Genomic DNA, 57,671 nt, shown 5'->3' with positions numbered 1-57,671 from the left:
TTAGTCCGGGAAATCGATTTAGAAAGAGCAAATTCTGTAAATACCGGACTTTTCCAGACCGCCGTTATGCTAGGACCGGCGGCTGGCGGGCTGATCGTAAGCTTGTATCATCCTGGTTACGCATTATTGATCAACAGTTTAAGTTTTTTCCTGGCGTGGATGGCAGTGAAAACGTTACCATTAATACATACAAACATTAGAGAAAGCAAACAGAGATTATGGCAGGATGTGAAAGAGGGGTTCGTTTATGTCTATCAGATAAAACCAATTCTATATACGAATTTGGCTATGATGGTGTCGATATTTGGGACGACTCTTTTTCTGACGATGTTGGTTTTTCATTTAAAGGGGACGGTCGAACTGACGGCATCAGAAATTGGCGTCCTGCTTTCTGTCGGAGGGGGAGCTGCCATAATCGGCGCACTGATCACCGCGGCTTTACGAAAAAGGTGGAGCTACCAGCGGATATTATTCACGGCTTCGTCGTTCGGTGGATTATCAATTATCGGATTCAGCATGACTTCCTCTTTTTCAGGATTGGTGATTATGAATGCAGCGGGAACGTTTGCCGCTTCCGTTCAAAGTCCTTGTATCGTAACGGTCCGGCAGAAGCTGACACCTCAAAGGTTATTAGGAAGAGTCCAGGCGACGAGCCGTTTGATCAGCTGGGTGTCTATGCCTGCCGCTGCTCTGCTTGCTGGATTAATTGCCGAGGAGTTCAGCACGACTTATACGATCCTGCTCGGCGGGATCGTTGCGACAGCAGCCTCCCTCTTTTATTTACACCCGTCCTTGTCCCGTATTTTTGTGAGGAAAATGTGAGGATTGGTTGATATTCCTTTTAAAAAAAGCGGAGAAATGTCTACAATGGGGAGTAGATAACAGCAGAGAAACTTTTACAAGGAGAAAATCGTCTATGAATATAACACACGCAACTTTGCAAGAAATTAAAGGAGTTCTTCCTCATATTGGGGAATCCTTACAGGAAGGCTCCCGCGGGTTCTATCAGATAGGGAAAGACCAGGCTTCGAAAATGATGCAGGACGTGCTCGATGAAGATGGCCAAATCCAGATCGCAAAAGATGGGGAGACCATTATCGGCTGGGTCCTGTATGGCCAGCAAAAAGACAGTTTCACCGGAGAAGATATCGGTTTTATTTATGATTTGTTCGTCATGCATGAGTACCGGGGACAGGGAATCGCAAAGTCGCTCATGGAGAATGCGATGACCGAGCTGAAGCTTCAAGGCATGAATTCTGTGAGGCTCGTCGTCTACGCAGGCAATTATGCGAAAGAATTATATGAGAAGCTGGGCTTTTCCGATAACCGTACGGTCATGAGTAAAAAGCTATAAAAACTTCCATTTTTTAAGGAGAGGAGGATTTCTTGGACTTTGTAATCATAATAGTAATCTACGTCCTCTTTTGGATCATCCTTCTCCTCTCCGGCTTTTTCATTATTAAACAGCGAGTGTCTGACCGGAAAGAACGAGGGAAGGACCTCTCGGAAGAAGTGAATCGCCTGAGCGAACGAGTGAAGGTCCTGGAGCAGGGGCGATCGGATGAAAAGTAAAGGGAGATGACACGATGCACCCCATTTTGAATCAGATCGGCACGACATTCATCCCGGTTAAAAACATTGAGCAGGCTCGGGATTGGTATTGTGATTTGCTTGGCGTTCCAAATGATGAAGAAATTACAGCGGGCCATCTTTATATTTTACCGATGCAAGGAACAGGAATTGTGTTAGACAGCAAAATTTATTCAAAAGAAGCCATTTATAAAATTCCTGCTTTTCACTTTGATACGACTGATATTAAGGCAGCTTATGAGTATATGCGGCAAAAAGATGTCGATATCGTTTCTAAGATTGAACATGATCATTGGTTTACCTTTAAAGACCCAGACGGCAATCTACTTATGGTGTGTGAGTGCTGATGAAATATAAAAAACCTGTAATTAAGCAATTAGCCGAAATGACATTCGTCGGGTTCAGAGTCCAATGCGAAGGCTCCCGTTACATACACGAAATACCGAAGGCCTCTGCTGAACTAGACCGTCGGAAAAATGAAATTGCACATTTGGTTTCCCCTCTTGAGCAATTCGGGGCTTTTGTAGTTGATGAAGAGACCGCGGAGGAAGAGGGGTATTGGGTAGGGTTTCCTGTTCACACGTTGGATAAAATCCCTGAAGGAATGGTTTCCCTTACAATTCCTGATCAGACCTATGCATCTTTACCTATCGCAGGTAACAACGAACAAATCGTCCCCGCCTACGAATTTTTACAGCAGTGGATGGAAAAGCATGGCTATCCCCGCTTATTAAATAAATGGCACGTAGAGAAGTATACGAAGTGGGGCAGCGCGGATTATGTGGAAGTCGAGCTGCTGGATACGACTGAGACTGAACACAAGCATTAGACCAATTTGCTATAAAAAGCCATTGGATCATCTGAAATGAGTGGAGGAGGAAACGTATGAATATAGTAGCTATCAGCCTAATAGCTTTGATCGCTATATTCTTTATTGCAAAAACACAGGAGTTAGAGAAAAAAGTGAAGCGGCTGGACCAAACGGTGAGACAGTTAAGCGAGCAAGTAGATCTCCCAGAACCCCCTATAAACGAAGAGCTTCGAAGGTTAGTCCGTGAAGGAAAAGATGTCCAGGCCGTAAAACGCGCCCGCCAGGAATTCGGTTATTCCTTATTAGAAGCCAAAGAATATGTAGATTCTTTATAGATTAGAAAGAAATTTGTCTCCGATTTGTTTAAGAATATGATGCACGGAGGGAAGGATGGAGAGCTGAAGATGGTTTCATCCCCCCTGATCTTGGAAATGGTGAGACTCCTGCAGGAAAGGATAGACTAGCTAGACCGCGATAGCTCGAGGAGGCTTGCCGTCTTCCCCGCGGAAAGCAAGTCATTTCCAAGACCCCATTTCTCTAAGTGGAAATAATGAAACCATCCTTTCAGGTCAGGGAGTTTAGATGTAATGTCGAAATATGTCTTAATATTTTATACATGCATAATGAGCTATGAATTTCCTGCATAAATCAGCTGTTGAAGGAGCGATCTTTCAAATATTCGGTTCACTTAATACTTTTGATAGGCAAAATATGATAAAATAGATTTAGAGTTAAAAGGCATACGTACGCGCAGCAGCATGATAGCCTGCGGCGTTTTTTTCTATTGGATATAAAGATTATGTTTCACGTGGAACAAAATAATTCGTGTGCTTGATTGATCGTAAAAAGGTGGTGTGTGATCGTGTTACATCCTTTTAGCCGTTTGTTCGGTCTGGGGGACAAGCCGGATCCTGAAAATAATGATCATCCTGAAAAGGAGATCGAAGAAGAATATACGTCCGATGAGGTTATCCAGGTTCCTGTTGATAGCATTCAGCCGAACCGATATCAGCCAAGATCTATATTTAACGATGAAAAAATCAGTGAACTTGCCCAGACGCTACACACACATGGGATGATTCAACCGATTGTCTTACGTAGATTAAATGAAGAGCAATTTGAAATAATCGCAGGGGAACGCAGATGGCGTGCCGTCCAGACGCTCGGATGGGAGTATATTTCTGCGATTATCCGCGATATGGACGATGCCCAGACTGCATCTGTCGCATTAATCGAAAACCTTCAGCGTGAAGAATTGACGGTGATTGAAGAAGCGACAGCTTATGCTAGATTGCTTGAGATTCACGAATTGACGCAGGAGGCTTTGGCTCAGCGTTTAGGCAAGAGTCAATCGACCGTGGCTAATAAATTACGGTTGCTCAAACTTCCTCAATCGGTCCAGCAGGCCGTGATGAACAAAGAAATTACCGAACGCCACGCAAGAGCCCTGATCGCTCTTCGAGATGCAGAGCGCCAGGAGAAGCTGCTTCACGAAATCATTGAGAAACAGCTCAATGTGAAACAGACGGAAGAACGGATCAACAAAATGAACGATTCGACACCTAAGAAGAAAAAGGCGACATTAAAAGGCGTAAACAAAGACATGAGAATTGCCATGAATACGATTCGTCAATCTCTTGATATGGTGACCGATACGGGTGTCGATTTAGAAACGAATGAAGAAGATCATGAAGATTATTATCAATTCACGATCAGAATACCGAAGAAAAAACAATAGCTTCAACTCGTTCACCCATCTTAAGACGACATGAGATGGGTGTTTTTAAAAATATCGTATGTTAAAAGGCAGGTGACAGCATGGGTAAAGTGATTTCCATTGCCAACCAAAAAGGGGGTGTAGGGAAAACCACAACCGCTGTGAATTTAAGTGCATGCCTAGCTTACTTGAATCATAAAGTACTGCTCGTGGACATTGACCCGCAAGGTAATGCGACGAGTGGAGTAGGTGTAGAGAAAGGTTCCATCAACCAATGCATTTATGATGTATTAATCGATAGTGTAAGTGCTGAGGATGTGCGCACGTCCACATTGGTAGAAAACTTAGATGCCATCCCGGCAACCATCCAATTGGCCGGAGCCGAAATAGAGCTTGTTCCTACAATTTCAAGGGAAGTCCGGCTTAAGAAGGCAATTGATGAAGTGAAGGACAGCTATGATTATGTGATCATCGACTGCCCGCCTTCTCTTGGGTTATTGACCATCAACTCATTGACGGCCTCAGATTCCGTTTTGATCCCTGTTCAATGTGAGTACTATGCTTTAGAAGGTTTGAGTCAATTGTTGAATACGATTCGGATTGTGCAGAAGCATTTGAATAAGGAACTGATGATTGAAGGGGTGTTACTGACGATGCTGGACGCCCGGACGAACTTAGGGATGCAAGTCATCGAAGAGGTGAAAAAGTATTTTCAGGAAAGGGTCTATCAATCTATCATTCCTCGTAACGTCCGTTTAAGCGAAGCACCTAGTCATGGGAAGCCGATTATTTTATATGATGCGAAGTCACGAGGTGCAGAAGTTTATTTAGATCTAGCGAAGGAAGTGGTGACAAATGGCGAAAGGGTTAGGTAAAGGGCTGGATTCAATTTTTACCGACTCTCATGCAAGAGATGCCGAAGAGCTTGCAGAAGTGAAGGTGCAGGAATGCAGGCCCAATCCTTATCAACCTCGAAAACATTTTACGGCGTCCGCAATCGAAGAGCTGGCCCAGTCGATCAAAGAGCATGGGGTCCTGCAGCCGTTGATTGTTCGTAAAAGCATCAAAGGCTATGAAATCGTAGCAGGAGAACGACGATTCCGTGCGGCATCCCAGGCAGGATTGGAGTACATCCCGGTCATTGTCCGGCAGATGTCGGATAATGAAATGATGGAGGTCGCTTTGCTGGAAAACCTGCAGCGTGAAAACCTCACGCCTATAGAAGAAGCTCAAGCTTACCAGAACCTCATCAAGGAACTCGGAATCACTCAGGAAGAGCTTTCTCAACGTCTCGGAAAAAGCAGATCCCATATTGCGAACTTAGTGAGACTCCTCAACCTTTCACCAGAAGTGATGAGGAAGATCAATGAAGGAACGTTATCGATGGGTCATGGACGGGCAATATTAGGTTTGAAGGATAAAGACCAGCTTCCTGCGGTCCTGCAAAGAATCGAAAAGGATCAATTAAATGTAAGACAAGTGGAAAAGCTGATATTGGATTATAATGAACGGAAACCGAAGAGAAAAAAACCGTCCGTGGAAAAAGACATTTTCCTCAAAGAGAGGGAAGCGACGCTTAAAGAACGGCTCGGAACAGACGTAACCATTCATAAAGGAAAGAAAAAAGGGAAAATCGAGATTGAATTTTTCGATGACGAAGACCTTGAACGGATTTTAGGCTGGATGGATCATAAATAAGACCTAAGAGACCTGGCAGGTGCTGACCGGGTCTTTTTACTTGAGTGGATGGAATAGGAGAGGTCGTCATGGTTTTATTAGGTACAATAGTAAATGGCATCTGTATCGTGCTCGGTACGTTGCTTGGACTCATTTTTACGAGAATTCCTGAGAGGTTCAAGGAAACCGTCATGAGCGGCGTAGGCCTCGCCGTACTGCTGATAGGGATTCAAATGGCTTTAGAAACGGATAATATCGTCATTGTGCTGCTCAGTATTTTAAGCGGCGCTATCCTTGGGGAGCTTCTGCATTTAGAAGAAAGACTGGAATACATAGGACGCTGGATTGAAGGGAAGTTTGTTAAACCGGAACGAAATTCTACCATTGCGCAAGGCTTCATCACAGCATCTCTCATGTTTGTCATAGGCGCAATGTCTGTCATTGGAGCACTGGACGGCGGATTGAGGAACGATCATGAAATCCTGATTACAAAAGCCGTCATCGATGGGTTTGTGGCGCTGGTCCTCACGTCAACCTTAGGCATCGGCGTGTTGTTTTCTGTTATTCCTGTTGTGCTGTATGAAGGTTCGATCGCTTTACTGGCGACTCAAATTAACCGCTGGGTTCCTCAGGACATGCTTGATTTTTTCATTGTAGAAATGACGGCTACAGGCGGTCTGTTAATTGTAGCGCTCGGGCTCAACCTGTTGAAGATTACGAGAATCCGTGTCGCTAACCTGCTCCCGGCATTACTGATGGTAGGGGTGGTCGTTTATGCTGCTCAATGGTTTTAAAAAGGTCCACGGAAACAAGAAACAGCAGCGATGTCATCGTTGCTGTTTTTTCGTGGCGGCTAAGAAATCTCTATAGGGCTCATGGGCTTCGCGCTCGTTCAACCTTTTCGTTTCTGTGAGGCGCAGGGCGGCAGCGATTTTGGCAGCCATGCTCATGACGATATGGAGTCTCGTATTCTGCAGGACGACATATTCCATAAATCCGCCGACGTTCACCATTCCGCTAATATGATAATCTCCAACATCCGGGAGGTCCTTTTTCAAAGCTGCCCCGGGACTTAAAGATCCCTGGCCGAGAACGACTGATCCTATCGACGATTTTTTTCCAAGGCAAGCATCAATAGCTAACACCAGAGGCTTTGAATGCAGTCGGTTAATCGCTTTAATGGTATCGTGTAAATTCAAAGCGTGGACAGGCTCTTCTAATGTTCCGTACACGTGGATGGTTTTTAAGGGCTGGTCACGAAGCATCGAACCGACTAATGGACCTAGCGCATCCCCTGTTGAACGATCAGTACCTATACAAATGACAATGACATCTTTTTGGTTAGGGAGCCATTGGTTGAGACATTCGCTCAATTGTTCGCTCATGAGGGGATCATCTGTATGAAACCGCTGTTCATCTTTTGAAAACATGTCCTTCCTATTCATAGCTTCTCCTCCACACACATATTAGTAACAGTATATAAGAGTGGACGAGTTTCTATACGTGACAAATACATAGGGCGAGGAGCGATTCCCTTGGTTTCAGGGATAAAGTGGATGTTCTTAATTGTAGGTACGATGATTGGTGCTGGCTACGCTTCCGGAAGAGAGTTATGGCAGTTCTTTGGCTATGACAGCAGTTTGGCGATCCTGTTATTTACGGTGATGTTCATCATCTGCTGTTTATCGATCATGAGTATCAGCTTCAAGCAGCAGTCTGGCGATTATTTATCTGTCCTGCGTACGATTGTAGGCAAGCATCTCACGGGGGTATATGATTGGATGATAATCATCTATCTATTTACGACTACGGTCGTTATGCTGGCCGGCAGCGGGGCGACGTGGGAGGCGTTCCACCTTTCATACAGGCTCGGTGTATTGGCGATCGCCATCCCGCTGATTTTACTATTCGTCTGGGATATAAAAGGGATTGTTACGGTGAACAGTCTCGTGCTGCCGCTGTTGATTTCAGGACTGCTGTTCATATTGATTGTGTTCATCTCAGATCAGAACCTTTCCTTGTTCAGCCACGTTACAGAAACGGATAATTGGAAAGCTGCTTTTCCTTTTACAGCCTTGAATGTCCTGCCGCTGATCGCTGTGCTTGGAGCAATCGGGAACCGGATGAGGAGCAGGAAAGAAGTGTGGGTCGCAAGTGTAGGAAGCGGCTTAATCTTAGGAGTGGTTTCCTTTTTATACAATAATAGTCTGATTCAAATTTCTGATGAAATCCTTGTCTATGAAATTCCGTTATTTGCAATTCTCCAGCATTATCCTTATGGAATGATGGTGTTCATGTCCATAATGATGTGGATCGCCATTTTCACAACGGCGGCTTCAGGCACGTTAGGGCTCGTCACCCGTTTTCGCAGCTACTGGAAACAGCCGCTCTGGATGGTAGCTTTCGCCGTCGTCGCTCTCATGCTTCCCTTTACGTCTTTTGGTTTTTCTACATTAATAGAATACTTGTATCCTCTATATGGATTACTCAACTTATACGTTTTATCATCATTATTAATTTATCCTTTGACCCAGCGATTCAAAATCAGTTAAAAACCTGTTAAAATATATCTCATACTATGAGAGGCAGGCGAATAACTGTGGTGGAAGAAGTAACTGAACAGGTGGATGATGCAGTAAACTACGTCACAGGCCCTGATTTATGGATGAGTTTAGGGCACGGGGCCTTAAAAATATTATTAATCTTGATCATTTCTTTTATTATTATAAAAGTAGGGAAACGAGTTATCGGCCAGTTTTTTGTTCAGCGCAGGCAGGGTCCTTTTTCTATTACAGCACGCAGGGAAGCGACGCTTAAAAAGCTTGTAGCTAATGCACTGAGCTATGTTGTTTATTTTACGGCATTCATTATGATACTGGAAACGTTCACGTTAGATATAGGCGCCCTGTTAGCCGGGGCAGGTATCGCAGGACTGGCCATCGGCTTTGGTGCTCAAAACCTCGTACGTGATATTATCAGCGGATTTTTCATCATATTTGAGGATCAGTTTTCCGTAGGTGATTTCATTCAGACCTCAGGGGTGGAAGGAATCGTCGAGGAAGTAGGCTTGCGGACGTGTAAAGTGAAAGGATGGACAGGCGAAGTGCATATTCTGCCTAATGGAAATGTGACGCAGGTTACGAACTACTCTATTCACAACAGCTTTGCCATTGTTGACGTCAGTATCGCCTACGAAGAAAATATTGAAAAAGCCGAGCAAGTGATGACCGATCTGCTGGAAGAGATGCCGGAACGCTACCCTCAAATGGTGGCGGTGCCTGAGTTGTTAGGCGTTCATAACCTCGCTGCTTCAGAGGTGGTTATCCGCATCATGGCGGAATGTGAACCGATGGAACATTATGCCATCTCACGGGCGATTCGAAAAGAAGTGAAAAACAGATTAGATGAAGTAGGAATTGAAATTCCATTCCCACGTTTGGTGATGTATTCTCGTCATGAAGAAGAGACGTCCCAGGAACCATCTCAAAAATAGGAGGCTGACTGTTTTGATGGATAAAACGTATCAGTTAAACGATGTCGTGCAAATGAAAAAAGCTCATCCTTGTGGGGAAAACCGCTGGAAGATCATTCGGATGGGCGCCGATATCCGGATTAAATGTGAAGGCTGCGGACACAGCGTCATGATTCCGAGGAAAAAGTTCGAAACGAAGATGAAAAAAGTATTAGAAACGAGTGAACAATAGATATTGTAGAGAAACCTATATAAGAAAATGGAATATTTGGTGAATGGAAACGTAGAAACAGGCTCTGTTTAGGGCTTGTTTTTTCATTTTCGCATAGGTTGTTATTTTCCTGTAGAGTATCTATAATTGGTATGACCAACATACATGTATGTAAATCCTTAAGGAGTGGAAGTTTTATATGGCATTAACAGCAGGAATCGTAGGGCTGCCTAACGTGGGCAAGTCTACATTATTTAACGCAATTACACAGGCAGGCGCTTTATCTGCGAACTATCCGTTTGCGACGATCGACCCGAACGTCGGGATCGTTGAAGTCCCGGATCCTCGTTTAGAGAAGCTGACTGAACTCGTGAATCCTAAGAAAACCGTCCCGACAGCATTTGAGTTTACCGATATCGCAGGCATTGTCAAAGGCGCAAGTAAAGGGGAGGGGCTGGGCAACCAGTTCCTGTCTCATATTCGTCAAGTGGATGCAATCACCCACGTCGTGCGTGCATTCGAAGATGAAAACATCACCCACGTTTCAGGTGAAGTCGATCCGATTATGGATATTGAAACGATAAATTTAGAACTTATCTTAGCTGATCTTGAAACAGTTTCAAAACGCTTGGACCGTGTTGCGAAAATGGCTCGTCAAAAAGATAAAGACGCCGTCGCGGAATATGCCGTGCTTGAGAAGCTGAAAGAAGGATTGGAAGAAGAAACACCCGCCCGTGCCATTGAGTTCTCTTCCGATCAGCAGAAAATCGTCAAAGGTCTTCACCTTTTGACTGCCAAGCCGATTCTTTACGTAGCGAACGTAAGTGAAGATGAAATTGGGGAAGGCGATAACGATAAGGTTAAAAGCATCCGCGAATTTGCTGAGAAAGAAAATGCGGAAGTCATCGTTGTCTGCGCAAAAATTGAAGCGGAGATCGCCGAGCTTGAAGGAGACGAAAAGCTTGAATTCCTTGAGGATCTTGGAATTGCTGAATCCGGTCTGGATCAGCTGATTAAAGCGACGTATAACCTTCTAGGGCTGGCTACGTACTTTACGGCGGGTGAACAGGAAGTAAGAGCCTGGACATTCAAAGAAGGCATGACAGCACCACAAGCAGCCGGAATTATTCATACAGACTTCGAACGAGGTTTCATTCGTGCGGAGACGGTTTCCTATGACGATCTAGTAGACGCCGGAACGATGGGTGCTGCGCGTGATCGCGGCCGTGTCCGTTTAGAAGGCAAGGAATATTTAGTGAAAGATGGCGACGTTATTCATTTCCGTTTTAACGTATAGGCGAGGATCTCTCCGTTAGCTGTTGTCAACTTAGTAGAATTTTGATATAATACAACATTGTGAGTAATGATAGTTAAATTACTCCTTGCTCCTTCATCGAGGAGGAGCCGTTAAGTCCATAAGGAGGTGAATACGGATGAGAAATTACGAAATCATGTACATCATCCGCCCAGATATCGAGGAAGAAGCTAAAACAGCTGTAGTTGAGCGTTTCAGCGGTATTCTTACGAACAACGGTGCGGAAATCGAGAACGTTAAAGAAATAGGTAAGCGTCGTCTTGCATATGAAATTAACGACTATCGTGATGGCATCTATGTAACGATCAACTTCACAGGTGACCGTGAAGCGATCAATGAATTCGACCGTCAAGCGAAGTTCTCGGATGATGTTATCCGCCACATCGCAGTACGTGAAGATGACAAATAAGGAGTGGTTCTGATGTTAAATCGTGTCGTTTTAGTCGGCAGATTAACGAGGGATCCGGATTTACGCTATACGCCAAACGGAGTAGCTGTTGCCAATTTCACTATTGCAGTGAATCGACCATTCTCGAATAACTCGGGAGATCGTGACGCAGATTTCATTAACTGTGTCGTTTGGAGACGAGCAGCTGAAAACCTCGCTAACTTTATGAATAAAGGCAGTCTTGTCGGTGTAGATGGACGTCTACAGTCCCGAAGCTTCGACAATCAAGAAGGCAAGCGTGTGTTTGTAACAGAAGTTGTTGCGGACAGCGTACAGTTCATGGAATCCAAAGGCGGTTCTTCACAGCAAGGTGGAGGCGGCAGCCAGCAAGGATACCAGCCAAATCAGAATCAACAACCAAACAATCCTAATCAGAACAACAATAATAATCGAAACGATGATCCATTCGCTGATAAAGGCGAACCGATCGATATTTCGGATGACGATTTACCATTTTAATTAAGGAAGGAGTGAATGCAACATGGCACGTCGTGGACGCGGTAAACGTAAAAAGGTGTGTTTTTTCACAGCAAACGGAATTACACACATCGATTTTAAAGATACGGACTTGCTAAGACGTTTCATTTCTGACCGTGGAAAAATTCTTCCTCGTCGAGTAACTGGAACTTCTGCTAAGTACCAACGTAAATTGACAAAAGCGATCAAACGCTCTCGTCAAATGGCTCTATTGCCTTACACTGCTGAATAATAGCGGTATAAAAAATCCGTGAAGTCTATTAGGACTTCACGGATTTTTTTATGTGATATTCATCAAATCTCTTAGTTCATCTTTATTGGAAAGTAAATCCTCCAGCGTATATTCCTCGAGCACCTCTAAAAAAGCGCGAAGGGCATCATTGAGAATATGCTTGAGCTTGCAGGCAGGAGTAATGACACAGTAGTTCGTTTCACGGTCAAAGCACTCCAGCAGATGGAAGTCGTCTTCCATGGCTTGCACCACATATCCTACATTGATTTCAGATGGCGGCTTCGCTAAACGGATGCCGCCGCTTCGCCCTCTGATCGTTTCAAGCAGTCCCAGTTTATTAAGCTTATGGATGATTTTCCCTAAGTGGTTTTCCGAGATATGGAAAACGTCAGAGATCTCTTTTTTATTGGCTAACTCCCCTTCAGGTTTCGAAGCAGTATAGATCATGACTCGTAAAGCGTAATCTGTATATTTCTTTAAACGCATAGGCTGATACCCTCATTCTGGTTGGTTAGTATTTTATATTTTATCACAGGGAGCGAAGTGTGTCCTTTTTTAGTGTTTTCTGTTCAAGACCAGCCTCTTTCTACTTTCTTTTTGATAAGGCCATGTTAAAGGTGGTTGTTGATATTGATAAGTGAGTTATTCAACAATATGGCAGGATACTTTAAGACTCAGTTTCGAGATAACCAGGGTTCGTGGCTGTAATGAGAGTCTGGTGTGGTTGGGAAGCTACTCGCTTTCCTGTGGGGGAAGTGGCGAGCTTCCTCGGGCTTTTCAGCCCTGTGGGATCTCGCCTACATCCTTCTCCCACGGGAGTCTCGCAGCTTCCCAACCACACCAATCGATATGAGATGAACGATCCCTCTTATACCGTTCTTTTAAATTTATTTTTATCTCCGCCATCTCAGCCCAGTCCATGCCCCGCTGAACGAAGTGCTTCCGCTTTCAAAGGTAGGAGCCTCGCACATTTCTTAAAACCCTTTTCATTTCCGTGAAAGCAAGCTAGAAATGAACCCTTTTTGTAAGAAGGTGCTTCTTCTTTATCCATGTTCGTTTTTTGGTGAGCGGTTGTTTCTAGGGATAAACCGCTCAATATCAAGTTTTTATCATAACTGTCGCGCAGCATCTGACATCCTGAAATCGGTGTTTCCGTACCCCCTAATTATCGCAAAGAGCTCCGGGAAATTACGAGACTCCTGTGGGAAAAGAGTGCTTGGTGAGACCCCGGAGAGCGAAGCTCGAGGAGGCTCACTGCGCTCCCACGGAAAGGGAGTGATTTCCCGGAGCTCTTATCTCTATTAAACATAACGGAAACAGGCCAAACATCTCGAAACTGAGTCTTCCACTAAAGGGAGCTTAAGTGAATATCAACACGGAACTTTAATATTGCTTTTGATAAAGTTAACAAACTGTCACAAAAGATGTATTTTATATATTGCTTTTAACAGTCATTCCTTTACAATAAAGGTGTATAGAAAATACACCTTAAAATAAAAGGAGTTTTTACGATGAGTACTAAAAGTCCTTATGAATTAAGTGAAAAAACGATTACAACTGTAAAATCTACTGTACCTGTACTAGCGGAGCATGGCGAAGCGATCACCACTCACTTCTATAAGCGGATGTTTGCGGACCATCCTGAATTAAAGAACATATTCAACATGACCAATCAAAAAGCAGGGCGACAGCCAAGAGCGCTCGCCAATGCTGTGTATGCAGCAGCACAGCATATCGATGACTTAACAGCCATATTACCGACCGTCAATCAAATTGCTGAAAAACACCGAAGCTTACAAGTGAAGCCAGAACATTACCCGATCGTGGGAAAATACTTATTAATTGCGATAAAAGAAGTACTTGGGGATGCTGCAACGGATGATATTATGCAAGCCTGGGAGGAAGCTTATGGAGCGATCGCACATGCTTTTATCCAGGTAGAAGAAAAGAAATATGAGCAGGCGGTCGCCCAGGATGGAGGTTGGAGCGGTTATCGTAACTTTAAAATAGCTAAAAAAGTGAAAGAAAGCGCCGTGATCACCTCTTTCTATTTAGAGCCTGAGGATGGGAAGAAGATTACATCTTATCACCCGGGTCAATATATTACGGTTCAAATCAATATGCCGCACAGTGAATATACACATTTACGCCAGTATAGCTTATCCGATGCACCCGGTAAGGGATATTATCGAATCAGTGTGAAAAGAGAAGAAGCGGGTCCGGGACGACCTGAAGGAGTAGTCTCCAGCTACTTGCATGATCAGCTGGAAGAAGGTGCTGTACTGCCGGTCACAGCTCCTGCGGGTGATTTTTACTTGAATGAGGAGAATCATGAGCCGCTCGTATTGATTAGTGGAGGTGTCGGACTGACGCCGATGATGAGCATGCTGAATCGTATGGTTCACCAAAATTCGGATCGTGATGTTTACTTTGTTCATGCGGCTCACAATCAGGAAGTCCACGCTTTTAAGGATGAAGTAGCTGATTTTGTGAAAGAATCACCTTCCGTCCAGGCTAAGGTCGTGTACAGTACCCCAGGCACTGAGGATAGCGCATATGACAGGGAAGGGCGCATCGATCTGCCATGGTTGAAATCGGTCGTTCCTTACGATGCAGAATTCTATTTCTGCGGCCCTGAAGGCTTCATGCGGGAAGTCCATAGCTCCTTGAAAGAATGGGGAGTCCCAGACGAGCAAATCCATTATGAATTCTTCGGTCCGGAATTAAGCTTGCATTAAAAAAGAACCAGCGGCGCCGCAGCGCTGCTGGTTCTTTTGTTTATTCTTCTACGTAAGCCCATTTGAATTCAAGTTCAGGACCAGTAGCTGTCGTAAATACGCCTTTGATCGAAGGTCTGAATAGCTGAGCCTTAGAGTCCTGATACATCGGAGCGACCGCTGCATCTTCTTCTAAAAGGATTCGTTCAGCTTCAAGGAACGCTTCGAAACGTTGATCAGGATCCTGGGCGTATTCGCCATTGGCCTGCTCAATAAGAGCGTCATATTCTTCGTTCACATAGTTCATGTTATTGTTTTGTCCGCCTTCAAGATACATGTTCAAGTAGGTGTTCGGGTCCACGTAGTCTGGTCCCCATGTCGCGGCCTCAATCTCAAATTCTGAGTTTTGGTCACGCTCGACACGTTCGTTGAATGGAACCTCAAGCACGTTGATCGTCAGACCTTCCAGGTTTTCTTCCAGCTGGTTTTTGTAATAAGCCAGCACGTTACTGGATGTTCCTGTATCATCACCAAGAAGCTCTATTTCCACTGAGTCTGTACCTAGTTCTTCTAGTGCGGCGTTCCAGTGCTCTTGAGCCTGCTCTACGTTATGTTCTACAAGCGGGCCTTGAGCATCGCGGAAATCTTCTTCACTATCCGGCATGTTGACGAAATTGGATGGAACATAACCTTCAGCAGGTACAGAACCATCATTTAAGATGACGTCTACAAGGCCTTGACGGTCAATCGCCATGGAAATGGCTTTGCGTGCATCCACGTTAGCCAGAGCTTCGTTCGCTTCCTGGTTAAACTTGAAGAAATACAAGTAAGGTTTCTCTGCGACGTTAAAGTCTTCAGTTGTCGAGTACTCGTCAACAAATTCAGCGTTCAATTCTGTTTGATCGAGCTCACCAGATTCATATAAGTTAACGCCTGTTGAAATTTCTTTGATGATCTGGGCGTTCACTGCATCCAATTGTACAGCATCTGCATCCCAGTACGTATCATTTTTCTCAACGGTCCAGCCTTCACTGTGGTCCCATGAAGTCATTTCAAAAGGTCCGTTAGATAAGGTATATTCAGCTTCTGTACCGAAGTCGTCCCCATGCTCTTCAACAAAGCTTTCGTTTAAAGGCATGAATGTACCAAACACCGTCATAGATTCAAAGTATGGTACAGGCTGCTCTAAATTCACTTCTAATGTATGATCATCCACTGCCGTTGCGCCTAGCTCGTCCAATTCAGCTTCACCGTCAGCGATGGCCTGGGCGTTTTCTATGACCCCTCCTAGGAAATAGGGACCGTATTCAGAACCAGTATCCGGATTCACTGCACGCTGCCACGCATAAACAAAATCATCAGCCGTTACAGGATCGCCGTTTGACCATTCGGCGTCTTCTCTCAGATTAAAGGTCCACGTTTCTCCATCTTCACTTACGGAACTGTCTTCAGCGATACCTGGTGAAAGATTTCCTTCTTCATCCAATCGATAGAGGCCTTCTAATGTCTCTCCTGCCCATTGGAAAGCTACTGTGTCTGTAATTAATGAAGGATCCATACTGGAAATCTCGCTTTTAGCCGATACGGTGATTTCCTGTTCGGCGCTGCTGTCGGATCCGTCTCCTCCGCTGTCAGCTCCATCCTCTCCGTCTGATCCGCTGTCATCCCCGCTGCACGCGGCAAGAAATAATGACAGCATCAAGACGACCATAAGCCAAAGGCTCTTGTGGTTCCTCAATAAAAACTCCCCCTAAATATTTAAATTTTCAAAAAATAAATACCTTTCAAATTATACCGAAAATACAATTAATTATCAGCATTTACCAAATAGAAAAAAAAGAAAAAAACGTTTTATTCAGAACCTTTCAATAAGATTGACAATGACAGTTCATTTGATAGGATAAAGGAATATCAATTCATTTCTACCGTATAAAATGATTTGTACGCGTAGCATGTACAGGAGGGACAGTTAGCGATGAATCGCGAGTGGGAGATATTGCAAATACCAGGCCCGACCCCTATTCCGCCAAGTGTGGATCGGGCGATGAGTCAGCCGATGATCGGCCATAGAGGTCAGAAATGTAAAGCACTGATGGAGGATCTTGCTCCAAGATTGAAACCGATTTTTGGTACTACAGGGGATGTGCTGGTGCTTTCCAGCAGCGGAACCTCAGCATTGGAAGCGGCAGTAGTTAATACGACATCAGCCGGGGACGAAGTTATTGTAGTAGTCGCCGGAGCATTTGGTGAGCGTTTTGCAAAAATATGTGACACGTATGAGCTCAACGTGCATCGCATAGATGTAGAGTGGGGAAATGCTGTCCAGGTGGCGGCCATTGAAGAGCAGCTCCAGGCCCACCCAAACGTCAAAGCTGTGTTTGTCACTCATTGTGAAACGTCAACCGGTGTCATGCATCCTGTAGAAGAAATTGCCGAGCGTGTACATGAAGTAAGCGAGGCTCTTGTCATCGTGGATGGAGTGTCCTCAATGGGCGGTGCTGCTCTGGACATGGATGGATCTGGAATCGATCTCTTAATCTCAGGATCCCAAAAAGCGATGATGCTTCCTGCAGGATTGGCCTTTGCAGCTGTCAGTGATCAGGCGTGGAGGGTGATCCACGAGAATCCAAGACCACGTTTTTATTTAGACCTGCGAACTTATAAGAAAAGCCTTGATTCCGGGCAAACCCCTTTCACACCGGCTTTATCCTTATTATTCGGACTTCAGGAAGTCCTGAGCCTTATAGAAGAGGAAGGTTTGGAGAAGGTACATGAACGCCATCAGATCATGAAGGAGATGACTCGTGCGGCTTTTCGAGCGTTGAATGTTCCTTTACTCGTTTCCGAGGAAGACGCTTCTTCCACCGTCACATCGGTGCGCCCGCAAACATTTAAAGCGGAACAGTTCAGAAAAATAGCCAATGAAGAATTCGGCTTAATGACTGCCGGCGGGCAGGGGCATCTTAAAGGTGAAATTTTCCGTGTCGGTCATATGGGATACTCACGTCCAACAAACGTTTTACAATATATAAGCATTATTGAAGTCGTCTTAAAACGTCTCGGCCATGATTTCGAACAAGGTGCAGGGACGGCCGCTGCACAGGAAGCCTATTTACAAGCAACGAGGGAGTTGGACTAAATGTATCGTGTACTAATAAGTGATCCGTTAAGCGAAGATGGAATTCGTCCATTATTGGAGGCTTCCGACATTGAAGCTGTCATGGAAAGCTCTTTATCCTATGACGAACTGTTAAAAGAAATCAGCACGAGTGAAGCGCTGATCGTACGAAGCCAAACGCAAGTCACTCGTGAAGTGATCGAACACGCCCCGAACCTTAAAGTGATCGGACGTGCCGGGGTCGGTGTTGATAATATCGATTTAGATGCAGCGACCGATCACGGGGTCGTCGTCGTGAATGCTCCAGATGGGAATACGATTTCAACGGCTGAGCACACGATGGCCATGCTCATGTCACTGGCCCGTAATATTCCACAGGCTTATCACCAGTTGAAACAGAATCGCTGGGAGCGTAAGAAGTTTGTCGGTGTCGAATTGAAAAATAAAACCCTCGGCATCGTCGGGTTCGGTCGTATCGGACGCGAGGTAGCCCACCGTGCGAAAGGACACCGGATGAACGTCATTGCTTTTGATCCGTTTTTAACGGAAGAAAAAGCAGATAAAGCGGGCGTTCAGTACGGCACATTGGAAGAAGTTCTCCAGCAGGCGGACTTTCTTACCGTTCACACCCCTTTAATGGAAAAAACGAAACATTTGATCAATAAAGATACTCTGCAATTGATGAAACCCGGCGCGCGTATCCTGAACTGCGCACGCGGAGGAATCATCGAAGAGGACGCTTTGTACGAAGCGATAGAAAAAGGGAAAATCGCAGGGGCCGCTCTTGATGTATTTGAAGAGGAGCCGGCGATCGATCACCCGCTACTTTCGCTTGAAGAAGTCATTGCGACTCCACACTTAGGCGCAAGTACGGTCGAGGCCCAGGAAAATGTGGCAACGGACGTAAGCCTTGATATCATAGATTTATTGCGTGGAGGAGCTGTGAAGCACCCTGTGAACATGCCGTCCGTATCGGCAGAAATGATGGAAAAACTAGCTCCTTATTTTGTGCTTTCTGAGAAACTCGGAAGCTTCTTATCTAATGTGACAGAAGGAGCGCTTGAGAAGCTGACGGTCTATTATTCCGGCGATTTGCTCGACGTGGATACGACGCCTCTTACGCGAATCTCTGTTAAAGGGATTTTAAAACGTTACATCGGTGACCGCGTTAATGACGTCAATGCTTATAAGACTGCTTCGGATAAAGGCATTGTTGTGAATGAGCAAAAGTCGACGTCCACTAAAGGGTTTACGAACCTTGTGACGATTGAAATTGAAACCGATAAGGAAAAACGCACGATTTCAGGTACGCTGCTCAATGGGCTGGGTGCTCGAATCGTGAAGCTCGATGACTATTCCATCGACGTTGTACCGGATGGTCATTTAATCGTCATTCACCATAAAGACCAGCCTGGTGCGATTGGACGCGTCGGAAGCCTGCTCGCTGAACGTCACGTCAACATTGCGACCATGCAGGTGGGCCGTGCCATCCAGGGCGGAGACGCCGTCATGGTGCTCACGGTGGATAAGGCCGTGGATGAAGATTGTCAGGAGAAGCTTTCTGGAGTAACTGATATTAACCAGGTGCAATGTTTAACTTTATAATAGAAGTGCCCGGCAGATGGTCTAACCATTTGCCGGGCTTTTTTGTGGGGTAAATGTTTCTATTAATTGTTCTTGTATAGAGAATTTGAAAGTTTGTATTACAAGCTAGCGAGATAACCTGGGTTCGTTGCCGTATTGAAAGTCAGGGGTGGTTGGGAAGCTACTCGCTTTCCTGTGGGGGAACTGGCGAGCTTCCTCGGGCTAAAGCCCTGTGGGATCTCGCCTACCTCCTTCTCCCACGGGAGTCTCGCAGCTTCCAACCACCCCATTGCGAAATGGAAAGAACGAACCCTTGGTATTGGAATAGAAAAGCCTTTCGAGCTCTCCTCTAAGCTAGAGCGCTTAGCAACTAACGAGTTTTGTAAGTAGACATCGAACCACTCTCTTAACTAAAAACGATATTCTGCACAGTTCCCACTCAAAAAGAACTGTGCTTCACAAAAAGTACTTTATCAGATATTTCCGTGATCCTCACAAAAGCAAGAAGGTACGGGAAATTGCGAGACTCCTTTCGTAAAAGCCGTAGCGCTTTGTTCAGCGGCGTATGGACTGGACGGAGTTGGTGGAGATAAAGGAAACACGAAGAACGAAGAGATTCGACACAAGTCTTGCCAGCACCAAAAAAATCAGGCGTATTCAAATCAAAAGAAGCGGAAGGCGGCATAAGACCTGCTTTCTTCTATCGAGCACGTTACCTTTGACATCCTGCAGGAAGGTTGGTAAATTTAATCCTGATTAATCGTATCGACATTAAAAGGAGTGTGGAAATGGCACAGCATACAGAGAAAGTATCTAAGCCTCGACGTTTATTATTTCGGGCGTTGGACGGAATTGAATGGTTGGGGAATAAACTTCCTTCCCCCTTATTACTTTTCGCATGTCTAGCTTTCATTATTATTATATTATCGGGAATATTCTCTGGCGTCTCCGTGACGAATCCGACAACGGATGAAGTGGTGGAGGTCAAGAATCTATTCAGTAAGAGCGGACTCGAATATATATTTACGAGTGCCGTAGATAATTTCATAGGATTTGCACCTTTAGGGGCTGTCCTAGTGACGATGCTTGGGATTGGATTAGCTGAGCAGACAGGATTGATCAATGCCTCATTAAAAAGCATCGTATTCTCCTTTCCCAATCGTCTTCTAACAGCAGCCCTCGTGTTTGCAGGGGTAATGTCCAGTGTCGCTGTAAACGCAGGGTACGTCGTTCTGCCTCCGTTAGGAGCGGTGCTCTTTCTAGGGCTTGGACGTCACCCATTAGCTGGACTGGCCGCAGCTTTTGCCGGTGTATCCGGCGGGTTTGGAGCCAATTTAGCTCTTACGTCAACGGATGCGATCTTGCAGGAGTTGACGGCTGAAGCGGCACGTACGATAGACGCAGGGTATGCAGATACCATAACGGTAACGATGAATTACTTCTTTGCTGCAGCCTCCGTCCTGCTTATTACGTTCATAGGCACATGGGTAACTGAGAAAATAGTCGAGCCGCGGTTAGGAAAATATGAAGGCGAGGAAGAAGGAGATATTGAAGAGTTGACCTCCCAGGAGAAGAAAGGGATGCGTCTTGCGGGAATCGGCTTCCTTCTCACTTTCGCTCTTATGGCCTATTTATCCTTTGGCCCATTAAGAGGGGACGGTGCCTACATTGAATCTCCGTTCTTCAATGCACTCGTATTTGTCATATTTATTTTGTTCCTCGTTCCCGGTCTCATTTATGGAATCGCAGTGAATGAAATCAATAATGATAAAGACTTGACCCGTCTGCTTGGAAAAACGATGGCAGCGATGGGAGGATACATTGCGCTGGCGTTTACCGCAGGACAGTTCATCGCTTACTTTGGCGAAACGAACCTCGGAACGGTGATCGCTTTTCGCGGAGCGGATTTCTTGAATAGTACAGGGTTTGACGGCATCAGTTTAATTCTGACGTTTTTAGGTTTGACGATGCTGATCAACTTCTTTATTGGCAGTTCTTCAGCTAAATGGACGATTTTAGCTCCGGTATTTGTGCCCATTATGATGAACTTAGGGTATTCCCCTGAATATACGACCTTGCTTTATCGGATCGGGGATTCGGTCACGAATATGATCACACCATTGCTCCTCTATTTTCCTGTCGTGATCGCCTTTGCGCAGCGTTATAATAAAAACTTGGGCATAGGGACACTGATTGCTATGATGATTCCATATGCGGCGGCCTTCTTAGTAGGCTGGCTGATTTTATTATCCATTTGGACTTTGTTCGGAATTCCTGTAGGCCCAGGAGCACCGATCACGTATTAAAATGACCCGCATCGAATGTAAAAATCCCGCGTCTCCATATGTAAAGGAGACGCGGGATTTTAAAGTTTCAGCGAAGATTAGTCGATTTTCTCGACGTGCGCTTCTCGCTGCGTAAAGACATGAACTTCATCATAGCCGACAGAACGCGCGAATTCGATCGCTTCATCGTAGGCGTAGCCGATGTGGTCAGGCTTATGCGCATCGGAACAAAGTACGATCCCGATGCCTTTTTCCTTACAAATACGTAATAGTTCAGGATCTGGATACATTTCTCCGACTGGTTTTCTCAGCCCTGCCGTACTGATCTCAATGCACGTGCCCGTTTTGGCTAAAGCGTCTGCCGCACGTTCGTACTGTTCACGTAGAAATTCACGGTCATCCGGCTTGTAGCCGAAAACTTTAATGACGTCGATATGACCGACGAAATCAAAGAGTCCTGATTCAGCGAGCGTTACAATCCGATCAAAGTACTGACGGTACACTTCGTGAAGATCACGGTTTTCATATTCCTCACGATAGATAGCTAAATCGATGCCCCATTCATTGATCCAGTGGACAGATCCGATGACATAATCGAACGGGTGAGCATCAATAAAAGCTTTCATTTCTGCTTCTTTCCCCGGGGTGTAGTCCATTTCAATGCCCATTTTAATCGGGAGGCCCGCTTCATTCGCTTCGTCAAACATGTTCTGATACGTTTTGAAATCCAGCGTTCGGCGGTTATCCACCCATGGATTTGAAAGAATATCCTTCGTCTCCTGGAAAAAATAAGCGTGTTCTGAAATTCCTAGTTCCTGAATGCCTTCCTGCTTTGCTTTGTCGATATAAGTACGTAGATAGTCGACGGATAAATCGCCGGTTTCTGCCATATGAACGTGATAATCTGTGCGCATGGTTGCCTCCTAGGTTCTAAGTGATGAACCCATCATACCAAACTAGCAACCTATAAACAAAAGGACACAATTTTGAAAAGCTGAGGAAGGAAGATAGGTTGTTTCCTATGTTAGAATAGGGAAGCTAGCATAGAAAAATGAGGTGCACAACATTATGAATGATACAAGAAAAATTACTGAAGGGGCTTTAATGACAGGGGCTTATCTGCTATTGTTATTGATAATTCTATTCACACCTGGATTTATCGGGTCTTTCTTCCTATTTGTATTACCGATTCCATTTATTTTTTACAGTTACCGGCACGGGTGGAAGTCGGGGATCCTTGTATTTACGGGAAGTCTTATTTTCACCCTTTTATTTGCGACGGTTTTTTCCTTGCCGATCACATTACTTGCGGGGATTGGCGGATTGTTTGTGGGAGGGGCGATGCATAAGAAGCGCGACCCTTATGAAACGTGGGCTCAGGGATCCATCGGTTTCATCATCGGCATCGTTTCCGTCTATTTGATCACTCAGCTGTTCATGGGGCTGAACTGGGCGGAAGAGATCCGCAATGCATCGCAGGAAGCCTTTTCGATGACAGAAGGGTTGCTCGGCTCGTTCGGCGGAGGAGAAACCTCAGAAGAACAGTTAGCCAGCCTTGAAGAACAAGTGCAGGCCCTGCCCGACTATATCCCAAGCATTCTTGCTATGATGGGAATTGCCTTTGCGTTTATCAGCCAGTGGCTCAGCTATAAAATTATCAATCGTGTGGAGGGGAAGAAGTTTTACTTTACTCCTTTTCGTAACTTTAACCTTCCGACTTCCGTATTATGGTATTACTTTTTTGCGATGATTTTTACGTTCGTGTTCGCGGAAAGTGATAATATTTGGTATTTAGCAGCGATTAACGTCTATACGTTAACGGGAACCTTTTTAGTGTTACAAGGGTTTGCTTTCATCTTTTACTATACTCATGTAAAAGAGAAATCCAAAGCACTGCCGATTTTGGCGATTGCAGGTTCTTTGCTTTTACCGACAATTCTAATGTATCTTGTGCGAATCTTAGGTATAATTGATTTAGGGTTCTCTCTTAGAAAACGATTAGAGACGAAGAAATAAAGTGCGCTGTACTTGATGGCAGGAGATGAATGACATGCCGAATTTTTTTAAAAAACCGACGATGAGCGGACATCTATGGGTCATCTATACAATTTCTCTTATTCTTCTTGGGTTCATTTGGTACTATCAATGGATGCTGGGCTTGATGATGACGCTCCTTCTAGCAGGTTCGATCTTCTATAGTGTTAGAACCGAGAAGCATATGATCAGCGAAACAGAAGAATATATATCGACTCTTTCCTATCGTGTCAAAAAAGTGGGAGAAGAGGCGCTATTAGAAATGCCTATCGGAATTGTCCTGTACAGTGAGGATTATAAGATAGAGTGGGCCAATCCTTATATGAACAAGTTCACAAGTGAGGGGACCATTGTAGGTGAATCTTTGAACGAACTGTCAGAAGATTTGATTTCGAATATCAAGGAGGGTCACGGTGAAGCGTGGCTCGAGATTGATGACTATAAATTGCAGACGTTAGTGAAAAGGGATGAACGTCTGCTTTACTTCTTTGATAGGACGAATCAGACGAAGATCCACAACCTGTACAAAAATGAACAAACCGTCCTTTCGGTCATTTTCCTCGACAACTATGAAGAAATTACGCAAGGGATGGAAGATACGGCTAAAAGTCAGATCAACTCTCAAGTGACATCCATTTTGAATAAATGGGCCAGTGATTACGGGATTTATTTAAAGCGCACCTCTCAGGAGCGGTTCATGGCGGTCATGAACCAGGAAATATTGCGGACGCTTGAGCGGAACAAGTTTGAAATCCTTGATGAAGTCAGGGAATTGATCACCGATCAAAACGTGCCTCTAACGCTCAGTTACGGGATCGGAGTCGGGCCGGTAGCTCTTCCCGAACTCGGTGAACTGGCGCAGTCAAGTCTTGATCTGGCGCTAGGACGCGGCGGTGATCAGGTAGCGATCAAAGACGATACAGGCAAAGTTCGCTTCTACGGAGGTAAAACCAATCCGATGGAGAAACGGACACGTGTACGCGCCCGAGTCATCTCTCACGCGATGAAGGAGCTCGTACAGGAAAGTGAGCGTGTGTTGATCATGGGCCATAAATCTCCGGATATGGATGCGATAGGAGCCTCCATCGGAATTTTGAAAATCGCTCAGGCGAACCAGAAGGAAGCTTTCATCGTACTTGATCCGGAAGATATCGATACAGGGGTCCAGCGGATGATCGAAGAAATCGAGAAGGATGATGAGCTGTGGTCCCATTTTATAACGCGTGAAGACGCGCTTGATCTTGTGACGAATGAAACGCTCATAGTCGTGGTCGATACGCATAAACCATCTCTCGTCCTTGAAGAGAAGCTGCTGACAAGAACCGAGCACGTCGTCGTCATCGACCACCACCGCCGGGCGGAAGAATTCATTTCTGATCCGACGCTCGTGTATATGGAACCATACGCCTCTTCGACGGCTGAACTCGTCACCGAGCTGTTAGAGTATCAGCCGAAGAAGCTGAAACTGTCGATGCTTGAGTCCACCGCCTTGCTGGCAGGGATCATCGTCGATACGAAGGCATTTACGCTCCGAACAGGCTCGCGGACCTTCGATGCGGCTTCTTACCTTCGATCTAAAGGGGCCGATACCGTCCTCGTCCAAAAATTCATGAAAGAAGATCTGGATGTGTACGTCAAACGAAGCCGCTTAATTGAGAAAGCGAAAATTTACCGTGATGGCATTGCGATTGCTGCCGGGGATCCTAAGGAAATCTTCGGACCTGTCGTCATTGCCCAGGCAGCAGATACGCTGCTTACGATGACTGGAATTGTATGTTCATTTGTCATATCCGAACGGAAAGATGGGCGGATCGGCATCAGTGCCCGGTCGCTCGGCGATGTCAACGTTCAAGTCATCATGGAACGTATGAATGGGGGCGGGCATCTGACGAACGCCGCCACCCAGCTTGAGGACACAAATATTGAAGATGCGAGAGCATTGCTGCAAGATATAATTGACGAGTATTTTGAAGGAGGAGACGAACAATGAAAGTAATTTTCACATCAGATGTTAAAGGAAAAGGTAAAAAAGGAGAAATTAAAAACGTCTCTGACGGTTACGCCCGCAACTACCTATTGAAAAATAATCTGGCCGTTGAAGCGACAGGCGGAAACATGAAAGCCCAGCAGGCTAAAGATGCGAAAGAAGAACAAAAAGCTGAAGAAGTGAAGAAGGAAGCGGAACAGCTGAAGGAAACACTTGCTGATATGGAAGTGAAGCTCGTTGCGAAATCAGGAGACAGCGGCCGCTTATTCGGATCGATCACAAGTAAGCAGATTGCTGAAGAACTGAAAAAATCACACAATATCAAAATCGATAAACGTAAAATCGAACTGGACGAACCGATCCGTACACTTGGCTATACAAATGTGCCTGTGAAGCTTCACAACGAAGTGACAGGGACGATTCGCGTGCATATTGAAGGGAAGTAATTGTCCTTCATCTAGAGGAGGAAACAGCTTGTGAGTGAAGTATGGAATGACCGTACCCCGCCGCACAATATTGAAGCCGAGCAGGCGGTTCTTGGTGCTGTCTTTTTAGAACCTGAAGCGATGTCGACAGCAGCTGAATATTTGCTCCCGGAAGACTTTTACCGGGCGAGTCACGAGCGGATCTTTGAAGTCATGCTTAACCTGACGGATCGAGGCGATCCGATCGATTTAGTCACCGTGACGACAGCGTTATCCAATAACAAAGTATTAGAAGAAGTAGGCGGCGTTTCCTATTTGAGCGACATTGCAAACTCCGTTCCTACCGCAGCTAATATTTCGTACTATACGAAAATCGTAAGTGAAAAATCGACGCTGCGCGGCCTGATCCGTACAGCGACGAATATCGTAACGAGCGGCTTTGCCGAAGAAGAGAATATTGAAGATGTCTTGAATTCCGCGGAGAAAGAAATTTTAGAAGTCTCCCAGCGAAAAGATTCCAGCGCCTTCAAAAACATTAAAGACGTGTTGATCGATGTTTATGACAACATTGAAATGCTGCATAACAGTGATGGCAACGTCAATGGAATTCCAACAGGCTACCGTGATCTCGATCACATCACCTCCGGATTCCAGCGTAATGACTTGATTATCATCGCGGCGCGACCTTCGATGGGTAAAACAGCATTCGCTTTGAACATCGCACAGAATGTAGCGGTGAATTCCGATGAAAACGTAGCAATCTTCAGCCTGGAGATGGGCGCCGATCAGCTCGTTTCCCGTATGCTTTGCGCAGAAGGCAACATCGACGCTCAGCGTCTGCGGACAGGCAGCATGGAAGCCGAGGACTGGAATAAGCTGACGATGGCAATGGGAAGCCTGTCGAATGCCGGCATTTTCATCGATGATACACCAGGTATCCGAGTCAGTGAAATTCGTTCTAAATGCCGACGTCTTAAGCAAGAACACGGACTTGGTATGATTCTTATCGACTACTTGCAGTTGATCCAGGGAAGCGCGAACTCCAAAGAGAACCGTCAGCAGGAGGTTTCTGAAATCTCGCGTTCCTTAAAAGGGCTGGCCCGTGAATTGAATGTTCCTCTGATTGCCCTATCCCAGCTTTCCCGTGGGGTAGAATCGAGACAGGACAAACGACCGATGATGTCGGATTTGCGTGAATCGGGGTCGATCGAGCAGGATGCCGACATTGTAGGCTTTTTGTATCGTGATGATTATTATGACCAGGAATCCGAGAACCAGAATATTATTGAAATTATTATTTCCAAACAGCGTAACGGCCCGGTCGGAAACGTCGAGCTTGCGTTTGTGAAGGAATACAACAAGTTCGTCGATTTGGATCGGCGCTATAGTGATGCTGATGTCCCGCCTGCGTAAGGGCGGGATTTTTTTATTCGTCAAGTTATTTTATTGATGTGATTTCGAGACATATGGTAAGTGGATCAGGGCGGCGGGGAATGGCTCGCTTTCCGTGGGAGCGCGGTGAGCTTCCTCGGACGTACCGTCCTGCGGGATCTCACCCAGCACTCTCTTCCCACAGGAGTCTTCACCATTCCCCGCCGCCCCTCCCTATAAATGTGCCTCTAACATGCATGTTTTCTTTTTGGTCAGTGGTGGCAACTATTGCATAGACTACATGCGTGCTACAAAGCTCTCGCGCTTAGGTTTATTAATGTAGGAGGTAAGCTGCTTTTATTGAAGGGCTTGCAAGCTGCATCATGGATGGGGGTGGTGTCTTTCTTGTGCTAGCAATGGTCTGAGTAAAGAACAGCTTTTTTCATTGTTCTTAGGTTCTAATGTCCTTTTATAGGTGTTTCCGTTCTACTAATATGGTAAAGAGCTCCGGGAAATTGCGAGACTCCTGTGGGAAAAGAGTGCATGGGGAGACCCCGCAGAGCGTTAGCTCGAGGAGGCTCGCCGCGCTCCCACGGAAAGGGAGTGATTTCCCGGAGCTCTAACCTCTGTTAATCTTAACGGAAACCGCTCTTATCATAAATGAACTTCAACGCTGAAGTTTAATAGAGCCATTCACAAAAAAGACGACCGCCCTCTCATCGCAAGAGGAACGACCGCCTTTATCTATATTCATCACCTTCCGTTACGCCTCCCCGCAATCAGGAGTTACGCCGGATGAAGTGGATGAACCTATTTCAGCCACAAATCAATCGCATGAGCGACCCCATGCTCATCATTCGTTTTACTTACAAAGTCACTCGCTTCGATGACGACGTCGCGCGCATTGCCCATAGCTGCGCTTTGACCGGCCGCTTTCATCATCGATAAATCATTCGGACTGTCCCCGATCGCTGCCGTGGCGCTCATCGGAATCGAGAAGTGAGCAGCCAGCTTCTCTAAAGCTAAGCCTTTGGAAGCGTGCTTATGCTCCAGCTCGAAATTGTGCAGCGCAGAGCTGACGAGGGTCAAATCCTCGTAATTCTCGAATTGCTTCCAGCCTTGTTGCAGCTTATCCTGTTCAAACGAAAAAGCGAGCACGTTGTAAAGTGGCGACCCTGATTGCAATATGTCTTCATATGATTCCACCTGCACGAACCCTGTTTGACCGAACTGCTTCAAAAGGGAGTGCTCGAGATCAGAAATATCAGCTTCCGGGTTAGCGCTTCGTATCCGATCGAGCTCGATGTAAAGCAAATCCCGGCCGTTTTCCGGAGTCAGTATCGAAGTATCGCTGAACACTTCATAATAAAAGTTTTTCTGATCGAGCCATTTTAAAATGTGTGCCGCGTCATCGTGAGCGATCGGCACCGAATCGAAAAGCTCTCCCTCAGGGGTATGGATCGTCGCTCCATTCGCCCCGATCACCCATGTCTTAAGCCCGGTCTTTGAAAATACTTCACGCACGTCGAATTCCGCGCGGCCGGTAGCTACAACGACCTCCACTCCTTTAGCCCGGGCCTGTTGAATCGCCTGTACATTTTCTTCGCTGATCCGGCTGTCGCGGTTTAATAGTGTCCCATCTAAATCTATCGCAATCATTTTCATATCTTAGTCCTCCTCCGTTACTAACAGCTCTACGTCATGAGTTTTGAGCAATTGTTGGAACTCCAGGCTCGGCGTCCGGTCCGTGATCAATAAATCAACATCTTTAAGTCCGGCATATTGATAAAAATCGGTGACTCCAATTTTCGTATGGTCGGCGAGGACCGTCACCTGCCTGGCCTGCTCCGTCATTTTGCTTTTGACCATACCGTCCTCTTCATGGGCGATCGTCAATCCGTGTTCTGAGATGCCGACCACTCCGATAAATGCATGATCGACGTTATATTTTGAAAGCCTGTCGGTAACAGACGTTCCATATAAAAAGCGATGCTCCTTATTCAGCTGGCCGCCTAATAAATGAATGTGAGCCTGCTTTTTATCCGATAAAATATCAGCCAGGTTAATTGAATTTGTGACGACCGTAATATCCAAATCCTCTAGCTGGGTGGCGCAAGACTGCACCGTCGTCGATGCATCAAGAATCACTTTGTCGCCACTGCGCAGAAGGGAAGCCGCTTTGCGCCCGATCGCGAGCTTTTCTTCAGAAACGGTGCGCAGCCGGTTCGTGTAGTCCTTTAATTCGTGGTGAGTCGTCGGCAGGATTGCCCCTCCGCGTGTGCGCACGACCGCCTGCTGCTCTTCAAGCTTGACGAGATCCCTTCGCGCGGTATCTCTAGACACCTCGAAAAGCTCACATATCTTTTCAACGGAAATTCTGCGGGTATGCTGTAAGTAGTTCATGATTTCAATGAGACGTTCTTGTTGATACAAGGTAAGCCGCTCCTCTTATTCATCTATTTATATAAGTTATTGTAAGTAATTATAATTAATAATACAAGTAAAATAAGTTATTGTAAGTATTAGTGCGTTTTGTGGAAATCCTATCCTGATATCTTGAAATCGAACATTATAACTTGAATAAAATTAATTGTTCGGTTTTTACATTGACGTTCTTTCCTAAAATTGATAAACTGACGTTGGAATAAATGAAACAGTAAATTAACAGGCGGAGGTGCCTTATGTCTTCAGTAGTAGTTGTCGGAACCCAATGGGGCGACGAAGGTAAAGGTAAGATCACTGATTTTCTATCACAGAATGCCGAGGTTGTCGCTCGTTATCAAGGCGGAAATAATGCCGGGCATACCATTAAATTTGACGGTGTCACTTACAAATTGCACTTAATTCCCTCAGGAATATTTTTTGACGATAAAGTTTGTGTATTAGGCAACGGAATGGTCATCGATCCGAAAGCCTTATTAGAAGAATTAAAATACTTACACGATAAAGGCGTATCTACAGATAACCTGCGCATCAGCAATCGTGCCCACGTCATTCTTCCCTACCACTTGAAGCTGGATGAGCTGCAGGAGGAAGAAAAAGGCGCAAACAAAATCGGCACAACGAAAAAAGGAATCGGTCCTGCGTACATGGACAAAGCCGCACGTACAGGCATCCGAATTGCTGACCTTATGGATAAAGACGCGTTCCGTGAAAAATTAGAGCAGAACTTAGCGGAGAAGAATCGCTTATTTGAAAAAGTGTATGAATCGAAGCTGTTTACTGTCGAAGAAATTTTAGAAGAATATTACGAGTACGGTCAGGAAATCGCAAAGTATGTATGTGATACATCTGTCGTCTTAAACGATAACTTAGATGAAGGCCGCCGCGTTTTATTTGAAGGCGCGCAAGGTGTCATGCTTGATATCGACCAGGGTACGTATCCATTCGTGACGTCCTCTAATCCGATTGCTGGTGGAGTGACGATCGGTTCAGGTGTCGGCCCATCAAAAATCAAACACGTCGTCGGCGTATCTAAAGCGTACACGACTCGTGTCGGCGATGGTCCTTTTCCAACTGAATTAGAAAATGAAACCGGCGATCAAATCCGTGAAGTCGGCCGTGAATACGGTACAACAACAGGCCGTCCGCGTCGTGTCGGCTGGTTCGACAGCGTCGTCGTCCGTCATGCCCGCCGTGTGAGCGGCATTACCGACTTGTCTCTGAATTCCATCGACGTTCTAACAGGTATCGAAACGCTGAAAATTTGTACAGCCTACAAATATAAAGGCGAAATTATGGAAGAGTTCCCAGCCAGCCTTAAAGTGTTAGCTGAATGTGAACCCGTCTATGAAGAAATGCCAGGCTGGACGGAAGACATTACGGGAGTGGAGACACTGCACGAACTGCCCGTCAACGCCCGTAACTACTTAGAGCGCGTGTCTCAGCTTACAGGCATTCCGCTTTCTATCTTTTCTGTCGGCCCGGACCGTTCTCAAACAAACGTCGTCCGCAGCGTATACAGTGAATAGTTTTTAAAATGGCACGTCTTCCTTATAATAAAGGGAGGCGTGTTTTTGATAGGTAAAAGAACACATACTACTTACGAAGGAGGACGTACACATGAAACGAATCAGCGTATTTGCCGGCTCCAGTGCAGGAAACGACCCGGCATTCACAGAGCATACAAAAAAACTCGGAGAAGCTTTTGCAGAGAAGAATATAGAGCTCGTCTATGGCGGCGCGCAAAGTGGACTAATGGGAGTGTTAGCTGATGCGATCCTTGAAGCAGGAGGAAAAGTGACAGGCATCATGCCGACCCCTTTATTTGAAAAGGAAATCGTCCATCAAGGGCTCACCCAATTTATCGAGGTAGAGACGATGCACCAGCGAAAAGAAAAAATGAGTGAGCTTGCTGACGGATTTATCGCACTTCCTGGAGGGTTCGGAACATTTGAGGAACTGTTCGAAACGATCACGTGGGCGCAAATAGGTCTTCACGTCAAGCCGATTGGAGTATTCAATATCGAAGGGTATTATACTCCCTTGATGGAGCTGCTCGATCATGCGATAGAAGCCGGATTTGTGCGGGCCGCAAACCGAAGCCTGCTTATCGAATCTACTGAGTCCCACGACTTGCTTTCGCTTCTTGAAAACAAGGCAGACGAATAGATTCATGAAAAAATATATTGCGTAATAGGAAACCCATATGGTATGATATTCTTCGTTGCGGTAAAGAAGTCATACTGGTCCGGTAGTTCAGTTGGTTAGAATGCCTGCCTGTCACGCAGGAGGTCGCGGGTTCGAGTCCCGTCCGGACCGCCATTTTTATTTATCCGCAGAACATCATTAAAAATTTCATCTATCATGGCTCGGTAGCTCAGTCGGTAGAGCAACGGACTGAAAATCCGTGTGTCGGCGGTTCGATTCCGTCCCGAGCCACTACTTGAAGCGTCAGCATACAATATGCTGACGTTTTTTTATATAAGTCGTTACATAACCGTAATATAACATACAAATTTTACCTTAAAAAAGTGTAAAAATACACAAAAAGAATAAATATAAAACAAATGCATGAGATATTTACCAGCTATATTATAAATTCATTACATCTTTTTCATTTTCAACACTAGTCTTTCTACCTATGGTAAATTGAAAAAGTGTCAAAAAATACGAGAATATACAAATAAAAAGAAAAATAGAGAGAGATTTGACATAGGGGGATTTGTACGTGAAAGAGACGACGGGCCTTTGGAAAAAGGCCTTGGCCATTGCTTTGCTTGCGATGACATTGAGCTTTGGTACGGTGTATGCCGAGGATAATCTAGAGAATATTTACCACGTCTACATAGACGGTAAACATCTAGGTCTTGTGGAAAATAAAGCAGATGCCGAGGAATATGTGGACCAACGCTTAGGAGAAGCGCAGGACAAGCATGAAGATGTAGATGTAGAGCTTTTAGAAAAAGTAACCTATGTACCTGAGAAACAGTTTTCTCCATCGGTTGAAACAGAGGAGACGCTCCGTGAACTTGAAGAAGAAATAGAAATAGCTGCATCAGCCGTTAGTTTAGTCGTAGAGGACGAAACAGTCGCTCACCTGGCGAACGAAAAAGATGCAGATAAAGCTCTTCAGCGTTATAAAGAGAAATTCGTCGATGAAGAGGATCTTCAAGCCCTGGAAGAGCGTTCCGATGAGGAGAAGCCGGACGTTGAAGATAAGACTATTATGGATGTCGAGCTGACGAAGCAGGTCAAACAGCAAGAGAAGCTTGTAGACCCTTCTGAGATCCAACAGGTGGACGACGCTGTAGAGATTTTAGAGAAAGGCGTCCCTGAACAAACGGTACATGTGGCTGACGAAGGCGAAGATGTGGAAGATCTGACATCTGAGTACGATGTGTCGAAAGATGAATTGTTACAGGATAACCCTGAATTAGATGAAAGTGATTCCTTATCTAAGGATGAGGAAATCGATATTACAGAAACCGAACCTGTAACAGAAGTTTCAGTTAGAGAAGAAGGTATTAAAAAAGAGAAAATCCCTTACGAAACAGAAATAGTCGAAACCGACGACTTAGAAAAAGGGAAAAAAGAGACGAAACAAAAAGGTCAAGACGGCGAGAAAGAAATACATTACTACAAAGACAAAAAGAATGATCGCACGATGGACGAAGGCACGATAAAAGAAAAAGAGATAAAAAAGCCTGAAAAAGAAATTATTCTTAAAGGCACAAAAGTGATCCCTTCGAAAGGGTCGGGCAATTTCTCATGGCCGGCCGTCGATGGATCGATCACAAGTAAACAGGGTGAACGTTGGGGTAAGTATCACAAGGGGATCGATATTGCAGGGGTAAAAGACAGAACAATTAAGGCTGCTGATCACGGGAAAGTCATCGAGGCCGGTAAAGATGGAGCGTACGGAAATAAAGTAGTCATTGATCATAACAATGGGTACGAGACGACGTATGCTCATCTGGAATCTATTGATGTAAATGAAGGTGACACTGTCGAAAAAGGTTCTTCTCTTGGAGACATGGGAACAACCGGACGCTCGACTGGCGTACACTTGCATTTCGAAATTCATAAGGATGGCTCATTGGAAAATCCTTTGGACCACATATAAACGAGAAGCTGCTATGATTTCATAGCAGCTTTTTTCTACTGGATAAGACATTTTCATCGAAATAAGTTAAAATGAGGGAAAGCACTGAAGTTGAAAAAAGGAAGTGACTGAATAATGGCACAGAAAATTTTAGTAGTAGATGACGAAAAGCCAATTGCTGATATATTGAAATTCAACTTGGAAAAGGAAGGCTATGAAGTGGTGTGCGCTTACGATGGCGATGAAGCGATCCGTAAGGCTGATGAGGAAAATCCTGAACTGATTTTACTCGACATCATGCTTCCTAATAAAGATGGAAATGAAGTGTGTCGTGAGGTTCGAAAAACTCATGCGATGCCTATAATTATGCTGACCGCTAAAGATGCAGAAATCGATAAAGTATTAGGATTGGAAATGGGCGCGGATGATTATGTCACCAAACCGTTCAGTAACCGCGAATTGATTGCTCGTGTAAAGGCGAACTTACGCCGCCACCAGCAGGAACCTGAGGATTCTTCCCAGCAGTCTAAAGACATTACGATCGGGCGTCTGGTCATTCACCCGGATGCTTATACCGTGACGAGAGATGGTTCGCACATCGAACTGACGCACCGTGAATTTGAGCTGCTCCATTATCTGGCCCGTCACACTGGACAGGTTATGACGCGTGAACACTTGTTAGAAACGGTATGGGGCTATGATTATTATGGTGACGTTCGTACCGTGGATGTGACCGTTCGACGCTTGCGCGAAAAAATAGAAGAAAGCCCCAGCAATCCAATGTGGATCGTAACACGACGAGGGGTCGGGTATTATTTAAGAAATCCAGAGCAGGAGTAGTGTTTGTGTATGAAAAAGGTAGGTTTTCTCCAGTCTGTTCGGCTGAAGCTGACGATCGTATATATTTTACTCCTCCTTCTAGCCATTCAGGTGATTGGGTCCTACTTTGTCGGGGAATTGGAGGATCGGCTCGTTGAAAACTTCGAAGAGTCGTTAGAGGGCAGGCTGAACTCTTTAAACTACAGCCTGCAGAATGCTTATGAAACGGAGCGGGACGATTCCGATACGACCCTAGAAACCGATGTACAGCGGCTGATCGACGATTTTAATGAAAGTGATATTCATAAGCTGCAAGTGATCGACTATTCCAACCGCCGAGTCATTGCTACATATGATCCGGAAGACTTTAACCGGTCAGACGTAGGTAAGAAATCAAATGACCCGAGGATTACCAGCGCCTTACTGTATAGAAGCAACCAGGATCCGGAGATTCAGCTCGACCCTGATACGCAGAACCGACTGCTCGTCGGGGCCAAACCGGTGGAAAGCAGTGATGGCGAAGAAGTCCATGCGGCGGTAAGTTATCAGGCGAATTTGACGAATGTATATGACCAGCTGCAGGATATCAATAACATTTTTGCGCGTGGGACGCTGTTAGCGATTACTGTGACGGCTTTATTAGGTATTCTTGTCGCCAGGACGATCACTAAACCTTTATCCGAAATGAGAAGACAGGCTCAAATTATGGCAACAGGAGACTTTTCACAAAAAGTGAGCGTGCACGGCAACGATGAAATCGGTCAGCTCGGTGTCACATTCAACGATTTGAATGACAAGCTGAAGCAGTCTCAAGCCACGACAGAAGGTGAGCGGCGGAAGTTAAGCTCCGTTCTTTCAAATATGTCGGATGGTGTTATCGCAACGGACCGTTTAGGTGCGATCACTTTAATGAACGCCCCGGCCTCCAAGCTGATCGGCCAATCCTTTGAAGAAGTGCAGGGTCAATCACTGATCGATATTCTCGATCTCAATGAACAGGTTACCGATGTGAATGATATTGAGTCGATCGGATCGATTATCATCGATTTAAGTACGGAGGATCAGCCGCTGTTACTGAAAGCCAATTTCTCGGTCGTTCAAAATGAAAATGAAGAAATGGACGGGTTCATTTCAGTAATCAGCGATGTAACCGAGCAGGAGCGGATCGAACAGGAGCGGAGGGAGTTCGTTTCCAACGTATCGCATGAACTTCGCACCCCGCTCACAACCATGAAAAGCTATCTCGAAGCATTGACGGACGGAGCGTGGGAAAACAAGGAAATCGCCCCCCGCTTCCTCGACGTTACACAAAACGAGACCGACCGCATGATCCGGCTTGTGAATGATTTACTCCAGCTTTCCAAAATGGATCGCAAAGATACCGGGCTGTTTAAAGAAAAAGTGGAGTTTATCGAGTATTTCAGCCACGTGATTGACCGTTTTGAAATGCATAAAGATCAAAAGAATGCGTTTGAACGAATTTTGACGGAACAAAGCTTGTATGTTTGGATCGATAAAGACAAAATCACTCAAGTGCTCGACAATATCATTTCCAATTCGATCAAATATTCCCCAGAAGGCGGAACGATTACCCTTAAAGCAGAAACGATGAAGAAACAGCTGCTTGTAAGTATCACGGATCAGGGGATGGGGATGCCGTCTGACACGGTTGATAAAATATTCGATCGTTTTTATCGGGTGGATAAAGCTCGGTCCAGGGAAGTGGGCGGTACGGGACTCGGTCTCGCTATTGCCCGGGAAATAATTGAATCCCACCATGGTCAAATATGGGCGAATAGTCAAGAAGGTAAAGGTACGACCGTTTTCTTCACCCTTCCGCTCATTAACCAGAAGCGGAGGAAGCGCAAATGAAGGTAGAAACGTTGAAATCTATTATTCTCGTCATACTCATCGGTTTTAGTTTGCTGCTTACTGTAGGTTTGTGGTACTACCAGCCGGAATATGAAAGTGCAGAAGACGGGGACAGCCTTATTGATGAAACGAGCATTGAGGGTGAAGAAGTCGAGATCTCTTCTCTCATTGAGCCGGATCAGTTCATTTTTCATCTGGACGGAGCGCATTATTCCTTTAGAAACCAAGCCGATACGAGACTTGCTTTCAATGATATGAGAGACTGGACGCTCTCAGGTTTGACTACCACAGAAAATCGAGAACCTCAATTCAATGAAGGCAATTGGGTGGAGCTTTCTTTTCCGACACGCATCCCTTCTAAGATGATTCCTGAACTATTCAACGTTGAAAGCGAAAATGAAGTGCCGTCCGGTCAATTCAACAGAATGTTCATTACGTATAACCCAGATGGGGCTGAGCTGATGTTCACGTCGGACTCAGAAAGTTCAGCAGCATTCAGAGCTTCCATCGGACCGGATGACGCGGATCAGTTAGCGGACAGCTACAGCGATGAAGAATTACTGGCCGAGCAGACTCTGTTTGCGGAAGATGAAGACAAGCGGATTTATATCCCGAAAGACAGTGTGACCGTCCAGGAGGATTCTGTAGAAACGGAACGAATTGATATTCTGCCTTTAAAAAATGAATTATTTCCTGACTCACCCGTCGTCAACGTTTCAGAGGGATCGACGAGCGAGCAGCGATTGACCGATAACAGCAGAAGACTAGAAACACTTGGCAACGGCAATCGAATGGAATACACGAAGCTCACGCCGAATACTTCAGATGTGCAAAGGGCTTTAAATTCGTATGACTTGTTAGAAAGAAGTGTGAATTTTATCAATACACATGAAGGCTGGACAGACACGTTCCGGTTATCGGAGCTGAATCCTTCCAATTCTTCTATTGTTTACAATATGTATTTCAATGACATTCCTCTGCTTTCCAGTGCAGATGACGTTCATAGAATCAGGCTGGAGTACGATGGCGAAGAAGAGCAGCGTTATGTGCGTCCACTTCGTGATTTCGACCCATCCTACCCGAACCCTAACGAAACAGAATTACCTTCCGGGGAAGATGTGGCCGCCTTTTTGGAAGATTCCCGTCAATATAACGTGAACCTGATCGAAGATATTAAAATCGGCTATACGATTGCTCCTCAATCTCAAAATTACCAGCAGGTGTATGACCTCATTCCCGTCTGGTTCGTCAAAGAAAATGGCAGCTGGAAAGAGATTAATGAGTTATCTTCATCGAGCGGAGAAGGAGGGGTAGCTCATGCAGTGGGGACAAATTAAAACATTGTTCATCCTCAGCTTCCTTATTTTGGATCTGTTCTTGCTGCAGCAATTTTTGACGAAGCAGGAGGAAGCTCAGGTAGGGACCCTGCAAGATTCGATGTTCGACGAAAGTCCTGCTGAGAATAACGTGGAGATCAGCGGAGACGTGCCGGAAGAAGCTCCTGAAGTCAGCTTTTTAATTGCTTCTCTCAGTGATTTTTCTGAAAGCCAGTTAGACGGCATTCGTGATTTAACCGATCAGGAGGCTCAAGTCTTCAATGAAAATCTGCTCGTATCCACTTTAGATGAACCTGTAGATATTGAGGACGATGAAGAAGAGATCACAGAAGTCGTCGGTGAATATGTTCCCTTCATTAGTCAGTACTCGTATTGGGGATGGAATGAACAAAGAGATAAAATCCTTTTCTTCCAGACGACCAACACCCGGACGGTATATTACAATTCGGGAGGCGTATTGATGGTGGACGTGGAAGACGGGCAGATGACAGGGTATCAGCTGACCCAGTTAAGAGAAGATGAGGATGACAGCGGAGATGAACGCGAACTGTTAGAGCCGATTGACGTCATTGACATTTTATACGAAGACCAGGTCATTACGACGGGCGATGAAGTCACGGAAATGAAAATAGGCTACTATTCAGCAGCGACCTTTGATCCGACTCAGGTGTTCGCACCGATTTGGAAAATTACCGTCAATGGCGAAGAAGATCTTTTCGTCAATGCGGTGACCGGCGAAGGCCGTATGCTCGATATTGATGAAGACGAGTTTATTGAGGCTACAACAGAGTACTTTATGGACGTCATGGACGAAAATGGAGAAGATATCATTACTAATGAAGAAGCTGATGAAGAAGAAAACGATGATGAAAGCAGCTCTGATGAAGAGGAAGAAGAATAGATCGACATGGGGTGTCATACAATGAGTTTACGATTCAGTGTGCTTGCCTCAGGCAGTACAGGCAATGCATTTTATATTGAGTCCGGCGATGAGAAAATTTTAGTTGATGCTGGACTAAGTGGAAAGAAAGTGGAAGGGCTGCTTGATCAAATTGAAGTGGATCCACACGATCTTTCAAGAATTCTAGTCACTCACGAACATAGTGACCACATTAAAGGATTAGGGATTATGGCCAGGCGCTACAACCTGCCGATTTACGCTAATGAAAAGACGTGGCAGGCGATGGAAGGGCAGCTCGGGAAGCTTAAAACCGATCAGAAATTCCATTTCAATATGGAAGAAACGCGGACTTTCGGCGGAATAGACATCGAATCATTCGCCGTCTCCCACGATGCCGCCGATCCGATGTTTTATACCTTTCGTAAAGACGGAAAAAAAGTATCGCTCGTCACCGATCTAGGCTATGTATCCGAGCGCATCAAAAAAACGGTGGAAGGCTCTGACGCTCTCATTTTCGAATCGAATCACGATGTAAGCATGCTGAGGATGGGCCGCTATCCATGGAACGTGAAACGAAGAATTCTAGGTGATTCCGGCCACGTGTCCAATGAAGATTGTGCCCTTGCTCTCACTGATATTTTGGATGATCAAACGAAGCGCGTCTATTTAGCCCACCTCAGCTTGGATAATAATATGAAAGAGCTGGCCCGTATGTCCGTACAGGACGTGTTACAGGAACGCGGTTTTGAAATCGGCAGAAGAATCGAACTGCATGATACCGATCCCGCCTATGCGACGCCAATCTATGACTTGTAGGGTTTTAAAACTCAAAGTTAAGGTAAGAATAAGGTAGAATAAGATGTGGAAGAAAGGAAAGGTGATAGCCGTGGGATACTACGACGATCATTCACCAGCCACACAGCAGAAGAAGAGCCGCCGATTCATAACGCCTGCCCTTATCGGGATTGTGCTCGGTGCTGTTCTCGTTTTGCTGGCGTTGCCTGCGCTGGTACAAACCAATTTACTCCCTTATGACATGACAGCACCGGACGAGGACCGTGAATCCATAGAAGACGAAGACACCAACTTAAACAGCGAACGGGTAGAGCTTGATGTAAATACCCAGATTACAGAAATCGTAGAAGAAGTCACCCCCTCGGTCGTCGGGGTCGTCAATAACCAGTCCCAATCCCAGTTCTGGGAGGAGCCAGGCTCTGAACAGGCAGGAGAAGGATCAGGGGTCATTTACAAGCAGGAAGACGGAAAAGCCTATGTCGTTACGAACAATCACGTCATTGAAGGTGCAAACGATATAGAAGTCGTCATGTCCGATGAAACGAGAGTGCCCGCTGAACTCGTCGGAGGAGACGTATTCTCCGATCTCGCCGTACTCGAAATGTCGGACGAAACGGTCACCAAAGTAGCGGAAATCGGAACGTCAGAAAGCCTGAAAGTCGGTGAACCGGCCATCGCCATCGGAAACCCATTAGGATTACGATTCGCAGGCTCCGTTACGAAAGGAATTATCAGCGGAACCCAGCGTGCGATCCCTCAGGATTTTAACAACGACGGACAGCCGGACTGGCAGGCAGAGGTCATTCAGACAGATGCAGCGATCAACCCCGGGAACAGCGGAGGAGCGTTGATTAACGTCAACGGCCAACTGATCGGCATCAATTCTATGAAAGTCGCTCAATCCTCCGTCGAAGGCATCGGATTCGCGATTCCTATCGATGCGGCCCTGCCCTTAATCGAGCAGCTCGAGGAAAACGGCCAGGTGGAACGTGCATTTATCGGCATTGAAGCCTACGGATTAAAAGAAGTGCCTTCTTCAGAACTGCAGAGCACGCTCAACCTGCCAGACGATGTGGAAGATGGATTGTATATTCGAAGCATTACGCAAATGTCTCCAGCTTCAAAAGCAGGACTCGAACCACTCGACGTCATTACAGAGCTTGATGGAGAGCCCGTAGCCGACATCATCGATTTACGCAAATACTTGTACGATGAAAAGAATCCAGGAGATACATTAGAAGTCACCTATTATCGCAACGGTGAACAAAATTCAACAACCGTCACCCTTGGCACCCAGGAATAGACTCTTGTAAAAGCGTGTGCTCCTCAAAAAGCACACGCTTTTTTTATCCACACCGTGTGAATAATATTCTGGATAAATAGCATATATGGTGGCGAACATACATGCTAACACAATATAGACACATCAATTTGTGCATATGTGGATAGAACTGTGGATAAACTGTTCACACCGTGGGATAACTTGTGAATAGCTCAAAATTAACAATTTCTGTGCATAAGTCTGTGGATAATTGTGGGTAACTTAATTCGTTAGTCGTCTTATCCACATGTGCACAGGGAACAAAGCCTTAAGCTCTCCCTTTTTCAACAACATTCTACATAATCCTCTAATTTCCGCAAAAGTCTACTAACGGCTATCGAGAGTGGGTTATCCACATTTTTTCAAAAAGGTTGTCCATAACTCATCCAGTTTCGTACAATGAAGTGGATAAGGAGGATTACATATGATAGATGTTCGAAGCGATACCGTAACAAGACCCACCCCCGAGATGCGGAAGGCCGGCTATCACGTCGAGGTGGGGGATGACGTGTACGGCGAAGACTTGAGCGTTATAAAATTAGAAGAGACCGCAGCGCGCATGCTCGGAAAAGAAGCAGCCCTGTTCGTAACGAGCGGAACGCAAGGCAATCAGATCGCAGCACTGACCCACTGTGACCGCGGGGATGAAGTACTCCTCGAAGCGGATGCTCACCTTTTCCTATATGAAGGGGCAGCGATGTCCGCCTTAGCAGGCGTCCAGCCCCGCACGATCCAGGGCGTGCGCGGAGCGATGAACCCGGAGCATGTACGGGCAGCCGTGCGGCCGGATAATATCCATTTTCCTGAAACGGGAATGATCTGCATAGAAAACTCCCACAACAAAGCTGGAGGAGCCATCGTCCCTCTCGAAAACATGCAGGCGATTCATGACATAGCGAGAGAGCACGGCATTCCTGTCCATTTGGACGGCGCCCGATTATTCAATGCGTCGGTCGCTTCCGGCATCTCCGTTAAAGATTACGCGGCCCAGACAGATACGGTGCAGTTCTGTTTATCAAAAGGACTCGGAGCCCCTGTCGGTTCGATCATTTCCGGCTCCGCCGAGTTCATTCGAAAAGCGCGCAAATGGCGCAAACGCCTCGGAGGCGGACTTCGCCAGGTCGGCGTCATTGCCGAACCCGGGTACGTTGCGCTGACGACGATGGTCGACCGACTGGCAGAAGATCATGAACATGCGGCATTACTGGCCGAAGCTTTTGAACAAGTTCCCGGACTGAGCATTGAAGGACCGGTCGATACGAACATCGTTATCGTCAATGTTGCTGGTCTTTCCATGTCCAGCGATCACTTTGTGGAAGAACTGACAAAAGCAGGCGTATTTGCCGGGACGTTCGGTCCGGACACCGTGCGTTTTGTTACTCACTATGACGTGAACCGCAACGATATTAAACAAGTGATTGATCGGGTGAACGATCTGGCCCGCGTACGAAGCTGAAATTCTATCCACACAAAAAAGCCCTCTTCCACAAGCGCCATAGCGGCGGGGAAGAGGGCTTTTATTTATTGAGCAGCGGCGAGACCCGCTTTATTCAGGAAATTCCACGGCTGGTTGAAGTGCGGCTGGAAGAAGAAATCGACAAAGCCGAGCTCATCGACGGTCATTCCGCTTTGAGTGCAGACGCTGAGCGTATTGATCGACTGCGTCACGTCCACTTTTGACAACACTTGCGCGCCTACGATTTTACGAGACTCAGGGTCATAGCTTACCTTCAGCTGTACATTTTCAGCCGTCGGCATAAACTCTGGGCGATGCTTTTCATTAATTGTGATGCTTTTCACATGAACACCTAAAAGACGGGCTGAGGTTTCCGTCAATCCGGTAGAGGCCATGTTCAAATCATAAATGTGCAGGCCGGACGTTCCCTGGGTACCGACATTTTTCAGTACAGGTCCCATCAAGTTGCGAGCTGCGAGCGTACCCATGCGCACGGCGTTGGTAGCCAGCGGGATATAAGCGTGTCCGCCGGTCGGGTTATACTTAACCGCACAGCAGTCCCCTGCAGCAAAAATAGCTGGATCACTCGTCTGCATATATTCGTTCACTTTAATCGCTCCGTTGTCGAGCATGTCGACTTTCCCGCGCAGCAGATTCGTGTTGGGACGGAATCCTACACACATAATGACTAAATCGGTATCGATCCGGCCTTTGTTCGTCACGACCGCTTGGACCGAGCCTTTGCCTTCAAACTTTTCCACAGTCTCTCCTAAACGGAGGTCAATGCCGCGATGGCGGAAATCTTCTTCTATTTGATTGGTAAATTCCGCATCAAGATATCTATTTAAAATACGGTCGACGCCATCAATCAACGTCACCCGTTTCCCGGACTTCTCAAAAGCTTCCACGAGCTCGACTCCGATATACCCTGCGCCAACGACGGTCACGTGATCGGCATGCTCCGCTTTTTCAATAATCGTGTTTGCCTGGTTGTAGTTTTTCGCAAGCAGGACGTTGTCGAGATCGATGCCTTCGATCGGCGGCGTTACCGGCCAGGAGCCTGTCGTCATGACGAGTTTATCATAGTAGTCCGTCACAAATTCTCCGGTCACTAGATTCACAGCTTCAATGCGCTGGTTGATCGTATCGATGTCTTTCACGTCGTGCTGCATTCTCATAGAAATGCCCAGCTGTCTAAGCTGCTCAGGAGAAGAGTAAAACAATCCTTGAGGATCATCGACGACCCCGCCCACATACAGCGCTAAACCACAGGAAAGAAAGGACACGTTGTCATTGCGTTCATATACCGTGATGTCAGCTTCAGGATAAAGGTGAGCCATATTCGTAACCGCGGCGGTTCCCGCGTGAGTGCTTCCGATAACAGCGATTTTCATAATGTTTTCCTCCTTGGATATTGACTTGTGAAACAATTCACATAATCAACGTAATTTTATTATAATCCGTCCCATGAAACATTTCAACCTTTTTGTTCAATATTTCACAAAGTATATTCAATCGACATAATTTCAGCTTTTTTTCTTGAGATCGCCCATGTTTATCGATTTTTTAGATATAATAATAAAAAGACAATCGACGTGAAGGGGGCTATATGATGAAGAAAAAAAGGTGGCTTATCATAACCGTACTTTTATTACTTGTCAGTATTGGTGTAAACGTTTACCAGTACCAGACGTCCCAGGATGAGATGACAGCTGCTAAAACGACAGATTTAACGGCGATGCGCGGCCTGCTGACGGAGCTTGCGGTTCGAATTGGAGACGAGGATGCGACAGATGCGGAAATCAAAGCGCTCGCCTTTTCATTCAATAGAACGGCAGTCGACCTTTCTGACTCGAAGGACCTGTATCCCGGCGGTCATGCGGAGTTCGACTTTTATCAAAAAACCGCCCGCACCCTGCTCACTTATGTAAATAATCAGAACATCACAGAGATGCCGATCCAGCAAAGGGATACCGTCTTCCAGATTATTATGAGCGGACTCAGTTCAAGAGATGCAGATTTTATCGAACAGCAGATTGCTCAGTTGGATCCGTAAGCGAACCCTTTCCCTGATTGGAAAGCGGCCGTTTACATACTATACCCTCGCCTGTATAGAATTAGAAAAGGAAGAATTTACTGGTAAGAAAGTGCGTTGACATTAAATGACAACCTACTATAATTGAAAGTACAGCCGGTACAAGCGCGACTTGTGTCGGTTCATTTTTTTAAATACAGATGGGTAAATTATACTCTTAAGTATTTAATTTTCATTTAAGGGTGTCTTTTGTCTTTGGAACAATTAGGGACTTTCACCCAATAGATAGAATCGATCCGATCCGTAAATAGAGAGAAGGAAGATTCTTTTTCAGCAGTCAGAGCTTCGGAAATACAAAAAAAGGGGTTATATTATTCTATGTGTGGATTTATTGGGATTTTGCATAATAGAGGGCAGTCGGTCACGGAAGAATATACACAAGCATTTGAACAGAGCAATCATTTAATCAAGCACCGCGGGCCGGATGATGAGGGGTATTATCATGACGATCATATTTCTCTGGGCTTCCGCAGATTAAGCATCATCGATATCGAAAGCGGCCATCAGCCGTTTCATTTTGAAAACGAGCGCTACTGGATGGTCTTCAATGGAGAAATTTATAATTATGTCGAGCTGCGCGAACAGCTGATCGAGAAAGGCTACACCTTTCAAACCGAATCAGATACAGAAGTCATTGCTGTGCTGTTCCAGGATCAAAAGGAAGGCGCCTTCAAACAGCTGCGCGGCATGTTCAGCATTATAATATGGGATAAGCAGGAAAAAGATCTGTACGGCGCACGCGACCCGTTTGGCATCAAGCCGTTCTTTTACAGCGATTCAAACGACGTTCTCCGCTTCGCTTCAGAGAAGAAAAGCCTCGTGTCACCAAATGATGACGTCTCAACGCTCGCCCTGCAGCATTATTTAAGCTATCAATACGTACCGGAACCGTTGACGATGACAAGCGACGTACATAAGGTGGAACCCGGACATTATTTTATAAAAAAATCAGGCGGTTCCCTGCAGATGGAGCGTTATTTCCACGCGACGTTCAATCCGGTCATTACGGAAGAGAAACGTCAAATGAAACAGATTCAGGATGTCCTGTTTGATTCTGTCGGCATTCACATGCGCAGTGACGTGCCGGTCGGTTCGTTCTTGTCCGGCGGCATTGACTCGTCGCTGATTGTATCGATCGCCAAGCAGTACAACCCGAATATTAAAACGTTCTCCGTCGGCTTTGAACAAGAAGGCTACTCTGAAGTGGACGTAGCGAAAGAAACCGCCAACGCATTGAACGTAGAAAATCATGATTATTTGATTTCTGCTGAAGAATATGTAGACAAGCTGCCGAAAATCATGTGGCACATGGACGATCCACTGGCCGATCCATCCTGTGTTCCGTTGTATTTCGTCGCCCGCGAAGCGAGGAAGCAGGTGACGGTCGTGTTGTCCGGAGAAGGAGCGGATGAGCTGTTCGGCGGCTACAACATTTACCGCGAACCGGAATCCCTAAAAGCATTCAATTCGATGCCGGCCGTTTTGAAAAAAGCGTTGAACCAGGTGGCACGCGTCCTGCCTGAAGGCATGCGCGGCAAAAGCCTGCTTGAGCGAGGCACGACACCGCTCAAAGAACGCTTCATCGGGAATGCGAAAATGTTTGAAGAAGCGGAAAAAGAGCGCCTGTTAACACAGTACGCCAAAGAATATCCGTACCAGTCGCTGACGAAGCGCCTGTACCAGACAGCCGATGAATACCATCCGACCCACCAGATGCAGTATGTCGACATCCACACGTGGATGCGCGGAGACATTCTGCTGAAGGCGGATAAAATGACGATGGCGAACTCCCTCGAGCTGCGTGTTCCATTTTTAGATAAAGAAGTGTTCAACGTCGCACGCCAGCTCACCGTCGACAGCACGATCGCCGACGGCACGACGAAATCGATCCTGCGTAAAGCCGCGCGAGGCATCGTGCCCGATCACGTCCTCGACCGCAAGAAGCTCGGCTTCCCGGTACCGATCCGCCACTGGCTGCGTAATGAACTGTACGACTGGGCGAAAAAACTGATCAACAACAGCCCGACCGATCACCTGATCAGCAAAGCCGTCGTACTCGAGCTGCTTGAAGCCCACGTCCAGCAAAAAGGGGACTATTCCCGTAAGATCTGGACCGTGCTCATGTTCATGCTGTGGCATCAAATCTACATGGAAGACGTCTATTCCTTCGAAGAGCTGCAGAAAGTCGACGAAACGAAAAGTAAAGTGTACGAACAAATGTCACTCGTCTAACGACAGAAAGGGTCCACTCTCAACTCGAGAGTGGACCCTTTTTTATAATTCCAGCGTTTCTTTTAACAACTGCAAATCCGTCGCAATCATCGCCGCATCCAGCATAAAATTCTCCTCGGATATCTCAGGAAGCCTGAATAACGTGAACATCACTTCACAGCCCGGCCCATTGTGAATCACCCGCATCGGATTCAAAAGCTCAGCACCCGCGCCCACCGTCACATAATGATCCAGCACGCCGTGCGGATTATCCTCAACGAAGCGAATCTTCGCCCGGCCGTCTTCCGTCTCCACAATCCAATCATCGCCTTTTTTGGCCACCGACAAACAGAAGGACTTCGCCCACGCCGGCAGATTCATCGGCTCGTGCACGAAACGGTACACTTCCTGCATCGGTCTATTAATCGTTACGCTTACCGTTTTCGCCTCAAACATGTTCAGCACTCCTTCTCACCTAACCATACCCCTTTTACGCAGGAATATATACTGGAAAATAAAAAAATTTTGGCGGAGATTTTTTAGACTTTAAAGGAGGAGTCATTCTGCATCAGCTGCGTAAGGAGTAAATGTACAACCTCACGAAACTTCTCTGGATATAAAAAAGACCAGCTTTATAGCTGGCCCGCCATCAGTTCCACCGTTTCCTTCAACCGTCGTAAATCACTCACAAGCAAAGATCCATCCAGCAAAAAGTCCTCATCCGACACGTCAGAAGGGCGAAACAACGTCGCCACCACTTCACAGCGACGCTCCCCGTTTGCGATCACCCGCATCGGATGAACCATTTTCTCCCCTGTCGCAAGCGTCAGGTCGTAATCGGCGACCCTATAAGGGTTATCCTCCGCAAACTGCACGCGCGCCTTCCCATGGCCGGTCTCTACGAACCATACGTCCTGCCTGCATGCGACTGAGAGGCAGAACGATTTTGCCCACGCGGCCAGATTCATCGGTTCGCGCAGGAAACGGTACGCTTCATCCGCACTGATATTCACCGTCACGCTGACTGTTCTCGTATCCAACATCCGATCCCCTCCGCATCACACGTTTTTCTCCTTCATTATTTCGTTATGCCCTACGGATGAATTCTCCATCCGTAGTTTTGGTTAACTTGTTGAGAAATATTTAACAGGGATTGGGGTAACCGGGGTTCGTTGCCGCATTACGAGACAGGGGTGGTTGGGAAGCTACTCGCTTTCCTGTGGGGGACCTGGCGAGCTTCCTCGGGCTTACAGCCCTGTGGGATCTCGCCTACCTCCTTCTCCCACGGGAGTCTCGCAGCTTCCCAACCACCCCATTCATAAATGGAATTAACGAACCCCTTTAACCAGAAGAGGATCTTCCATATCATTGTCCTGTGAGAATATAGAGTTCAATAGAATGAATATTTACAGAGGCAATATAAAAAGTGCCTGGCCCTGAGGAATCGGGACCAGGCGCTCTTTTATTGGTAATTGATAATCGCTGGATTGGGATCGAGTTTTAAGATTTCCTCTGGATCCATAACGGGTTGATCCTTATCGTAAAAGATTTTAAATCCGCCGTACTGAATTGCTTTATTACGTACGAAGTTCCCGTAAAGCGACTGTTTCGCGTTGGCATCGCCCCAGCCGTCATAGTTCAGGGCGACTTCGACATTGTCGGTCGGTTGAATCGCTTCTCTATTCGTCAGCACGTCATCCGTGAACTGGTGAACGAAAACGAACTTATCCGGTAAGTTGTTTTCCTCAGTCAGCTGGGATACATACTCAACCGCTTCCTGCACTTCAGCACCATCGACCTGTCCGAGATCTTCTCCCGGCGTTTCTCCTTCATCGACTTGAAATTCGGTGTCAATCGCCAAGTGAACGTGAGGGTGCTTCAGCCACTTCTCAATCATCTTCACCTGATTCATGACGGAATCCGTGCCGAGCTGAATATCAAGCATCACAAGTGCGTCGTGCTCCTCAGCAAGCTCGACATACTCATCAATGTTCTCTTCGTCCGTCATGCGGACGTATTTTCCATCAGGTCCAGGCTCATTCTGGGCCATCGTCGCAATCAGCTCAATCGTCGGAACCGCCGGACGCTCCGGATCGGCGTCCGAATATGCCTGCGTCTGTTCCTTCAGCTGCTTCATGTACTCCTCTGGTTCCAGCTCACCGAGAATTCCCATGTTTTCCGATTCAGGAGTACCATAGAACGCCACAAGCCGATGATCCTTCAACGGTCCATCAGACGGGTCCTCCACCCCGTCAGCCAGCGTCTCCCCAACAGGGATGGAACGCTCCGGATCTCCTCCCTGTGCCTGAGCTGCAGGCATGTGCTGCTGCTCCTTTTCAGATAGACTTTCATCTAGAGGCACAGCGTCTTCCGAAGGCTCTAAAGCTTTATAAGGCGGATCAGGCTCTTCTTTTTTCTCTTCTTCAGAAGAAGCATCCTTACCCTCATGCTCCGAAGAAGTCGGAGACGAATCCGTACAAGCCGCCAGTAAGAACATAATAAACACCGCCAATAGCAGCAGAGAAATCTTTTCCATAACATCACACACTTCCTTCTCTAAAACAGTAAATCACTGGAATATTGAAGAAGTTTAACATATTTTTCTTGCGCTATGCCGTATGTAAATAAATTGAAAGAAATCTTACACACTTCTGCTTTAAAGGAAGCGGCCGAAAGCCAGCAGCTTTCATGATAAAATGGAAACAGAACAACGAGCTGGAGGACGAAACCAATGAAAATAACGATCGTAACCGTCGGAAAACTAAAAGAAAAATACCTAAAACAAGGCATCGAAGAATACATCAAGCGCCTCACCCCCTACGCCAAAGTGGAAGTCGTCGAAGTCCCCGACGAAAAAGCACCCGAGAACCTAAGCGAAGCACAAATGCTCGAAGTGAAGCAGAAAGAAGGGGAGCGGATCCTATCAAAAATCCAGCCAGACACCCACGTCTTCACACTGGAAATCGAAGGCAAGCAGCTCACTTCTGAAAAACTCGCTAAGCAGTTGGACGACCTGGCGACGTATGGGAAGAGTAAGGTAGCGTTTGTGATTGGTGGATCGCTTGGATTGAGTGATGAGGTGCTGAAGCGGAGTGATTATGGGTTGTCTTTTTCGAAGATGACGTTTCCTCATCAGTTGATGCGGTTGATGTTGGTTGAGCAGGTGTATCGGGCGTTTAAGATTAATAGGGGGGAGCCTTATCACAAGTAATGACTAATCTTCAGTACCTATAAGTCATTAATTCTTATTAAAATACTCCCTGCTAGTCCTAATTAATTTTTTGGTAGATTTACAATTATCAAATTAAAAAGTAGATAAGACCTATCAATGAGAATTGAAAATACTAATCTTATTAAATAAATGTATATGGATAAAGAAGGTAAAAAGCTATATTTGAAGAATATGTATATTATTAAGAGTATTTAGAAAGGTGGTATTACAGTATGCATCTAAAAATTAAGAGGATAGCGGATACTATTCATGGAAATATACAGATAAGTAGTATTGAAAAGAAATTAATATCCCAGCATGCCTTTAACAGATTACATAATATAATGCAAAATTCGACTGCTTTTTTAACCTATCCTTCTAATCAAACTAAAAGATTCGAACATTCATTAGGTGTGATGCACATAGGCGGTGAGATTTTCTATAATAGTGTCTCAAACGCTGAAGAAGATGTGCTAAGTGAGTTTATGAAAGAAGCGAAAGAAGAAGTTCAGAAGTTAAATGAAGATAATGGTGAAATATTGAGACATAAATTTAATGAACGTCTTGACGATGTTCTTGAAAGGTTTGAATCTGCAGATATTCTAGACCCGTTATATAAAAAGAAAGCACCAAGTGTGATAGATGACAGACATAAAAATTACTACTATTTAGTATTCCAGTCTATTAGGTGTGCTGCTTTGCTACACGACTTGGGCCATCCGCCATTTAGTCATGTAACAGAAAGTGCTTTAAACGAAGTGTTAAAAAAAGTAAAAGGGAGAGAAAAAACCACAAAGAGAATGGACTTTTTTTTGGATATAATGGATTCTTATCATAATGAAAGAAAGAATAAGTTAGAGTTGCATGAAAGGATAGGCAATAACATTGCGGATCGACTATTTGAGTTTGTTAATAATGAAACTAATCAAGATTCCGATGATATGCAACTATTTTCTATCTATGTACGTTATTTAACAATCAAAATTTTAAAGGAAGAAAATGATTTTTTTAAAGATATCCATTCAATTATTGCTAGTCCTATTGATTGTGATAGATTAGATTATGTTACTAGAGATCTTATTAATTCTGGATTTACAAAAGGTCATATTGAATATGATAGATTATTGTCTTCTATGAAGATGATTAAACAAATTGAAAAATATTATTTCGTGCCTTCTGTTAGAACATTAAGTACTATAGAAGATTTTTATCAGAGATACGTATTTCTATACAAATATGTTATCTTTCACCATCGTGTTGTAAAAACAGATCAACTATTAAGTGAAATAATTTATGATCTTTCAATGAGCTATCTTGAAGAAGAAAGTGAAGAAGAAAGTAAAGAGGATCCAAGCTTAGCATTACCATTAAATATATCAGGGTTATGGAAACCTATAAAAGTTGTGAATACTAACAAAAAATACTTTAACTTAATTACACAATGGGACGATGCATGGCTACTTACAGTTTTGAGACAAAAATTTTATGGGAATTACCAAGACACAAATAACAAAACTGGTAAACAATTGGAAGAAATTCTGTCAAATAAAAAATATTACCATTCATTAATTAAAAGAATGGATGATTTTTTAATCATAGATAAAAACATCATTGAAAACATAGACATAAAAAAAATTCGAATTAAAGACCCTGAATTTCTTATTGATTTGTTGGAAAAGCAACATGATTTATATCACCAAAGTTATTCTGAATGGAAGAAAAAAGCTCCTTCTTTTGGTTTTTTTTATTCTACAATAAATAAATTATTTGACTCTTTACTACGGTCTGAAGAATTCACAAAAGTGGTCGAAAATGCTATTATAGAGACGTGTGAAAAATTTGAGATTGACTTTGAAGAGCACGTATTGGTTAATTATAAAAAGTTGAAAACTGGTCTTGATAAGGAGAAACCTTACTTACAAGGTGAGGATGGAATCATAACTTTAAGTGAAGTTTCGAGAATCGAACATGATCTTAATCTTGGAAAAGATGTTTTCCCTCAAATCTTTATTTATATCCTTTTAGAGGAAGGGCAATTAAATGTTGAAGATTTCTTAAAAGATTTAGGTGCAAACACAGGCAAATTATTGTCTCAATACTTTGAGGAGGAGAGTTGATATGCTAAAGATACAAGATAGTCAAAATTATAAGATTGCAAAAGTAGTATTCTCTAAAGGTGAATTTAATCAAGAGCAAGTTAATAAAGAATTAAATTCAACAGGTGTGTCTCTCACTTTAGAAGAACTATCTGATATTTTAGAAATGTATTGTGATAGAGGTTTAATTTCAAAAATTGGCAATCATTATTCGGTTAATTCTTAGTACTGTACCAAAAAAAAGATAGGAATAACGAAATAGAAGAAAATTTACAGTTAAAAAAGAAGAACCAACAAGTAAAGTCCAATGTCGTTAGTGATTAATTTTTTAGAATTAATTTCTAAAAAAGGTGCCCTTAATTTGGGCACCCACAAAATTAGATGAAAATTTCATAACATACTAACCTAATTCCACTATCATCATTATTGGTATTATTAACATCCTTAACATTTATATATTCTAACAAATCATCTAATTTACTTATTAATTCATTATCGGTCATTGAAGGGAAATTGATAGATTTTAACTTATTAATAGTCCCTCTATGTAGAGGTTTTTTAAGTTTTTTTCGAATCATTCTTTGTTCGAGAGTAATTTTGTTTCTGAATTTTGCTTTTGAAAAAATATTTTCTAATCTTTCAGCAATATTTTTTTGAACTATGTCTATTTCCGAAGAGGTAGCTTTAATTTGAGCTATGTCTCTTAATTGGTCTGTTACATGTTTTTCACCTAACTCTAAAATCTCCTCAACATTAAAATTAATTTTTCTTTTCAATGGTCTTACGTTTAGATAATTTCCATTTGAGATTATCTTGTATATTTCTGCTTTGCTAGTTTTAAATTTATTTGATTTAATATCATAAAATAACCAATAATTATTACCTCCTGATTTATAATACATAAATATTCCTTTATTTTCATCTGATTTACGAATCGAGAAAATACCGTCTGGTATATTAGAGGCAAGAGTCATGTTTTTTTCATTATTAAATAATAATTCTTTATAATCTTCATATATATATTCCTCTGAAGGAATGAAATCATCTCTATCTTGTTCTAACTCATCTAATACAGTTACATCTTCCATATTAACCATTTTAAGATGCCGTTGATCTTTTTCATTAAATACTTTGTCAATAAGCACTTCATCATCTGATATAATTTGGCTCTCATTACCAATTGTTTCATTAATATATCTTATTTTTTTGGCAAGTCTCTTTGTTAAATTTAATAGTGCATCTAATTTATCATCTGGAATAAAATTATAAATATAAACATTGTCATGCTGAGTCGTAATACGGTCAATTCTGCCTTCTCTTTGAATGATTCTTACTGGGTTCCAGGTGAGATCATAATTAATAATGGTATTACAATCTTGAAGATTTTGTCCTTCTGACAATATATCAGTTGAAATTAATATATCAATTTCTGGTTTATTTGAATCAAAAAAATCTGGATTTGCTTTTGGGGAAAATTGTGCAACTACTTTTTCTTTCCTGTTATTTTGGTTATTTTTGCTGTCTATTTCACTAACTTCCCCAAAATTGTATTTTGAAAGGTTTTCATATAAATAACGAGCAGTATCTTTAAATTGAGTGAAAATGAGTAATTTAGGCCGTGAATTTTTACTTTGACTAAGTCTAATATGATTAATAAATGTTTGAAGTTTCACGTCTTTTTCGTTATCAATATCTTTAATTAGACTAATGATTTCGGAAAGGTCTTTTTTATCTGATTGCACCTGGTCTTTTAATTTTTGAATGTTACCATGATAATCAGAAACGTCTATTTTTACGAAATCATCTTCAATATCATAACTATCTGATTCCAACAATGACATAATTTCTTTTTTCAATATTAAATAGCCATTATCCATTGAGTTAAGGAGTAATTCACTATATCTTATTTGCTTCATTATAGAGTTTCTAAATGCTTCTACTGAACTTTCAAATCTCTTAAGAAACATAGATCTTACAAGTGATTTATTGAAAAATTGTTGACCCTCTGAAAGGGTATCATCAGCAATTATTGGCAAATGCAAGTTTTCTATAATATTGGCTATTTTTAAGAATATGTTTTCTCCATATAAGTCAGATATACTGTAACTGATTTTTTTTAAATTTCTTTTAGGGAATTTTAATTCTTTGCCATTTACAAATAATTTCTTTTGTTTGTTACCGTATTTTTTCTTAATAAAAGTCCGACTTCTTCTTATCATTATTTCATTTAGAATGTTTGATACTTCATCTTTTTTTTCTTCGTATTCGTTAAATATATCCCTTAATTTTGCTATTCCGAATTTATTCTTAAAATCATCATCTTTTAAAAATAAAGTCAGTATATTATATAGGTCGTATATAGAATTATTTACGGGGGTGGCAGTTAATTGAACAATACTCTTATCCATAGTAACTTTTATTAATTCCCTGTGCCTATTTGCATTTTGATTACGGAAATTGTGAGCTTCGTCTATAATAATTACATCTACGTTTAGCAATTCTTTATTCGGAATGCCGTTCCTACCGATACTCTCCTGTGTAATCACATTAGCGCTAATATTTAAAAAATTTGCTTGGTTTTGCCACATGGATTTTAATGAGCCAGGACAAATTATTGTGGTAGTTTTTTCTTGTAATTTAAAATATCTTAGAAGTCCTTTAGCGACATATGTTTTTCCAAGTCCAACACTATCTGCAATAATAACACCATTGTAACTGTCTAAAATTTGAACCGCTTTTTTAACAGCAAATGCTTGGAATTCTGTAAGATCATCTAGTTTAAGGGCCTGAATATCCTCGAATATATTATCGTCTTTTAAAAATTCAAAAAGTGTTTTTAATAATATATCAAAGGGCGAATAATCATACTTTTCAACTTGTAAGTTGTTTTCAATGACACTTAATAAGTCTTTATTGAAATCTTCAGCTTCTTCCCAGATTTCTTTGTACCATTTCTTTACTTCGCTTATAGCTGAAGGTTGTCTTAAAATCGCATTTAATTCAGTATTAACCTTGCTATTATCGTCTCCAAGTCCACTTTTAGAAAAATTACTTGAACCAATAATTGCATATTGCTCTTTTATTTCACCATTATTATAGCCTACATCTAGTATATAAGCTTTTGAGTGAAATTTTTCTTTTACATATATTTTAAAATTGACTTTACCATCTCTAATCATTTGAGACAAATCGTAAATCATTTGTTTTTGCTCATCGCCTAAGTAGGATATATCTTTTTCCATTGAATTAAGGATAAGTTGTTTTCGTAATTCATAACCACTTGATAATTCATGAGCAGTTAAGGCATCAGTTTCGTTTCCTATAACAATGTTAATAGTACACTCAGGGTTAATATTTTCTTTGATTAAGTTGAAGCCATTCAGGTAGAAATACCCTGACGCAATTTCTACCTTATCTGCATATTTTATTAAACTATTAAGTGTATCTTTTAATAGTGTTGTTCTGTTATCAATTATTTCTGGAATTTCAGGCACTTAATCCAACTCCGTTTCTTATTCAATAATACCAATTAGAGTTTTTTTGTCTTCTTCGTTTATTGAGTATATTTCAAAAGCTAATTTATCAATAAACTTTTGATTACTCTCTATTTCAGACTTATTCCCTTTTTCTTCGCTGAGTATTGCGGACAGAATGAGCCACTAGTGCGGAGTTTTGAGCCGTTGAATGCGGGAAATAGAGCCAGTGAATGCGTACAAATGAGCCGCCGGGTTCAGATGATCTAATAGGAAAAGCCATTGAAACGAGTGTTTCAATGGCTGTGGTCTTTACATACATGATGAATGATCCAACTCTTGATTTTTGAAGGAAAGAGAACGTATAACCAATTCACCTATACCTATTTCTTGATCCTCGGCCTCAAGACAAGCAGTTAGTCAGCCGTGAAAAAAATAAGTAACGGCACGTCTTTCCAACTCTACTGGTCTCATGAATTAATCCCCAATCCGTGACGTTCCCTCATCGAAATCTCGCCATCAACTAGGATCTTATAGGAGTCATGCACAATGCGGTCGAGAATCGCATCTGCTATCTGAGCCTGTCCTAACTTCGAGTGCCACCCTTCGGGTGAGAATTGGGAACAGAATATCGTGGATGTCCGCTTTATTCTCGATTCGATTATTTCTAAGACATGAAGGGCGTGCTCCTCTGAGAGCTCCGTCAGTAGCCATTCATCCAGTATCAGAAGATCAATCTTCTTGTATTTTTGGATGAGTTTGCGGAAGCTTCCATCAGCTTCATACTTCGCTACAGCTAATTCATCCAGTAATTCTGGCAACCTGATATATTTCACTTTGTGAAATTGGCGACAGGCATGAATGCCAAAAGCATTCGCAATCCATGTTTTGCCGTTCCCCGAAGCGCCCATCATAATAATGTTGTGGTGATTCTGCAGATAATTACCTGTTGCCAACTCCAAGATGAGATTTTTGTCTAGCTTGCGGTCCGGGTGATATTCAATGTCTTCAATGGCCGCGGTAGGATCCTCAAAAGTGGCTTGTTTTATTAATCGTTCCAATCGGTTGGATTTTCGGCGATCATATTCATAGTCAACCAGGAGGTTGAATCGATCATCAAAATCCATCGTTTGATAGTCTTTGTTTTGTCTCTGTTGCTGATAGAGTTCTGCCATTGCTCCCATTTTCATTTCTGTTAATTTACGTAATGTTTCTTGGTTCATTATTTGTTGCCCCCTCCGAAGTATTTGGCCCCACGTGTAAAGCCGTGGTTTTCGTGGTGAATGATGGTGTGTTCATCTTTTGCCTTGCGCTTCTTCCGCCTGTCTAAAATCCCTTTTAACACAGGAATGGTAGGATTAGTGGAGATATCCAGTAATGTTCGAGCTGCCGTTTCCAGATCATCCTTTGTATATTTGGAGGAAACATTTCGTAACGAGCTTAGAATCGTTAGTGCTTTCTTTTCCGGATGATGTTTAAGAATATGGGCAACCAGTCGATCAGTAGAAGGTCCGATGGACCCTGCCCATTTCTGGTTGTTCTCCGGAGTGTGCTCCAGATATGATCGATGGTTATCCGGCATGTGATCCGGGTTCGTAGAGAATTGGCCTACTTCCTCAAGGGACCGTTTGTGGGATGCAATTCGCACTTCTTTAAAGTACACTTCTAGTAGATCCGTGGACAGTCGAATATCGACCTCTTCACGGACATACTCATACGGAACGGAATAGTACATGCGATCAACTTGGATGTGGTAGTTCAGTTGAACCTTTGCAGTTTTCCATTCCGCAAGTTTGTAACGGGTTGGAGGAAGTGGCTGAAGGTGAGATTTCTCTTCTTCCTCGAATACCTGTTTCCTTGATCCAGGACGTTTTTGAAAGTCTATCGTGTTGATTTCCTCAAGCTTTTTATGAATTTGTTGATTTAAATCTCCCAAATGGAAACATTGGTAGTTTCGTAGTGAAGCGATGATTTGACGTGAAATGTAGCCGACCGTTCCTTCCACGCTGGCCTTGTCTTTTGGCTTTCGAACCCGACTGGGAACAATGATGGTACGATAGTAATCTGCC

General features: G+C 44.2%; 53 protein-coding genes and 2 tRNA genes (1 of these 55 running past the window's edge). 42 read left to right on the top strand and 13 right to left on the bottom strand.

Going from position 1 to position 57,671, the window contains the following annotated elements:
- The 10 genes from LF817_RS12650 to LF817_RS12605 form a co-directional block, all read left to right on the top strand.
- Positions 1-822 carry the 3' portion of an MFS transporter gene (locus LF817_RS12650; RefSeq protein ID WP_253936183.1) on the top strand. 417 nt of this gene lie to the left of the window's left edge, so the window shows 822 of its 1,239 coding nt (coding positions 418-1,239); its start codon lies off the left edge, out of view; the stop codon is at positions 820-822.
- Between the two features lie 94 nt (positions 823-916).
- Positions 917-1,354: a GNAT family N-acetyltransferase gene (locus tag LF817_RS12645; RefSeq protein ID WP_253936182.1), complete on the top strand. Its 438-nt coding sequence runs from the start codon at positions 917-919 to the stop codon at positions 1,352-1,354.
- Between the two features lie 32 nt (positions 1,355-1,386).
- A complete protein-coding gene (locus LF817_RS12640) occupies positions 1,387-1,572 on the top strand; it encodes a hypothetical protein (RefSeq protein WP_253936181.1) in 186 nt (61 codons plus the stop codon).
- A gap of 14 nt (positions 1,573-1,586) precedes the next feature.
- On the top strand, positions 1,587-1,937 hold the full coding sequence (locus LF817_RS12635) for a VOC family protein (protein ID WP_253936180.1): 351 nt from the start codon (positions 1,587-1,589) through the stop codon (positions 1,935-1,937).
- The gene (locus LF817_RS12630) at positions 1,937-2,419 is read left to right on the top strand and encodes a GyrI-like domain-containing protein (RefSeq protein ID WP_253936179.1); all 483 of its coding nucleotides are present in this window, start codon (positions 1,937-1,939) and stop codon (positions 2,417-2,419) included. The genes LF817_RS12635 and LF817_RS12630 overlap by 1 nt, the downstream gene beginning before the upstream one ends.
- A gap of 56 nt (positions 2,420-2,475) precedes the next feature.
- A complete protein-coding gene (locus LF817_RS12625) occupies positions 2,476-2,736 on the top strand; it encodes a hypothetical protein (RefSeq protein ID WP_253936178.1) in 261 nt (86 codons plus the stop codon).
- 527 nt (positions 2,737-3,263) lie between these two features.
- Complete coding sequence (noc, locus tag LF817_RS12620; protein ID WP_253936177.1) at positions 3,264-4,139, top strand: nucleoid occlusion protein; 876 nt, start codon at positions 3,264-3,266, stop codon at positions 4,137-4,139.
- A gap of 80 nt (positions 4,140-4,219) precedes the next feature.
- Positions 4,220-4,993 carry a ParA family protein gene (locus tag LF817_RS12615; RefSeq protein ID WP_253936176.1) on the top strand — a complete coding sequence of 258 codons (774 nt, stop codon included), beginning with the start codon at positions 4,220-4,222 and terminating at the stop codon, positions 4,991-4,993.
- A complete protein-coding gene (locus LF817_RS12610) occupies positions 4,974-5,816 on the top strand; it encodes a ParB/RepB/Spo0J family partition protein (protein WP_253936175.1) in 843 nt (280 codons plus the stop codon). Before LF817_RS12615 ends, LF817_RS12610 begins: the two co-directional genes overlap by 20 nt.
- A gap of 68 nt (positions 5,817-5,884) precedes the next feature.
- Positions 5,885-6,589: a DUF554 domain-containing protein gene (locus LF817_RS12605; RefSeq protein WP_253936174.1), complete on the top strand. Its 705-nt coding sequence runs from the start codon at positions 5,885-5,887 to the stop codon at positions 6,587-6,589.
- A 33-nt stretch (positions 6,590-6,622) separates the two neighbouring features.
- Here LF817_RS12605 and yyaC read toward each other — a convergent pair whose 3' ends face one another.
- A complete protein-coding gene (gene yyaC / locus LF817_RS12600; protein WP_253936173.1) occupies positions 6,623-7,240 on the bottom strand; it encodes a spore protease YyaC in 618 nt (205 codons plus the stop codon).
- A 111-nt stretch (positions 7,241-7,351) separates the two neighbouring features.
- Between yyaC and LF817_RS12595 the strand changes: the two genes are divergently transcribed.
- The 7 genes from LF817_RS12595 to rpsR all read left to right on the top strand — a co-directional run bounded on the left by LF817_RS12595 (position 7,352) and on the right by rpsR (position 11,950).
- The gene (locus tag LF817_RS12595) at positions 7,352-8,347 is read left to right on the top strand and encodes a YkvI family membrane protein (RefSeq protein WP_253936258.1); all 996 of its coding nucleotides are present in this window, start codon (positions 7,352-7,354) and stop codon (positions 8,345-8,347) included.
- A 50-nt stretch (positions 8,348-8,397) separates the two neighbouring features.
- A complete protein-coding gene (locus LF817_RS12590; protein ID WP_253936172.1) occupies positions 8,398-9,288 on the top strand; it encodes a mechanosensitive ion channel family protein in 891 nt (296 codons plus the stop codon).
- Between the two features lie 16 nt (positions 9,289-9,304).
- Positions 9,305-9,499: a DUF951 domain-containing protein gene (locus LF817_RS12585; RefSeq protein WP_253936257.1), complete on the top strand. Its 195-nt coding sequence runs from the start codon at positions 9,305-9,307 to the stop codon at positions 9,497-9,499.
- Positions 9,500-9,677: 178 nt separating this feature from the next.
- A complete protein-coding gene (gene ychF / locus LF817_RS12580; protein WP_253936171.1) occupies positions 9,678-10,775 on the top strand; it encodes a redox-regulated ATPase YchF in 1,098 nt (365 codons plus the stop codon).
- A 136-nt stretch (positions 10,776-10,911) separates the two neighbouring features.
- Positions 10,912-11,202, top strand: a complete 291-nt coding sequence (gene rpsF / locus LF817_RS12575; RefSeq protein ID WP_253936170.1) for a 30S ribosomal protein S6 — start codon at positions 10,912-10,914, stop codon at positions 11,200-11,202.
- Positions 11,203-11,214: 12 nt separating this feature from the next.
- Entirely contained in the window at positions 11,215-11,700 is a 486-nt protein-coding gene (gene ssb / locus LF817_RS12570) for a single-stranded DNA-binding protein (RefSeq protein ID WP_253936169.1), read from the top strand.
- A gap of 22 nt (positions 11,701-11,722) precedes the next feature.
- Positions 11,723-11,950, top strand: a complete 228-nt coding sequence (rpsR, locus tag LF817_RS12565) for a 30S ribosomal protein S18 (RefSeq protein WP_244755351.1) — start codon at positions 11,723-11,725, stop codon at positions 11,948-11,950.
- Between the two features lie 48 nt (positions 11,951-11,998).
- On the opposite strand, the gene LF817_RS12560 is transcribed toward rpsR, so the two are convergent.
- Complete coding sequence (locus LF817_RS12560) at positions 11,999-12,436, bottom strand: Rrf2 family transcriptional regulator (protein WP_253936168.1); 438 nt, start codon at positions 12,434-12,436, stop codon at positions 11,999-12,001.
- 1,025 nt (positions 12,437-13,461) lie between these two features.
- Here LF817_RS12560 and hmpA point away from each other — a divergent pair.
- Positions 13,462-14,688 carry an NO-inducible flavohemoprotein gene (gene hmpA / locus LF817_RS12555; protein ID WP_253936167.1) on the top strand — a complete coding sequence of 409 codons (1,227 nt, stop codon included), beginning with the start codon at positions 13,462-13,464 and terminating at the stop codon, positions 14,686-14,688.
- Positions 14,689-14,728: 40 nt separating this feature from the next.
- On the opposite strand, the gene LF817_RS12550 is transcribed toward hmpA, so the two are convergent.
- Positions 14,729-16,378, bottom strand: a complete 1,650-nt coding sequence (locus LF817_RS12550; RefSeq protein WP_253936256.1) for a peptide ABC transporter substrate-binding protein — start codon at positions 16,376-16,378, stop codon at positions 14,729-14,731.
- Positions 16,379-16,642: 264 nt separating this feature from the next.
- Here LF817_RS12550 and LF817_RS12545 point away from each other — a divergent pair, with 264 nt between their 5' ends.
- The 3 genes from LF817_RS12545 (at position 16,643) to LF817_RS12535 (ending at position 21,675) form a co-directional block, all read left to right on the top strand.
- The gene (locus tag LF817_RS12545; RefSeq protein WP_253936166.1) at positions 16,643-17,806 is read left to right on the top strand and encodes a pyridoxal-phosphate-dependent aminotransferase family protein; all 1,164 of its coding nucleotides are present in this window, start codon (positions 16,643-16,645) and stop codon (positions 17,804-17,806) included.
- Complete coding sequence (serA, locus tag LF817_RS12540) at positions 17,807-19,390, top strand: phosphoglycerate dehydrogenase (protein ID WP_253936165.1); 1,584 nt, start codon at positions 17,807-17,809, stop codon at positions 19,388-19,390.
- A gap of 767 nt (positions 19,391-20,157) precedes the next feature.
- Entirely contained in the window at positions 20,158-21,675 is a 1,518-nt protein-coding gene (locus tag LF817_RS12535) for an AbgT family transporter (protein ID WP_253936164.1), read from the top strand.
- A 77-nt stretch (positions 21,676-21,752) separates the two neighbouring features.
- Here LF817_RS12535 and LF817_RS12530 read toward each other — a convergent pair whose 3' ends face one another.
- Complete coding sequence (locus LF817_RS12530) at positions 21,753-22,568, bottom strand: histidinol-phosphatase (RefSeq protein ID WP_253936163.1); 816 nt, start codon at positions 22,566-22,568, stop codon at positions 21,753-21,755.
- A gap of 154 nt (positions 22,569-22,722) precedes the next feature.
- Between LF817_RS12530 and LF817_RS12525 the strand changes: the two genes are divergently transcribed.
- From LF817_RS12525 to dnaB, 4 genes are read left to right on the top strand one after another with little or no spacing between them, the layout of a single operon-like run.
- Positions 22,723-23,670: a YybS family protein gene (locus tag LF817_RS12525; RefSeq protein ID WP_253936162.1), complete on the top strand. Its 948-nt coding sequence runs from the start codon at positions 22,723-22,725 to the stop codon at positions 23,668-23,670.
- A 34-nt stretch (positions 23,671-23,704) separates the two neighbouring features.
- Entirely contained in the window at positions 23,705-25,678 is a 1,974-nt protein-coding gene (locus tag LF817_RS12520; RefSeq protein ID WP_253936161.1) for a DHH family phosphoesterase, read from the top strand.
- Positions 25,675-26,121 carry a 50S ribosomal protein L9 gene (gene rplI / locus LF817_RS12515; RefSeq protein WP_253936160.1) on the top strand — a complete coding sequence of 149 codons (447 nt, stop codon included), beginning with the start codon at positions 25,675-25,677 and terminating at the stop codon, positions 26,119-26,121. Before LF817_RS12520 ends, rplI begins: the two co-directional genes overlap by 4 nt.
- Positions 26,122-26,151: 30 nt before the next feature.
- Positions 26,152-27,513, top strand: coding sequence for a replicative DNA helicase (gene dnaB, locus LF817_RS12510; protein WP_253936159.1), 1,362 nt, complete (start codon positions 26,152-26,154; stop codon positions 27,511-27,513).
- A gap of 768 nt (positions 27,514-28,281) precedes the next feature.
- Here the strand turns inward: dnaB and LF817_RS12505 are convergent.
- Together LF817_RS12505 and LF817_RS12500 are read right to left on the bottom strand one after the other, a co-directional pair.
- Positions 28,282-29,136 carry a Cof-type HAD-IIB family hydrolase gene (locus LF817_RS12505; protein ID WP_253936158.1) on the bottom strand — a complete coding sequence of 285 codons (855 nt, stop codon included), beginning with the start codon at positions 29,134-29,136 and terminating at the stop codon, positions 28,282-28,284.
- 3 nt (positions 29,137-29,139) lie between these two features.
- The gene (locus tag LF817_RS12500) at positions 29,140-29,904 is read right to left on the bottom strand and encodes a DeoR/GlpR family DNA-binding transcription regulator (RefSeq protein WP_253936157.1); all 765 of its coding nucleotides are present in this window, start codon (positions 29,902-29,904) and stop codon (positions 29,140-29,142) included.
- 248 nt (positions 29,905-30,152) lie between these two features.
- Here LF817_RS12500 and LF817_RS12495 point away from each other — a divergent pair, with 248 nt between their 5' ends.
- From LF817_RS12495 to LF817_RS12440, 12 genes are all read left to right on the top strand, one after another.
- The gene (locus tag LF817_RS12495; RefSeq protein ID WP_253936156.1) at positions 30,153-31,442 is read left to right on the top strand and encodes an adenylosuccinate synthase; all 1,290 of its coding nucleotides are present in this window, start codon (positions 30,153-30,155) and stop codon (positions 31,440-31,442) included.
- 91 nt (positions 31,443-31,533) lie between these two features.
- Complete coding sequence (locus LF817_RS12490) at positions 31,534-32,082, top strand: LOG family protein (protein WP_253936155.1); 549 nt, start codon at positions 31,534-31,536, stop codon at positions 32,080-32,082.
- Between the two features lie 76 nt (positions 32,083-32,158).
- Positions 32,159-32,235: transfer RNA gene (locus LF817_RS12485), tRNA-Asp, on the top strand.
- Positions 32,236-32,279: 44 nt separating this feature from the next.
- A tRNA-Phe gene (locus LF817_RS12480) sits at positions 32,280-32,352 on the top strand.
- Positions 32,353-32,641: 289 nt separating this feature from the next.
- Positions 32,642-34,036: a peptidoglycan DD-metalloendopeptidase family protein gene (locus tag LF817_RS20430; RefSeq protein WP_253936154.1), complete on the top strand. Its 1,395-nt coding sequence runs from the start codon at positions 32,642-32,644 to the stop codon at positions 34,034-34,036.
- 114 nt (positions 34,037-34,150) lie between these two features.
- Entirely contained in the window at positions 34,151-34,855 is a 705-nt protein-coding gene (yycF, locus tag LF817_RS12470; protein WP_253936153.1) for a response regulator YycF, read from the top strand.
- Between the two features lie 9 nt (positions 34,856-34,864).
- Positions 34,865-36,706, top strand: coding sequence for a cell wall metabolism sensor histidine kinase WalK (gene walK / locus LF817_RS12465; RefSeq protein ID WP_253936152.1), 1,842 nt, complete (start codon positions 34,865-34,867; stop codon positions 36,704-36,706).
- Positions 36,703-38,043: a YycH family regulatory protein gene (locus LF817_RS12460; protein ID WP_253936151.1), complete on the top strand. Its 1,341-nt coding sequence runs from the start codon at positions 36,703-36,705 to the stop codon at positions 38,041-38,043. Before walK ends, LF817_RS12460 begins: the two co-directional genes overlap by 4 nt.
- Complete coding sequence (locus LF817_RS12455; RefSeq protein WP_253936150.1) at positions 38,024-38,944, top strand: two-component system regulatory protein YycI; 921 nt, start codon at positions 38,024-38,026, stop codon at positions 38,942-38,944. The genes LF817_RS12460 and LF817_RS12455 overlap by 20 nt, the downstream gene beginning before the upstream one ends.
- Positions 38,945-38,965: 21 nt before the next feature.
- Positions 38,966-39,760: an MBL fold metallo-hydrolase gene (locus LF817_RS12450; RefSeq protein WP_253936149.1), complete on the top strand. Its 795-nt coding sequence runs from the start codon at positions 38,966-38,968 to the stop codon at positions 39,758-39,760.
- Between the two features lie 70 nt (positions 39,761-39,830).
- Positions 39,831-41,042, top strand: coding sequence for a S1C family serine protease (locus tag LF817_RS12445; RefSeq protein WP_371925056.1), 1,212 nt, complete (start codon positions 39,831-39,833; stop codon positions 41,040-41,042).
- Positions 41,043-41,484: 442 nt separating this feature from the next.
- Positions 41,485-42,516, top strand: a complete 1,032-nt coding sequence (locus LF817_RS12440) for a threonine aldolase family protein (RefSeq protein ID WP_253936147.1) — start codon at positions 41,485-41,487, stop codon at positions 42,514-42,516.
- A gap of 65 nt (positions 42,517-42,581) precedes the next feature.
- On the opposite strand, the gene LF817_RS12435 is transcribed toward LF817_RS12440, so the two are convergent.
- Positions 42,582-43,910 (bottom strand): FAD-dependent oxidoreductase, encoded by a 1,329-nt coding sequence (locus LF817_RS12435; protein ID WP_253936146.1) that lies wholly within the window; start codon positions 43,908-43,910, stop codon positions 42,582-42,584.
- 218 nt (positions 43,911-44,128) lie between these two features.
- Between LF817_RS12435 and LF817_RS12430 the strand changes: the two genes are divergently transcribed.
- Both LF817_RS12430 and asnB read left to right on the top strand, forming a co-directional pair.
- Positions 44,129-44,572, top strand: coding sequence for a hypothetical protein (locus LF817_RS12430; protein WP_253936145.1), 444 nt, complete (start codon positions 44,129-44,131; stop codon positions 44,570-44,572).
- Between the two features lie 357 nt (positions 44,573-44,929).
- The gene (gene asnB / locus LF817_RS12425; RefSeq protein WP_253936144.1) at positions 44,930-46,843 is read left to right on the top strand and encodes an asparagine synthase (glutamine-hydrolyzing); all 1,914 of its coding nucleotides are present in this window, start codon (positions 44,930-44,932) and stop codon (positions 46,841-46,843) included.
- 42 nt (positions 46,844-46,885) lie between these two features.
- Here asnB and LF817_RS12420 read toward each other — a convergent pair whose 3' ends face one another.
- The 3 genes from LF817_RS12420 to LF817_RS12410 form a co-directional block, all read right to left on the bottom strand.
- Positions 46,886-47,278 carry an SRPBCC family protein gene (locus LF817_RS12420; RefSeq protein WP_253936143.1) on the bottom strand — a complete coding sequence of 131 codons (393 nt, stop codon included), beginning with the start codon at positions 47,276-47,278 and terminating at the stop codon, positions 46,886-46,888.
- A gap of 176 nt (positions 47,279-47,454) precedes the next feature.
- Entirely contained in the window at positions 47,455-47,865 is a 411-nt protein-coding gene (locus tag LF817_RS12415) for a hypothetical protein (protein ID WP_253936142.1), read from the bottom strand.
- Between the two features lie 419 nt (positions 47,866-48,284).
- Positions 48,285-49,358 carry a hypothetical protein gene (locus tag LF817_RS12410; RefSeq protein ID WP_253936141.1) on the bottom strand — a complete coding sequence of 358 codons (1,074 nt, stop codon included), beginning with the start codon at positions 49,356-49,358 and terminating at the stop codon, positions 48,285-48,287.
- A gap of 195 nt (positions 49,359-49,553) precedes the next feature.
- On the opposite strand from LF817_RS12410, the gene rlmH reads away from it, so the two are divergent.
- From rlmH to LF817_RS12395, 3 genes are all read left to right on the top strand, one after another.
- Positions 49,554-50,033, top strand: a complete 480-nt coding sequence (rlmH, locus tag LF817_RS12405; RefSeq protein ID WP_253936140.1) for a 23S rRNA (pseudouridine(1915)-N(3))-methyltransferase RlmH — start codon at positions 49,554-49,556, stop codon at positions 50,031-50,033.
- A 233-nt stretch (positions 50,034-50,266) separates the two neighbouring features.
- Positions 50,267-52,150, top strand: coding sequence for an HD domain-containing protein (locus tag LF817_RS12400; protein ID WP_253936139.1), 1,884 nt, complete (start codon positions 50,267-50,269; stop codon positions 52,148-52,150).
- Between the two features lies 1 nt (position 52,151).
- Entirely contained in the window at positions 52,152-52,355 is a 204-nt protein-coding gene (locus LF817_RS12395) for a hypothetical protein (protein ID WP_253936138.1), read from the top strand.
- Between the two features lie 151 nt (positions 52,356-52,506).
- Here the strand turns inward: LF817_RS12395 and LF817_RS20425 are convergent, their stop codons facing one another.
- From LF817_RS20425 to LF817_RS12380, 3 genes are all read right to left on the bottom strand, one after another.
- Entirely contained in the window at positions 52,507-55,623 is a 3,117-nt protein-coding gene (locus LF817_RS20425; protein ID WP_253936137.1) for a helicase-related protein, read from the bottom strand.
- A 449-nt stretch (positions 55,624-56,072) separates the two neighbouring features.
- The gene (gene istB / locus LF817_RS12385; protein WP_371925055.1) at positions 56,073-56,828 is read right to left on the bottom strand and encodes an IS21-like element helper ATPase IstB; all 756 of its coding nucleotides are present in this window, start codon (positions 56,826-56,828) and stop codon (positions 56,073-56,075) included.
- Positions 56,825-57,671: Mu transposase domain-containing protein (locus LF817_RS12380; protein ID WP_483867077.1), on the bottom strand; the 847-nt coding region annotated here is incomplete at its 5' end. The genes istB and LF817_RS12380, both read right to left, overlap by 4 nt.

Origin of the sequence: Halobacillus sp. A1, assembly GCF_024189295.1 — a bacterium.
In the GTDB taxonomy this organism is placed as follows: domain Bacteria; phylum Bacillota; class Bacilli; order Bacillales; family Halobacillaceae; genus Halobacillus_A.
This window is presented reverse-complemented; position numbering and strand designations above follow the sequence as displayed.

What these genes read in the sequence shown, in the direction of transcription:
- LF817_RS12645 (WP_253936182.1), top strand. Translation starts at nt 917, where the DNA reads ATGAATATAACACACGCAACTTTGCAAGAAATTAAAGGAGTTCTTCCT.
- LF817_RS12635 (WP_253936180.1), top strand. Translation starts at nt 1,587, where the DNA reads ATGCACCCCATTTTGAATCAGATCGGCACGACATTCATCCCGGTTAAA.
- LF817_RS12630 (WP_253936179.1), top strand. Translation starts at nt 1,937, where the DNA reads ATGAAATATAAAAAACCTGTAATTAAGCAATTAGCCGAAATGACATTC.
- LF817_RS12625 (WP_253936178.1), top strand. Translation starts at nt 2,476, where the DNA reads ATGAATATAGTAGCTATCAGCCTAATAGCTTTGATCGCTATATTCTTT.
- LF817_RS12615 (WP_253936176.1), top strand. Translation starts at nt 4,220, where the DNA reads ATGGGTAAAGTGATTTCCATTGCCAACCAAAAAGGGGGTGTAGGGAAA.
- LF817_RS12610 (WP_253936175.1), top strand. Translation starts at nt 4,974, where the DNA reads ATGGCGAAAGGGTTAGGTAAAGGGCTGGATTCAATTTTTACCGACTCT.
- LF817_RS12605 (WP_253936174.1), top strand. Translation starts at nt 5,885, where the DNA reads ATGGTTTTATTAGGTACAATAGTAAATGGCATCTGTATCGTGCTCGGT.
- yyaC (WP_253936173.1), bottom strand. Translation starts at nt 7,240, where the DNA reads ATGAATAGGAAGGACATGTTTTCAAAAGATGAACAGCGGTTTCATACA.
- LF817_RS12595 (WP_253936258.1), top strand. Translation starts at nt 7,352, where the DNA reads ATGTTCTTAATTGTAGGTACGATGATTGGTGCTGGCTACGCTTCCGGA.
- LF817_RS12585 (WP_253936257.1), top strand. Translation starts at nt 9,305, where the DNA reads ATGGATAAAACGTATCAGTTAAACGATGTCGTGCAAATGAAAAAAGCT.
- ychF (WP_253936171.1), top strand. Translation starts at nt 9,678, where the DNA reads ATGGCATTAACAGCAGGAATCGTAGGGCTGCCTAACGTGGGCAAGTCT.
- rpsF (WP_253936170.1), top strand. Translation starts at nt 10,912, where the DNA reads ATGAGAAATTACGAAATCATGTACATCATCCGCCCAGATATCGAGGAA.
- ssb (WP_253936169.1), top strand. Translation starts at nt 11,215, where the DNA reads ATGTTAAATCGTGTCGTTTTAGTCGGCAGATTAACGAGGGATCCGGAT.
- rpsR (WP_244755351.1), top strand. Translation starts at nt 11,723, where the DNA reads ATGGCACGTCGTGGACGCGGTAAACGTAAAAAGGTGTGTTTTTTCACA.
- LF817_RS12560 (WP_253936168.1), bottom strand. Translation starts at nt 12,436, where the DNA reads ATGCGTTTAAAGAAATATACAGATTACGCTTTACGAGTCATGATCTAT.
- hmpA (WP_253936167.1), top strand. Translation starts at nt 13,462, where the DNA reads ATGAGTACTAAAAGTCCTTATGAATTAAGTGAAAAAACGATTACAACT.
- LF817_RS12550 (WP_253936256.1), bottom strand. Translation starts at nt 16,378, where the DNA reads ATGGTCGTCTTGATGCTGTCATTATTTCTTGCCGCGTGCAGCGGGGAT.
- LF817_RS12545 (WP_253936166.1), top strand. Translation starts at nt 16,643, where the DNA reads ATGAATCGCGAGTGGGAGATATTGCAAATACCAGGCCCGACCCCTATT.
- serA (WP_253936165.1), top strand. Translation starts at nt 17,807, where the DNA reads ATGTATCGTGTACTAATAAGTGATCCGTTAAGCGAAGATGGAATTCGT.
- LF817_RS12535 (WP_253936164.1), top strand. Translation starts at nt 20,158, where the DNA reads ATGGCACAGCATACAGAGAAAGTATCTAAGCCTCGACGTTTATTATTT.
- LF817_RS12530 (WP_253936163.1), bottom strand. Translation starts at nt 22,568, where the DNA reads ATGCGCACAGATTATCACGTTCATATGGCAGAAACCGGCGATTTATCC.
- LF817_RS12525 (WP_253936162.1), top strand. Translation starts at nt 22,723, where the DNA reads ATGAATGATACAAGAAAAATTACTGAAGGGGCTTTAATGACAGGGGCT.
- LF817_RS12520 (WP_253936161.1), top strand. Translation starts at nt 23,705, where the DNA reads ATGCCGAATTTTTTTAAAAAACCGACGATGAGCGGACATCTATGGGTC.
- rplI (WP_253936160.1), top strand. Translation starts at nt 25,675, where the DNA reads ATGAAAGTAATTTTCACATCAGATGTTAAAGGAAAAGGTAAAAAAGGA.
- LF817_RS12505 (WP_253936158.1), bottom strand. Translation starts at nt 29,136, where the DNA reads ATGAAAATGATTGCGATAGATTTAGATGGGACACTATTAAACCGCGAC.
- LF817_RS12495 (WP_253936156.1), top strand. Translation starts at nt 30,153, where the DNA reads ATGTCTTCAGTAGTAGTTGTCGGAACCCAATGGGGCGACGAAGGTAAA.
- LF817_RS12490 (WP_253936155.1), top strand. Translation starts at nt 31,534, where the DNA reads ATGAAACGAATCAGCGTATTTGCCGGCTCCAGTGCAGGAAACGACCCG.
- yycF (WP_253936153.1), top strand. Translation starts at nt 34,151, where the DNA reads ATGGCACAGAAAATTTTAGTAGTAGATGACGAAAAGCCAATTGCTGAT.
- walK (WP_253936152.1), top strand. Translation starts at nt 34,865, where the DNA reads ATGAAAAAGGTAGGTTTTCTCCAGTCTGTTCGGCTGAAGCTGACGATC.
- LF817_RS12460 (WP_253936151.1), top strand. Translation starts at nt 36,703, where the DNA reads ATGAAGGTAGAAACGTTGAAATCTATTATTCTCGTCATACTCATCGGT.
- LF817_RS12455 (WP_253936150.1), top strand. Translation starts at nt 38,024, where the DNA reads ATGCAGTGGGGACAAATTAAAACATTGTTCATCCTCAGCTTCCTTATT.
- LF817_RS12450 (WP_253936149.1), top strand. Translation starts at nt 38,966, where the DNA reads ATGAGTTTACGATTCAGTGTGCTTGCCTCAGGCAGTACAGGCAATGCA.
- LF817_RS12440 (WP_253936147.1), top strand. Translation starts at nt 41,485, where the DNA reads ATGATAGATGTTCGAAGCGATACCGTAACAAGACCCACCCCCGAGATG.
- LF817_RS12435 (WP_253936146.1), bottom strand. Translation starts at nt 43,910, where the DNA reads ATGAAAATCGCTGTTATCGGAAGCACTCACGCGGGAACCGCCGCGGTT.
- LF817_RS12430 (WP_253936145.1), top strand. Translation starts at nt 44,129, where the DNA reads ATGAAGAAAAAAAGGTGGCTTATCATAACCGTACTTTTATTACTTGTC.
- asnB (WP_253936144.1), top strand. Translation starts at nt 44,930, where the DNA reads ATGTGTGGATTTATTGGGATTTTGCATAATAGAGGGCAGTCGGTCACG.
- LF817_RS12420 (WP_253936143.1), bottom strand. Translation starts at nt 47,278, where the DNA reads ATGTTTGAGGCGAAAACGGTAAGCGTAACGATTAATAGACCGATGCAG.
- LF817_RS12415 (WP_253936142.1), bottom strand. Translation starts at nt 47,865, where the DNA reads ATGTTGGATACGAGAACAGTCAGCGTGACGGTGAATATCAGTGCGGAT.
- LF817_RS12410 (WP_253936141.1), bottom strand. Translation starts at nt 49,358, where the DNA reads ATGGAAAAGATTTCTCTGCTGCTATTGGCGGTGTTTATTATGTTCTTA.
- rlmH (WP_253936140.1), top strand. Translation starts at nt 49,554, where the DNA reads ATGAAAATAACGATCGTAACCGTCGGAAAACTAAAAGAAAAATACCTA.
- LF817_RS12400 (WP_253936139.1), top strand. Translation starts at nt 50,267, where the DNA reads ATGCATCTAAAAATTAAGAGGATAGCGGATACTATTCATGGAAATATA.
- LF817_RS12395 (WP_253936138.1), top strand. Translation starts at nt 52,152, where the DNA reads ATGCTAAAGATACAAGATAGTCAAAATTATAAGATTGCAAAAGTAGTA.